The organism is Streptomyces sp. NPDC031426 (assembly GCF_055581585.1).
In genome coordinates this window covers 110,674-167,230 of record NZ_JBVIJE010000011.1, presented here as the reverse complement: position 1 = coordinate 167,230, position 56,557 = coordinate 110,674, and the positions used below count along the sequence as shown (strand labels likewise).

At 69.6% G+C, this 56,557-nt stretch carries 52 protein-coding genes, 4 tRNA genes and 2 pseudogenes (2 of these 58 running past the window's edge); 15 read left to right on the top strand and 43 right to left on the bottom strand.

All coding sequences use genetic code 11. From position 1 onward, the window contains the following. On the bottom strand, positions 1–570 hold the 5' portion of the coding sequence (locus ACZ5NH_RS24120) for a serine/arginine repetitive matrix protein 2 (RefSeq protein WP_468777971.1). It extends 111 nt beyond the left edge of the window; only the first 570 of its 681 coding nucleotides appear in the window; the start codon lies at positions 568–570; its stop codon lies off the left edge, out of view. 179 nt (positions 571–749) lie between these two features. Between ACZ5NH_RS24120 and ACZ5NH_RS24115 the strand changes: the two genes are divergently transcribed. Further along, positions 750–2,777: a glycosyltransferase gene (locus ACZ5NH_RS24115; protein ID WP_468777969.1), complete on the top strand. Its 2,028-nt coding sequence runs from the start codon at positions 750–752 to the stop codon at positions 2,775–2,777. Between the two features lie 259 nt (positions 2,778–3,036). Here the strand turns inward: ACZ5NH_RS24115 and tuf are convergent, their stop codons facing one another. The 14 genes from tuf to ACZ5NH_RS24045 form a co-directional block, all read right to left on the bottom strand. Further along, on the bottom strand, positions 3,037–4,230 hold the full coding sequence (tuf, locus tag ACZ5NH_RS24110; protein WP_351618223.1) for an elongation factor Tu: 1,194 nt from the start codon (positions 4,228–4,230) through the stop codon (positions 3,037–3,039). Between the two features lie 156 nt (positions 4,231–4,386). Next, positions 4,387–6,513 carry an elongation factor G gene (gene fusA, locus ACZ5NH_RS24105; RefSeq protein ID WP_388619585.1) on the bottom strand — a complete coding sequence of 709 codons (2,127 nt, stop codon included), beginning with the start codon at positions 6,511–6,513 and terminating at the stop codon, positions 4,387–4,389. A gap of 39 nt (positions 6,514–6,552) precedes the next feature. After that, positions 6,553–7,023 (bottom strand): 30S ribosomal protein S7, encoded by a 471-nt coding sequence (gene rpsG / locus ACZ5NH_RS24100; protein WP_003998848.1) that lies wholly within the window; start codon positions 7,021–7,023, stop codon positions 6,553–6,555. Positions 7,024–7,025: 2 nt separating this feature from the next. Then, complete coding sequence (rpsL, locus tag ACZ5NH_RS24095; RefSeq protein ID WP_003948652.1) at positions 7,026–7,397, bottom strand: 30S ribosomal protein S12; 372 nt, start codon at positions 7,395–7,397, stop codon at positions 7,026–7,028. A 634-nt stretch (positions 7,398–8,031) separates the two neighbouring features. Further along, positions 8,032–11,931: a DNA-directed RNA polymerase subunit beta' gene (locus tag ACZ5NH_RS24090; protein WP_468777967.1), complete on the bottom strand. Its 3,900-nt coding sequence runs from the start codon at positions 11,929–11,931 to the stop codon at positions 8,032–8,034. 97 nt (positions 11,932–12,028) lie between these two features. Beyond that, positions 12,029–15,514 carry a DNA-directed RNA polymerase subunit beta gene (gene rpoB, locus ACZ5NH_RS24085; protein ID WP_388619580.1) on the bottom strand — a complete coding sequence of 1,162 codons (3,486 nt, stop codon included), beginning with the start codon at positions 15,512–15,514 and terminating at the stop codon, positions 12,029–12,031. A 569-nt stretch (positions 15,515–16,083) separates the two neighbouring features. Then, positions 16,084–16,467, bottom strand: a complete 384-nt coding sequence (gene rplL / locus ACZ5NH_RS24080; protein WP_388619578.1) for a 50S ribosomal protein L7/L12 — start codon at positions 16,465–16,467, stop codon at positions 16,084–16,086. A 117-nt stretch (positions 16,468–16,584) separates the two neighbouring features. Next, a complete protein-coding gene (gene rplJ, locus ACZ5NH_RS24075; protein ID WP_069779227.1) occupies positions 16,585–17,115 on the bottom strand; it encodes a 50S ribosomal protein L10 in 531 nt (176 codons plus the stop codon). A 280-nt stretch (positions 17,116–17,395) separates the two neighbouring features. Next, positions 17,396–18,331, bottom strand: coding sequence for an SCO4651 family lipoprotein (locus ACZ5NH_RS24070; RefSeq protein WP_468777964.1), 936 nt, complete (start codon positions 18,329–18,331; stop codon positions 17,396–17,398). A gap of 180 nt (positions 18,332–18,511) precedes the next feature. Further along, on the bottom strand, positions 18,512–19,237 hold the full coding sequence (rplA, locus tag ACZ5NH_RS24065; RefSeq protein WP_388619572.1) for a 50S ribosomal protein L1: 726 nt from the start codon (positions 19,235–19,237) through the stop codon (positions 18,512–18,514). Positions 19,238–19,338: 101 nt separating this feature from the next. Then, entirely contained in the window at positions 19,339–19,773 is a 435-nt protein-coding gene (gene rplK, locus ACZ5NH_RS24060) for a 50S ribosomal protein L11 (RefSeq protein WP_030601313.1), read from the bottom strand. Between the two features lie 169 nt (positions 19,774–19,942). Further along, positions 19,943–20,797, bottom strand: coding sequence for a transcription termination/antitermination protein NusG (gene nusG, locus ACZ5NH_RS24055; protein WP_351802216.1), 855 nt, complete (start codon positions 20,795–20,797; stop codon positions 19,943–19,945). Between the two features lie 80 nt (positions 20,798–20,877). Next, positions 20,878–21,165 carry a preprotein translocase subunit SecE gene (secE, locus tag ACZ5NH_RS24050; protein ID WP_023547417.1) on the bottom strand — a complete coding sequence of 96 codons (288 nt, stop codon included), beginning with the start codon at positions 21,163–21,165 and terminating at the stop codon, positions 20,878–20,880. Between the two features lie 106 nt (positions 21,166–21,271). Next, positions 21,272–21,344: transfer RNA gene (locus tag ACZ5NH_RS24045), tRNA-Trp, on the bottom strand. A gap of 262 nt (positions 21,345–21,606) precedes the next feature. On the opposite strand from ACZ5NH_RS24045, the gene ACZ5NH_RS24040 reads away from it, so the two are divergent. Further along, the gene (locus tag ACZ5NH_RS24040; protein WP_388619568.1) at positions 21,607–22,833 is read left to right on the top strand and encodes a pyridoxal phosphate-dependent aminotransferase; all 1,227 of its coding nucleotides are present in this window, start codon (positions 21,607–21,609) and stop codon (positions 22,831–22,833) included. A gap of 147 nt (positions 22,834–22,980) precedes the next feature. Further along, the gene (locus ACZ5NH_RS24035; RefSeq protein ID WP_468777960.1) at positions 22,981–24,021 is read left to right on the top strand and encodes an adenosine deaminase; all 1,041 of its coding nucleotides are present in this window, start codon (positions 22,981–22,983) and stop codon (positions 24,019–24,021) included. A gap of 439 nt (positions 24,022–24,460) precedes the next feature. Here the strand turns inward: ACZ5NH_RS24035 and ACZ5NH_RS24030 are convergent, their stop codons facing one another. Continuing rightward, on the bottom strand, positions 24,461–25,072 hold the full coding sequence (locus tag ACZ5NH_RS24030; protein ID WP_451552453.1) for a TetR/AcrR family transcriptional regulator: 612 nt from the start codon (positions 25,070–25,072) through the stop codon (positions 24,461–24,463). 116 nt (positions 25,073–25,188) lie between these two features. Between ACZ5NH_RS24030 and ACZ5NH_RS24025 the strand changes: the two genes are divergently transcribed. After that, positions 25,189–25,821 carry an NAD(P)-dependent oxidoreductase gene (locus ACZ5NH_RS24025; RefSeq protein WP_468777957.1) on the top strand — a complete coding sequence of 211 codons (633 nt, stop codon included), beginning with the start codon at positions 25,189–25,191 and terminating at the stop codon, positions 25,819–25,821. 19 nt (positions 25,822–25,840) lie between these two features. Here the strand turns inward: ACZ5NH_RS24025 and ACZ5NH_RS24020 are convergent, their stop codons facing one another. From ACZ5NH_RS24020 to ACZ5NH_RS23980, 9 genes are all read right to left on the bottom strand, one after another. Continuing rightward, complete coding sequence (locus ACZ5NH_RS24020; RefSeq protein ID WP_468778179.1) at positions 25,841–27,004, bottom strand: UDP-N-acetylmuramate dehydrogenase; 1,164 nt, start codon at positions 27,002–27,004, stop codon at positions 25,841–25,843. A 106-nt stretch (positions 27,005–27,110) separates the two neighbouring features. Beyond that, a complete protein-coding gene (locus ACZ5NH_RS24015; protein ID WP_388621017.1) occupies positions 27,111–27,491 on the bottom strand; it encodes a DUF3291 domain-containing protein in 381 nt (126 codons plus the stop codon). Positions 27,492–27,523: 32 nt separating this feature from the next. Then, a complete protein-coding gene (locus tag ACZ5NH_RS24010) occupies positions 27,524–29,020 on the bottom strand; it encodes a DHA2 family efflux MFS transporter permease subunit (RefSeq protein WP_468777955.1) in 1,497 nt (498 codons plus the stop codon). Between the two features lie 83 nt (positions 29,021–29,103). Next, the gene (locus ACZ5NH_RS24005) at positions 29,104–29,673 is read right to left on the bottom strand and encodes a TetR/AcrR family transcriptional regulator (protein ID WP_388619553.1); all 570 of its coding nucleotides are present in this window, start codon (positions 29,671–29,673) and stop codon (positions 29,104–29,106) included. Between the two features lie 114 nt (positions 29,674–29,787). Beyond that, the gene (locus tag ACZ5NH_RS24000; protein WP_468777952.1) at positions 29,788–30,216 is read right to left on the bottom strand and encodes a MaoC family dehydratase; all 429 of its coding nucleotides are present in this window, start codon (positions 30,214–30,216) and stop codon (positions 29,788–29,790) included. 7 nt (positions 30,217–30,223) lie between these two features. Further along, a complete protein-coding gene (locus ACZ5NH_RS23995) occupies positions 30,224–30,676 on the bottom strand; it encodes an FAS1-like dehydratase domain-containing protein (protein WP_451002824.1) in 453 nt (150 codons plus the stop codon). A 200-nt stretch (positions 30,677–30,876) separates the two neighbouring features. Then, the gene (rpmG, locus tag ACZ5NH_RS23990) at positions 30,877–31,041 is read right to left on the bottom strand and encodes a 50S ribosomal protein L33 (RefSeq protein ID WP_003948671.1); all 165 of its coding nucleotides are present in this window, start codon (positions 31,039–31,041) and stop codon (positions 30,877–30,879) included. A gap of 90 nt (positions 31,042–31,131) precedes the next feature. Continuing rightward, positions 31,132–31,204 (bottom strand) — tRNA-Met (locus tag ACZ5NH_RS23985). 46 nt (positions 31,205–31,250) lie between these two features. Then, positions 31,251–31,323, bottom strand: a tRNA-Thr gene (locus ACZ5NH_RS23980). A 340-nt stretch (positions 31,324–31,663) separates the two neighbouring features. Between ACZ5NH_RS23980 and ACZ5NH_RS23975 the strand changes: the two genes are divergently transcribed. Further along, a complete protein-coding gene (locus ACZ5NH_RS23975) occupies positions 31,664–32,929 on the top strand; it encodes an amidohydrolase family protein (protein WP_468777950.1) in 1,266 nt (421 codons plus the stop codon). Positions 32,930–33,218: 289 nt separating this feature from the next. Beyond that, positions 33,219–33,875 carry an SDR family oxidoreductase gene (locus ACZ5NH_RS23970; RefSeq protein ID WP_468777948.1) on the top strand — a complete coding sequence of 219 codons (657 nt, stop codon included), beginning with the start codon at positions 33,219–33,221 and terminating at the stop codon, positions 33,873–33,875. Positions 33,876–34,021: 146 nt separating this feature from the next. Here the strand turns inward: ACZ5NH_RS23970 and ACZ5NH_RS23965 are convergent, their stop codons facing one another. The 3 genes from ACZ5NH_RS23965 to ACZ5NH_RS23955 are packed head-to-tail and all read right to left on the bottom strand — an operon-like array spanning position 34,022 to position 34,898. Beyond that, positions 34,022–34,234, bottom strand: a complete 213-nt coding sequence (locus tag ACZ5NH_RS23965) for a hypothetical protein (protein WP_388619540.1) — start codon at positions 34,232–34,234, stop codon at positions 34,022–34,024. Between the two features lie 41 nt (positions 34,235–34,275). Beyond that, positions 34,276–34,500, bottom strand: a complete 225-nt coding sequence (locus ACZ5NH_RS23960) for a hypothetical protein (RefSeq protein ID WP_388619537.1) — start codon at positions 34,498–34,500, stop codon at positions 34,276–34,278. Positions 34,501–34,544: 44 nt separating this feature from the next. After that, positions 34,545–34,898: a DUF6233 domain-containing protein gene (locus ACZ5NH_RS23955; RefSeq protein WP_468777946.1), complete on the bottom strand. Its 354-nt coding sequence runs from the start codon at positions 34,896–34,898 to the stop codon at positions 34,545–34,547. A gap of 189 nt (positions 34,899–35,087) precedes the next feature. Between ACZ5NH_RS23955 and ACZ5NH_RS23950 the strand changes: the two genes are divergently transcribed. From ACZ5NH_RS23950 to ACZ5NH_RS23935, 4 genes and pseudogenes are all read left to right on the top strand, one after another. Beyond that, positions 35,088–35,570: a carboxymuconolactone decarboxylase family protein gene (locus ACZ5NH_RS23950; protein WP_388619532.1), complete on the top strand. Its 483-nt coding sequence runs from the start codon at positions 35,088–35,090 to the stop codon at positions 35,568–35,570. Positions 35,571–35,943: 373 nt separating this feature from the next. Next, positions 35,944–36,283, top strand: a pseudogene (locus tag ACZ5NH_RS23945) (RRQRL motif-containing zinc-binding protein). 493 nt (positions 36,284–36,776) lie between these two features. After that, entirely contained in the window at positions 36,777–37,451 is a 675-nt protein-coding gene (locus ACZ5NH_RS23940; protein WP_468777944.1) for a hypothetical protein, read from the top strand. Positions 37,452–37,598: 147 nt separating this feature from the next. Next, positions 37,599–37,790, top strand: coding sequence for a hypothetical protein (locus tag ACZ5NH_RS23935; RefSeq protein ID WP_468777942.1), 192 nt, complete (start codon positions 37,599–37,601; stop codon positions 37,788–37,790). A 518-nt stretch (positions 37,791–38,308) separates the two neighbouring features. Here ACZ5NH_RS23935 and ACZ5NH_RS23930 read toward each other — a convergent pair. The 3 genes from ACZ5NH_RS23930 to ACZ5NH_RS23920 form a co-directional block, all read right to left on the bottom strand. Then, positions 38,309–38,788, bottom strand: coding sequence for an SMI1/KNR4 family protein (locus ACZ5NH_RS23930; RefSeq protein ID WP_468777941.1), 480 nt, complete (start codon positions 38,786–38,788; stop codon positions 38,309–38,311). A 283-nt stretch (positions 38,789–39,071) separates the two neighbouring features. Beyond that, positions 39,072–39,626, bottom strand: coding sequence for an SMI1/KNR4 family protein (locus ACZ5NH_RS23925; protein ID WP_468777939.1), 555 nt, complete (start codon positions 39,624–39,626; stop codon positions 39,072–39,074). Positions 39,627–39,951: 325 nt separating this feature from the next. Continuing rightward, a tRNA-Tyr gene (locus tag ACZ5NH_RS23920) sits at positions 39,952–40,033 on the bottom strand. Between the two features lie 227 nt (positions 40,034–40,260). Here ACZ5NH_RS23920 and ACZ5NH_RS23915 point away from each other — a divergent pair. From ACZ5NH_RS23915 to ACZ5NH_RS23905, 3 genes are all read left to right on the top strand, one after another. Further along, positions 40,261–40,749: a YajQ family cyclic di-GMP-binding protein gene (locus ACZ5NH_RS23915; protein WP_218514922.1), complete on the top strand. Its 489-nt coding sequence runs from the start codon at positions 40,261–40,263 to the stop codon at positions 40,747–40,749. Between the two features lie 250 nt (positions 40,750–40,999). After that, positions 41,000–42,250, top strand: a complete 1,251-nt coding sequence (locus ACZ5NH_RS23910; protein ID WP_468777938.1) for an APC family permease — start codon at positions 41,000–41,002, stop codon at positions 42,248–42,250. Between the two features lie 142 nt (positions 42,251–42,392). Then, on the top strand, positions 42,393–42,794 hold the full coding sequence (locus tag ACZ5NH_RS23905) for a YccF domain-containing protein (protein ID WP_468777936.1): 402 nt from the start codon (positions 42,393–42,395) through the stop codon (positions 42,792–42,794). Between the two features lie 59 nt (positions 42,795–42,853). Here the strand turns inward: ACZ5NH_RS23905 and gvpK are convergent. The 12 genes and pseudogenes from gvpK to ACZ5NH_RS23845 all read right to left on the bottom strand — a co-directional run. Next, positions 42,854–42,955 (bottom strand): annotated as a pseudogene (gene gvpK / locus ACZ5NH_RS23900) (gas vesicle protein GvpK); the annotation flags it as partial. A gap of 10 nt (positions 42,956–42,965) precedes the next feature. Then, positions 42,966–43,829, bottom strand: coding sequence for a zinc metalloprotease HtpX (gene htpX / locus ACZ5NH_RS23895; protein WP_450982761.1), 864 nt, complete (start codon positions 43,827–43,829; stop codon positions 42,966–42,968). 190 nt (positions 43,830–44,019) lie between these two features. Beyond that, complete coding sequence (locus ACZ5NH_RS23890; protein WP_468777934.1) at positions 44,020–45,540, bottom strand: NADH-quinone oxidoreductase subunit N; 1,521 nt, start codon at positions 45,538–45,540, stop codon at positions 44,020–44,022. After that, on the bottom strand, positions 45,537–47,111 hold the full coding sequence (locus ACZ5NH_RS23885) for an NADH-quinone oxidoreductase subunit M (RefSeq protein ID WP_468777933.1): 1,575 nt from the start codon (positions 47,109–47,111) through the stop codon (positions 45,537–45,539). Before ACZ5NH_RS23885 ends, ACZ5NH_RS23890 begins: the two co-directional genes overlap by 4 nt. A gap of 6 nt (positions 47,112–47,117) precedes the next feature. Beyond that, positions 47,118–49,112 carry an NADH-quinone oxidoreductase subunit 5 family protein gene (locus ACZ5NH_RS23880; protein ID WP_468777931.1) on the bottom strand — a complete coding sequence of 665 codons (1,995 nt, stop codon included), beginning with the start codon at positions 49,110–49,112 and terminating at the stop codon, positions 47,118–47,120. Then, complete coding sequence (gene nuoK / locus ACZ5NH_RS23875; RefSeq protein WP_365722952.1) at positions 49,109–49,483, bottom strand: NADH-quinone oxidoreductase subunit NuoK; 375 nt, start codon at positions 49,481–49,483, stop codon at positions 49,109–49,111. Before nuoK ends, ACZ5NH_RS23880 begins: the two co-directional genes overlap by 4 nt. Then, the gene (locus ACZ5NH_RS23870; RefSeq protein ID WP_388621015.1) at positions 49,483–50,121 is read right to left on the bottom strand and encodes an NADH-quinone oxidoreductase subunit J family protein; all 639 of its coding nucleotides are present in this window, start codon (positions 50,119–50,121) and stop codon (positions 49,483–49,485) included. Before ACZ5NH_RS23870 ends, nuoK begins: the two co-directional genes overlap by 1 nt. Positions 50,122–50,162: 41 nt before the next feature. Beyond that, positions 50,163–50,714, bottom strand: coding sequence for a NuoI/complex I 23 kDa subunit family protein (locus ACZ5NH_RS23865; protein ID WP_468777929.1), 552 nt, complete (start codon positions 50,712–50,714; stop codon positions 50,163–50,165). Continuing rightward, positions 50,714–51,682 (bottom strand): complex I subunit 1/NuoH family protein, encoded by a 969-nt coding sequence (locus ACZ5NH_RS23860; protein WP_451552437.1) that lies wholly within the window; start codon positions 51,680–51,682, stop codon positions 50,714–50,716. The genes ACZ5NH_RS23865 and ACZ5NH_RS23860 overlap by 1 nt, the downstream gene beginning before the upstream one ends. After that, positions 51,679–53,151, bottom strand: coding sequence for an NADH-quinone oxidoreductase subunit C (locus tag ACZ5NH_RS23855; protein ID WP_468777928.1), 1,473 nt, complete (start codon positions 53,149–53,151; stop codon positions 51,679–51,681). The genes ACZ5NH_RS23860 and ACZ5NH_RS23855 overlap by 4 nt, the downstream gene beginning before the upstream one ends. After that, positions 53,148–53,744 carry an NADH-quinone oxidoreductase subunit B gene (locus tag ACZ5NH_RS23850; RefSeq protein ID WP_468777927.1) on the bottom strand — a complete coding sequence of 199 codons (597 nt, stop codon included), beginning with the start codon at positions 53,742–53,744 and terminating at the stop codon, positions 53,148–53,150. The genes ACZ5NH_RS23855 and ACZ5NH_RS23850 overlap by 4 nt, the downstream gene beginning before the upstream one ends. Continuing rightward, the gene (locus tag ACZ5NH_RS23845) at positions 53,735–54,154 is read right to left on the bottom strand and encodes an NADH-quinone oxidoreductase subunit A (RefSeq protein WP_468777925.1); all 420 of its coding nucleotides are present in this window, start codon (positions 54,152–54,154) and stop codon (positions 53,735–53,737) included. Before ACZ5NH_RS23845 ends, ACZ5NH_RS23850 begins: the two co-directional genes overlap by 10 nt. 201 nt (positions 54,155–54,355) lie before the next feature. On the opposite strand from ACZ5NH_RS23845, the gene ACZ5NH_RS23840 reads away from it, so the two are divergent. Next, positions 54,356–55,537 (top strand): sensor histidine kinase, encoded by a 1,182-nt coding sequence (locus ACZ5NH_RS23840; RefSeq protein ID WP_468777924.1) that lies wholly within the window; start codon positions 54,356–54,358, stop codon positions 55,535–55,537. A 295-nt stretch (positions 55,538–55,832) separates the two neighbouring features. Then, positions 55,833–56,557 carry the 5' portion of a sensor histidine kinase gene (locus ACZ5NH_RS23835; RefSeq protein ID WP_468777922.1) on the top strand. 610 nt of this gene lie beyond the right edge of the window, so 725 of the gene's 1,335 nt are visible here — the first part of the coding sequence; it begins with the start codon at positions 55,833–55,835; its stop codon lies beyond the right edge, outside the window.

Genomic DNA, 56,557 nt, shown 5'->3' with positions numbered 1-56,557 from the left:
AACGCCGGTGACGACGGCGATGGCCACGGTCGCGGCGACCGCGGCGAGGAAGCAGCCGATGGCCGCCGCGATGCCGCCGATCGTGGCCCCCACCTTGGGCTTGTCTCCGAGCGCGAACTCTGCCGGCAACTCCGACGTACAGGTCAGCGTGTAGTCGCCGGTGCTGTCGGGCTTCACCTCGAAGACGCGGTCCCAGGTGCGGGAACCGGCGGTGATGCGGAAAGTGCTGCGCGGCTGGGTCATCGACCCGGACCGCATATCCGGGATCCGGCAGTCGACATGGCCCGGCCCGGACTGGGAGACGTAGATCGCCTTGGTCTTCCCCTGGACGAAGCCGAACGTCCGCGAGTCGCCGCTGGAGAAGCTGTGGGCGGTGTCGATCAAGCCCACGGTGTCCTTCACGGTCACCACGATGAAGGCGACGCCGGCACCAGCCAGGACGAGCCCCAGCAGTCCGGCCACCACGTACCAGATGCGCCGGGGCCGCAGGTCCTTCGCCGGGATGTTCGGCGGCGGAGGCGGCGGGCCGCCGTAAGGAGGGCCCCACGGATACGGGTTCTGTATCGCCACAGTGGCGCATGGTACGGCAATCGCCGCGGCCGGCCCCGTCCGGCCCATGTTCGTTCCGAGACCTCTGACCCCTTGTAAACGGTATGGAAAATGTGTGAATACTGTATGACTGCCCCTGCGGACGGCCTGTACCCGACCAGTCGGCGGCTCTCACCCATGCCACAAAGCAGGAGAACTGCGTGAAGATCTCGTTCCTCATCCACAATGTGTATGGCCTGGGTGGGACAAACCGGACGACGATCAATCTCGCCTCGGCCCTGGCAGAGCGCCATGAGGTGGAGATCGTGTCGGTGTTCCAGAGCATCGACACCCCGCTGTTCGCCATGGACCCGCGGATCAAGCTGACCAGCCTCATCGACACGCGCGAGGTCCCAGAGAAGGACCGGTCCGTACCGGCCCGGGTCTTCCCCGCCGCCGAGGCCCGCTACCACCAGTACAGCACCGTGACGGACGAGCGGGCCGCCGCGCACTTCCGCCGGAACAGCCCCGATGTGCTGATCGGGACGCGCCCCGGCCTGAACGTGTATGTCGCGCGCTTCGGCGGCGAGCAGACGCTGCGCATCGGCCAGGAGCACATCACGCTCGCATCGCACTCGGAGGCCCTGCGTGGGGACCTGAAGAAGGCCTATGCACGCCTGAACGGATTCGTCACGGTCTCCGAGGCCGATGCGGCCAACTACCGCAGTGACATGGCCATTCCGGGACTGCCGATCGTCTCCATACCCAACAGCGTCCCCGCGCCGTCGGTGTCCCCGGCCGACCCCGCCGCCAAGACGGTCGTCGCCGCGGGGCGGCTCGCGGTCATCAAGCGGTACGACCTGCTCGTGCAGGCCTTCGCGAAGGTCGCCGCCAAGCACCCCGACTGGCGCCTGCGGATCTACGGCGACGGCGGCCAGCGCGGGAAGCTGCGCTCCCTGATCAATGACCTCGGTCTGTACGACCGGGTCCATCTGATGGGACTCGCCTCGCCGATCGAGGCCGAGTGGGTCAAGGGTTCGATCGCCGCGGTGACCTCGGACAGCGAGTCCTTCGGCATGACCATCGTGGAAGCGATGCGCTGCGGAGTCCCGGTCGTGAGCACCGACTGCCCGCTCGGCCCGCGGGAGATCATCCGCGACGGCGAGGACGGCCTGCTGGTCAGGCCGGGAGACGTCGACTCCATCGCCGAGGGCCTGCTGCGGCTGATCGACGACGACAGCGCTCGGGCCGTGATGGGTGCCGCGGCCCGCCGCAACGCCGAGCGCTTCGACCCCGCCGCGATCGCGGTGCGCTACGAGGAGCTGTTCCGTGAACTCGGTGCCGGCCGCTCCACCGCCGCGCCCGTCCGCACCTCGCTGTGGGGCCGTCTGCGCAGCCGCGCCGACCGGGTGGCAGCGCAGCAGGCGCCCGTGTCGCCGGCACCGGCTCCGATGAGCGGGTCCGTCCAGACCGACGCGGACGGCTCGCTGCGCGTGGTGACGGCGCCCACCGCGCCGGTCGACGAGGGCGAGCTGCTGCTGATCAGGCGCGGCGGCGAGGACCGTACGACCCTGCGCGTGCCGCTCGTCCGCGACGCCGGCGGCCGGCTCTCGGCTCCCGTCGAGCGCACGCTGCCCCTGGGCAACGCGGTGTGGGACCTGTGGATCGCTCCGGCGAAGGGGCCGCGCAAGCGGCTGCGCAGCGAGCTGCTCGACCTGCGGGGCCTGATGGACTTCCGGCCCGAGCCGCAGCTCTCCCCGGTGCGGGCACTGCTGCCGTACGCGACCGTGGACGGGTTCGTCGCGCTGAGCACCCGTGAGGCCGACGTGCACGCCGAGGTGCAGGGCATCGACATCGACGGCGGCGAGATCGGCGTGACGGTGCGTCTGTTCGGGACCGACGCCGACGCCGAGGGTGTTGAGTTGCGGCACCGCGGCCGCGCCGACGCCCCGGTCCTGGAGCCGTCCTGGCAACACGACGGGGACGGGCTGCTGCACGTCCGCGTCAGCTGCGCGGACGTCGCCCGGCACCACCACGACGAGCAGGACCTGTGGGACCTGTCGGTCCGCGTTGCAGGCCGGGCCGAACCGGTCCGCGTCGGCGGCTGGTTCGGTGACGTCAAGGACCGCAAGAAGGTGTACGTGTACCCCGTCACGGTGTTCGAGGAGACCCCGCGCGGACGCGCCCGGGTACGGCCGTACTACACGGTCGACAACGACCTGTCCGTCAACGCCGTCGACCTGCCGTAGCGGCCCCGGGCCCCCGCAGGGACGAATACCGAAGCCCTGGCGCCAGGCTGCGGTGTCAGAGGGACCCGTGGAACCGAGCCGCACCGGAGAGGCCGTGCGTGCTGCACCCCGAGACCGTCACCGCGTGCCCGGCCCCGCATGAACTGCGGGGGGAGCCGGCGGCCCCGCCGGGAACGCGAAGAGGCCCGTACGACCGAAGTCGTACGGGCCTCTCCCAGGTCGGAGACCTCAGGTCAGGTGACCCTCAAGCAAGCGGAACCTACTTGACGATCTTGGTGACCTGGCCGGCGCCCACGGTGCGGCCACCCTCGCGGATGGCGAACTTCAGGCCCTCCTCCATGGCGACGGGCTGGATGAGGTCCACCTTCATCTCGGTGTTGTCACCCGGCATGACCATCTCGGTGCCCTCGGGGAGGGTCACCACACCGGTCACGTCCGTCGTACGGAAGTAGAACTGCGGGCGGTAGTTGTTGAAGAACGGCGTGTGGCGGCCACCCTCGTCCTTGGACAGGATGTAGGCCTGGGCCTCGAACTCGGTGTGCGGGGTGACCGAGCCCGGCTTGATGATGACCTGGCCGCGCTCGACGTCCTCGCGCTTGATGCCGCGGAGCAGCAGACCGACGTTCTCACCGGCCTGGCCCTCGTCGAGCAGCTTGCGGAACATCTCGATGCCGGTGACCGTGGTGGAGGTCTTCTCCGGCTTGATGCCGATGATGTCGACGGTCTCGTTGACCTTCAGGACACCACGCTCGATACGGCCGGTGACGACCGTACCGCGACCGGTGATCGTGAAGACGTCCTCGATCGGCATGAGGAACGGCTTGTCGACGTCGCGCTCCGGCTGCGGGATCGACTCGTCGACGGCGGCCATCAGGTTGAGGACGGAGTCCACCCACTCCTTCTCGCCCTCAAGGGCCTTGAGAGCGGAGACCTTGACGACCGGAACGTCGTCGCCGGGGAACTCGTACTCGGAGAGGAGCTCACGGACCTCGAGCTCGACGAGCTCCAGGATCTCCTCGTCGTCCACCATGTCGGCCTTGTTCAGGGCAACGACGATGTACGGAACGCCGACCTGGCGGGCCAGGAGCACGTGCTCCTTGGTCTGCGGCATCGGGCCGTCGGTGGCGGCGACCACGAGGATGGCGCCGTCCATCTGCGCCGCACCCGTGATCATGTTCTTGATGTAGTCCGCGTGACCCGGGCAGTCGACGTGGGCGTAGTGACGCGCCTCGGTCTGGTACTCGACGTGCGCGATGGAGATGGTGATACCGCGCTGACGCTCCTCGGGCGCCTTGTCGATGTTGTCGAACGGGGTGGCCTCGTTCAGGTCCGGGTACGCGTCGTGCAGCACCTTGGTAATGGCGGCCGTGAGGGTCGTCTTACCGTGGTCGATGTGACCGATGGTGCCGATGTTGACGTGCGGCTTAGTCCGCTCGAACTTCGCCTTCGCCACTGGGGTCCTCCTGTGGAGTGGTTCTGTACGCCTTACTTCATCGGCGCCAGGTGATCTTTGCTGTAAAGGCCCGGAACCGGGGGCAAACATCCGGGTTCACGGCTGTTTGCCCCTTGAGGCTCCGGAGTCAAGCCTACGGCGTGTGAACGCGGTGCGTTACTCGCCCTTGGCCTTCGCGATGATCTCCTCGGCGACGTTCCGCGGAACCTCGGCGTAGGAGTCGAACTGCATGGAGTAGCTGGCGCGGCCGGACGTCTTGCTGCGCAGGTCGCCGACGTAACCGAACATCTCCGAAAGGGGCACGAGGCCCTTCACGACGCGGGCACCGGCCCGCTCCTCCATGGCCTGGATCTGGCCACGGCGGGAGTTGATGTCGCCGATGACCTCACCCATGTAGTCCTCGGGCGTGGTGACCTCGACGGCCATCATCGGCTCGAGCAGCACGGGCGAAGCCTTGCGCGCGGCCTCCTTGAAGGCCTGCGAGCCGGCGATCTTGAAGGCAAGCTCGGAGGAGTCGACCTCGTGGTAGGCACCGTCGTGCAGGATCACGCGGACACCGGTCATCTCGTAACCGGCGAGGATGCCGAACTGCATGGCCTCCTGCGCACCGGCGTCGACCGAAGGGATGTACTCCTTCGGGATGCGACCACCGGTCACCTTGTTCACGAACTCGTACGAGGTGTCGCCACCCTCGAGCGGCTCGATGCCGATCTGCACCTTCGCGAACTGACCGGTACCACCGGTCTGCTTCTTGTGGGTGTAGTCGACGCGCTCGACGGCCTTGCGGATCGTCTCGCGGTAGGCCACCTGCGGCTTGCCGACGTTGGCCTCGACCTTGAACTCACGGCGCATACGGTCGACCAGCACCTCGAGGTGCAGCTCGCCCATACCACCGATGATGGTCTGGCCGGTCTCCTCGTCCGAGTGGACCTGGAAGGACGGGTCCTCCTCGGCCAGGCGCTGGATCGCGACGCCCAGCTTCTCCTGGTCACCCTTCGACTTGGGCTCGATGGCGACCTGGATGACCGGCGCCGGGAAGTCCATGGACTCCAGGATGACCGGGTTCTTGTCGTCGGACAGCGTCTCACCGGTGGTGGTCTGCTTCAGGCCCATGACGGCGACGATGTCGCCGGCGCCCACCGACTCGATCTCCTCACGCTTGTTGGCGTGCATGCGGTAGATCTTGCCGATGCGCTCCTTCTTGCCCTTGACGGAGTTCAGCACCTGAGTGCCGGACTCCAGGCGGCCCGAGTAGACCCGGACGAAGGTGAGCTTGCCGAGGTGCGGGTCGCTCATGATCTTGAACGCCAGCGCGGAGAGGGGCTCCTCGTCGGACGGCTTGCGCTTGACGACCTCCTCCGGGTTGTTGACCGCGTGGCCCTCGATGGCCTCGATGTCAACCGGGGAAGGCAGGTAGCGCACGACCGCGTCGAGCAGGGGCTGGACGCCCTTGTTCTTGAACGCGGTGCCGCAGAACACCGGGGTCACGGTGGTGCCGGTGCCCTTGCCGGAGGCGATGGTGATCCGACGGATGGCCGCGTACAGCTGCTCCTCGGTGGGCTCCTGGCCCTCCAGGTACAGCTCCATCAGCTGCTCGTCGTTCTCGGCGACGGCCTCGAGGAGCTTGCCGCGCCATTCCTCGGCCGCCTCGGTGTGCGTGGCCGGGATGTCGACGACGTCGTACATCTCGCCCTTGGTCGCCTCGGCGGACCACACGAGCGCCTTCATGCGGACCAGGTCCACGACGCCCTTGAAGTCGGCCTCGGCACCGATCGGCAGCTGCATCACGATCGGCTGAGCGCCGAGGCGGTCAGAGATCATGTCGACGCAGCGGTGGAACTCGGCACCGGTCCGGTCCAGCTTGTTGACGAAGCAGATACGCGGAACGCCGTAGCGGTCCGCCTGACGCCACACGGTCTCGGACTGCGGCTCAACGCCGGCGACGCCGTCGAACACCGTCACGGCACCGTCGAGCACGCGCAGGGAGCGCTCCACCTCGACGGTGAAGTCGACGTGGCCCGGGGTGTCGATGATGTTGATGGTGTGGTCGACGTTCTCCAGCGGCCAGTGGCAGGTGGTGGCAGCAGAGGTGATCGTGATGCCACGCTCCTGCTCCTGCTCCATCCAGTCCATGGTGGCAGCGCCGTCGTGGACCTCACCGATCTTGTACGAAACGCCGGTGTAGAACAGGATCCGCTCGGTGGTGGTCGTCTTGCCCGCGTCGATGTGGGCCATGATCCCGATGTTGCGGACCCTGGCCAGGTCAAGTGAAGTGGTAGCCATAAGGCTTCAGTCTTCTCTCGGTCTCGATGTGGGTAGCGACTACCAGCGGTAGTGCGCGAAGGCCTTGTTGGACTCGGCCATCTTGTGGGTGTCCTCGCGCTTCTTCACGGCCGCACCGAGGCCGTTGGAGGCATCGAGAAGCTCGTTGAGGAGACGCTCGGTCATGGTCTTCTCGCGACGGGCGCGGGAGTAACCGACCAGCCAGCGCAGCGCCAGGGTGTTGGCACGGCCGGGCTTGACCTCGACCGGAACCTGGTAGGTGGCGCCACCGACACGGCGGGACTTGACCTCGAGGGTCGGCTTGATGTTCTCGAGAGCGCGCTTGAGCGTGATGACCGGGTCGTTGCCGGTCTTCTCGCGCAGGCCCTCCATGGCGCCGTAGACGATGCGCTCGGCGGTGGAGCGCTTGCCGTTCAGCAGCACCTTGTTGATCAGGGAGGTCACCAGAGGAGAACCGTAGACCGGGTCGATGATGACCGGGCGCTTCGGGGCGGGGCCCTTACGAGGCATTCTTACTTCTCCTTCTTGGCGCCGTAACGGCTGCGAGCCTGCTTGCGGTTCTTGACACCCTGGGTGTCGAGGGAACCGCGGATGATCTTGTAGCGAACACCCGGCAGGTCCTTCACACGGCCGCCGCGCACGAGCACGATGGAGTGCTCCTGCAGGTTGTGTCCCTCACCCGGAATGTAAGCGGTGACCTCGATGCCGCTGGTCAGACGCACACGCGCGACCTTGCGGAGGGCCGAGTTCGGCTTCTTCGGGGTGGTCGTGAACACACGCGTGCAGACGCCACGACGCTGAGGGGAACCCTCGAGTGCGGGCGTCTTGTTCTTCTCGACCTTGTCCTGCCGGCCCTTGCGGACCAGCTGCTGGATCGTAGGCACTACTTCTCCGGTTTCTGTGTGCCGATGGGTACAGCTAACCTGGAACTTCGCCGACCCACGCGGTCGGGTGTGTCGAATCCGGCGGACTCCCGCCGCAAGGCGAAAAGAGCACAGATTACGGTGGCCGCTCACAGCTCCCGTGCGGTCTGAAGGCACGCACGAGAGCCAGGGCACACCCCAGGCACAAGGTCTGAGCGTACCTACCTCATTCGCTGTGGTCAAAACAAATGGGCCTTGCCTCTATCACGTCGGCCACGCTGTCAAGCCCCTGCGCGGCGCAACGCCCCGCTGCATGCCGGGTACCGCCAGTCAAAACAGTTGAAACACAGCGGAATCCAGCCACCGACCGCGCCTCCCGGCCGGCGCGTTCCGGCCGCCTGTGATGTGCGTCCCTGATGGTGCCCCCGCCGCCCGTACACGGCCGCCTGCCGCGCCGTGAAGGCCTTGTCCCGTCCCTGGGGCGCCGAGGTGGTACTTGCGCGCCGCGGGCCTGAACGACGGCCGGGACGCGCGAAGGCGGCCGGGAGGCGCCAGGGCGGTCGGGACGCGCCAGGGCGGTCGGCAACGCCGATGGGCAACCGGGAACGCCGAAGGGCGGCCACCCCGAGGGGTGACCGCCCTTCATGCTGCTCGCTTACTGGTTGTACGGACCGTAGTCGTAGTCCTCCAGCGGGACGGCCTGGCCGGAGCCGGTGCCGAACGGCGAGTAGTCGATGTCGTCGTAGCCGACGGCCGAGTACATCGCGGCCTTGGCCTCCTCGGTCGGCTCGACCCGGATGTTGCGGTAGCGGGACAGACCCGTACCGGCCGGGATGAGCTTACCGATGATGACGTTCTCCTTGAGGCCGATGAGGCTGTCGGACTTGGCGTTGATCGCCGCGTCCGTCAGGACTCGGGTCGTCTCCTGGAAGGAGGCGGCCGACAGCCAGGACTCCGTCGCCAGCGAGGCCTTGGTGATACCCATCAGCTGCGGACGACCGGAGGCCGGGTGACCGCCCTCCTGGACCACACGACGGTTCTCGTGCTCGAAGCGGGAGCGCTCGACCAGCTCGCCGGGCAGCAGCTCGGCGTCGCCGGACTCGATGATCGTCACGCGGCGCAGCATCTGCCGGATGATGATCTCGATGTGCTTGTCGTGGATCGACACACCCTGCGAGTTGTAGACCTTCTGGACCTCGCCGACCAGGTGGACCTGGACGGCACGCTGGCCCAGGATGCGCAGCACGTCGTGCGGGTTGGTGGCACCCACGGTGAGCTGCTGGCCCACCTCGACGTGCTCGCCCTCGCTGACCAGGACCTTGGCACGCTTGGAGATCGGGTACGCCGTCTCGTCGCTGCCGTCGTCCGGGGTGACGACGAGCTTCTTGGTCTTCTCGGTCTCCTCGATGCGGACGCGGCCGCTCGCCTCGGAGATCGGGGCGACACCCTTCGGGGTACGGGCCTCGAAGAGCTCGACGACACGCGGCAGACCCTGGGTGATGTCGTCACCGGCCACACCACCGGTGTGGAAGGTACGCATCGTCAGCTGGGTACCGGGCTCACCGATGGACTGGGCGGCGATGATGCCGACCGCCTCACCGATGTCGACCAGCTTGCCGGTGGCGAGCGAACGGCCGTAGCACATCGCGCAGGTGCCGACGGCGGACTCACAGGTCAGGACCGAGCGGGTCTTGACCTCCTCGACGCCGTGCTTGACCAGCTCGTCGATGAGCACGTCACCGAGGTCGGTACCGGCCGGGGCCAGCACCTTGCCGTCGACGACGATGTCCTCGGCGAGGCAGCGCGCGTACACGGACGTCTCGACGTTGCCCGCCTTGCGCAGCACGCCGTCCGCACCGCGCTCCGCGATGTGGAGCTTGAGGCCACGGTCGGTGCCGCAGTCCTCCTCGCGGATGATGACGTCCTGGGAGACGTCGACCAGACGACGGGTGAGGTATCCCGAGTCGGCGGTACGAAGGGCGGTGTCCGCCAGACCCTTACGGGCACCGTGCGTGGAGATGAAGTACTCCAGCACGGACAGACCCTCACGGAACGACGCCTTGATCGGACGCGGGATCGTCTCGTTCTTGGCGTTCGACACCAGACCACGCATACCGGCAATCTGACGCATCTGCATCATGTTGCCTCGTGCACCCGAGTTCACCATCATGAAGATCGGGTTGGTCTTCGGGAAGTTCTCGTTCATCGCCTCGGCGACCTCGTTGGTCGCCTTGGTCCAGATCGCGATGAGCTCCTGCGTGCGCTCGTCCTTGGTGATCAGACCGCGCTCGTACTGCTTCTGGACCTTCTCGTCCTGCGCCTCGTAGCCCTTGACGATCTCCTTCTTCGCCTCGGGAACGACGACGTCGGAGATGGCGACGGTGACGCCGGAACGGGTGGCCCAGTAGAAGCCGGACGCCTTCAGGTTGTCGAGCGTCGCCGCCACGATGACCTTCGGGTAGCGCTCGGCGAGGTCGTTGACGATCTCGGAGAGCTGCTTCTTGCCGACCTCGTAGTCGACGAACGGGTAGTCCTCGGGCAGCAGCTCGTTGAAGAGCGCACGGCCCAGCGTGGTGTTCAGCCGGAAGCTGTCACCCTGCTGCCACTCCGGCTCGCCCTCCTCGCGCGCCGGCGGGGTCCAGCCGCGCGGCGGGATGGTGCCCACCGGGAAGCGGATGTCCACGCGCGACTGCAGCGACAGCTCGCCGGCGTCGAACGCCATGATCGCCTCGGCCACGGACGCGAACGAGCGGCCCTCGCCCTTGACGTCACGCATCTCGCCGTCGGTGGTGAGGAAGAACAGACCGAGGACCATGTCCTGGGTCGGCATCGTCACCGGACGGCCGTCGGCCGGCTTGAGGATGTTGTTCGAGGACAGCATCAGGATGCGGGCCTCGGCCTGCGCCTCCGCGGACAGCGGCAGGTGCACGGCCATCTGGTCACCGTCGAAGTCCGCGTTGAACGCGGTGCAGACGAGCGGGTGGATCTGGATGGCCTTGCCCTCGACCAGCTGCGGCTCGAAGGCCTGGATGCCGAGGCGGTGCAGGGTGGGAGCACGGTTCAGCAGAACCGGGTGCTCGGCGATGACCTCTTCGAGGACGTCGTACACGACCGTACGGCCGCGCTCCACCATGCGCTTGGCGCTCTTGATGTTCTGCGCGTGGTTCAGGTCGACCAGGCGCTTCATCACGAACGGCTTGAACAGCTCCAGCGCCATCGCCTTCGGCAGACCGCACTGGTGCAGCTTCAGCTGCGGGCCGACGACGATCACGGAACGCGCCGAGTAGTCGACACGCTTGCCGAGCAGGTTCTGACGGAAGCGGCCCTGCTTACCCTTCAGCATGTCGCTGAGGGACTTCAGCGGGCGGTTTCCGGGACCGGTCACCGGCCGGCCGCGACGGCCGTTGTCGAAGAGGGCGTCAACAGCCTCCTGAAGCATGCGCTTCTCGTTGTTGACGATGATCTCCGGGGCACCGAGGTCCAGGAGCCTCTTCAGACGGTTGTTGCGGTTGATGACACGGCGGTACAGGTCGTTCAGGTCGGAGGTCGCGAAGCGGCCACCGTCGAGCTGCACCATCGGACGCAGGTCCGGCGGGATGACCGGGACGCAGTCCAGGACCATGCCCTTGGGGCTGTTGGACGTCTGCAGGAACGCGGAGACGACCTTCAGCCGCTTGAGGGCACGGGTCTTCTTCTGGCCCTTGCCGGTACGGATGATCTCGCGGAGCTTCTCGGCCTCCTCCTCGAGGTCGAAGGACTCCAGGCGCTTCTGCAGCGCCGCGGCACCCATCGAGCCGTCGAAGTACGTGCCGAAGCGGTCCCGCAGCTCGCGGTAGAGCAGCTCGTCGCCCTCCAGGTCCTGGACCTTGAGGTTCTTGAACCGGTTCCACACCTCGTCGAGGCGGTCGATCTCGCGCTGCGCACGGTCGCGCAGCTGCTTCATCTCGCGCTCGGCACCCTCGCGCACCTTGCGGCGCACATCGGCCTTGGCGCCCTCGGCCTCCAGCTCGGCCAGGTCGGACTCGAGCTTCTTGGCGCGGGCCTCCAGGTCGGCGTCCCGGCGGTTCTCGATCTGCTGGCGCTCGACCGAGACATGCGCCTCCAGGGAGGGCAGGTCACGGGTACGGCGCTCCTCGTCGACGTACGTGATCATGTACGCGGCGAAGTAGATGACCTTCTCGAGGTCCTTCGGAGCCAGGTCGAGCAGGTAGCCCAGTCGGCTCGGGACACCCTTGAAGTACCAGATGTGCGTGACGGGCGCGGCGAGCTCGATGTGGCCCATCCGCTCACGGCGCACCTTGGCGCGGGTGACCTCGACGCCACAGCGCTCACAGATGATGCCCTTGAAGCGGACGCGCTTGTACTTGCCGCAGTAGCACTCCCAGTCCCGGGTGGGGCCGAAGATCTTCTCGCAGAAGAGGCCGTCCTTCTCGGGCTTGAGGGTGCGGTAGTTGATGGTCTCGGGCTTCTTGACCTCGCCGTGGCTCCACTGACGGATGTCGTCAGCGGTGGCCAGGCCGATCCGGAGCTCGTCGAAGAAGTTGACGTCGAGCACTATGCGTCAATCCCTCTCAGGGTCGTAAGTCTGTGGTCTGAAACGGGGGCCTGGGGGTCGGCGGGGCCCCGTGGGTGGGGGCCCCGCCGGACTCCCGTCAGACCTCTTCGACGCTGCTCGGCTCGCGCCGGGACAGGTCGATGCCGAGCTCCTCCGCAGCGCGGAAGACGTCCTCGTCGGTGTCACGCATCTCGATGGACATACCGTCGCTGGACAGCACCTCCACGTTCAGGCAGAGCGACTGCATCTCCTTGATGAGGACCTTGAAGGACTCGGGGATGCCGGGCTCGGGGATGTTCTCGCCCTTGACGATGGCCTCGTAGACCTTCACGCGGCCGGTGACGTCGTCGGACTTGATGGTCAGCAGCTCCTGGAGGGCGTACGCGGCGCCGTAGGCCTCGAGTGCCCACACCTCCATCTCGCCGAACCGCTGGCCACCGAACTGCGCCTTACCACCCAGCGGCTGCTGGGTGATCATCGAGTACGGACCGGTCGAGCGGGCGTGCAGCTTGTCGTCGACCAGGTGGTGCAGCTTCAGGATGTACATGTAGCCGACCGAGATCGGGTCCGGGAACGGCTCACCGCTACGGCCGTCGAACAGCCGCGCCTTGCCGGACGGGAGCACCATGCGCTCGCCGTCGCGGTTCGGGATGGTGTGCTGCAGCAGACCCGCAAGCTCGTCCTCGCGGGCACCGTCGAAGACCGGGGTCGCGACGTTGGTGCGCGGGGCGACCTGGTCGGCGCCGATGGCCTGCAGGCGCTGGGCCCACTCGTCCGCGAGGCCGGAGACGTCCCAGCCGCGGCTGGCGAGCCAGCCGAGGTGGATCTCCAGGACCTGTCCCGGGTTCATTCGGGACGGCACACCCAGCGGGTTGAGGATGATGTCGACCGGGGTGCCGTCCTCCAGGAACGGCATGTCCTCGATCGGCAGGATCTTGGAGATGACACCCTTGTTGCCGTGCCGGCCGGCGAGCTTGTCACCGTCGGTGATCTTGCGCTTCTGCGCGACGTAGACGCGGACCAGCTGGTTCACGCCCGGCGGCAGCTCGTCGCCCTCCTCGCGGTCGAAGACGCGCACGCCGATGACCTTGCCGGTCTCGCCGTGCGGCACCTTCAGCGAGGTGTCACGGACCTCACGGGCCTTCTCACCGAAGATCGCGCGCAGCAGGCGCTCCTCGGGGGTCAGCTCGGTCTCACCCTTCGGGGTGACCTTGCCGACGAGGATGTCACCGGCGATGACCTCGGCACCGATGCGGATGATGCCGCGCTCGTCGAGGTCGGCGAGGACCTCCTCGGAGACGTTCGGGATGTCCCGGGTGATCTCCTCGGGGCCGAGCTTGGTGTCACGGGCGTCGACCTCGTGCTCCTCGATGTGGATCGAGGAGAGGACGTCGTCCTGCACGAGGCGCTGCGACAGGATGATCGCGTCCTCGTAGTTGTGACCCTCCCACGGCATGAACGCCACGAGCAGGTTCTTGCCGAGGGCCATCTCGCCGTTCTGGGTGGCCGGGCCGTCGGCCAGGACCTGGCCGGTGACGACGCGGTCGCCCTCGTTGACGATGACCTTCTGGTTGACCGAGGTGCCCTGGTTGGACCGGGAGAACTTGGCCAGGCGGTACGTGATGTACGTGCCGTCGTCGTTGGCGGTGGTGATGTAGTCCGCGGAGACCTCCTGGACCACACCGTCCTTCTCGGCCTTGACCACGTCGCCGGCGTCGACCGCGGAGCGGTACTCCATGCCGGTGCCGACGAGCGGCGCCTCGGACTTGATCAGCGGCACGGCCTGACGCATCATGTTCGCGCCCATGAGGGCACGGTTGGCGTCGTCGTGCTCCAGGAAGGGGATCATGGCGGTCGCGACCGACACCATCTGGCGCGGCGAGACGTCCATGTAGTCCACGTCCTCGGGGCCGACGTAGTCGACCTCGCCGCCACGGCGGCGGACCAGCACGCGGGCCTCGGCGAACCGCATCTCCTCGTTCAGCGGCGCGTTGGCCTGCGCGATGACGAAGCGGTCCTCCTCGTCGGCCGTCAGGTAGTCGACCTCGTCGCTGACCTGGCCGTCGACGACCTTGCGGTACGGCGTCTCGATGAAACCGAACGCGTTGACCCGGCCGTAGGAGGCGAGCGAGCCGATCAGACCGATGTTCGGGCCTTCCGGCGTCTCGATCGGGCACATGCGGCCGTAGTGCGAGGGGTGCACGTCACGGACCTCGAAGCCGGCCCGCTCACGGGAGAGACCACCCGGGCCGAGGGCGTTCAGACGACGCTTGTGCGTCAGCCCCGACAGCGGGTTGTTCTGGTCCATGAACTGGGACAGCTGCGAGGTGCCGAAGAACTCCTTGATCGACGCCACGACCGGGCGGATGTTGATCAGGGTCTGCGGCGTGATCGCCTCGACGTCCTGCGTGGTCATGCGCTCGCGCACGACACGCTCCATACGGGCGAGACCCGTACGGACCTGGTTCTGGATCAGCTCGCCGACGCTGCGGATACGGCGGTTGCCGAAGTGGTCGATGTCGTCGGTCTCGACCATGATCGAGCGACCCGACGCGCCGACCGTCTCGGTCTCGCCGGCGTGCAGCTTCACCAGGTACTTGATGGTCGCGATGACGTCCTCGGTGGTGAGCACACCGGCGTCCAGCGGCTCGTCCGCACCGAGCTTCTTGTTGACCTTGTAGCGGCCGACCTTGGCGAGGTCGTAACGCTTCGGGTTGAAGTACAGGTTCTCCAGCAGCGTCTGCGCGGCCTCACGCGTGGGGGGCTCGCCCGGACGCAGCTTGCGGTAGATGTCGAGCAGCGCGTCGTCCTGGCCCTGGGTGTGGTCCTTCTCCAGGGTGGCGCGCATGGACTCGTACTCGCCGAACTCCTCAAGGATCTGCTCGGTCGTCCAGCCGAGCGCCTTCAGCAGTACGGTGACCGACTGCTTGCGCTTGCGGTCGATGCGGACACCGACCATGTCGCGCTTGTCGATCTCCATCTCCAGCCAGGCACCCCGGGACGGGATGATCTTGGCGGAGAAGATGTCCTTGTCGGACGTCTTGTCGATGGTGGAGTCGAAGTAGACACCGGGGGAACGGACCAGCTGAGACACCACGACACGCTCAGTGCCGTTGATGACGAAGGTGCCCTTGTTCGTCATGAGCGGGAAGTCGCCCATGAAGACGGTCTGGGACTTGATCTCACCGGTCTCGTTGTTGGTGAACTCGGCAGTGACGAAGAGCGGGGCGGCGTACGTGAAGTCGCGCTCCTTGCACTCGTCGATGGAGTTCTTCGGCGGCTCGAAGCGGTGGTCCCGGAACGTCAGGGACATCGACCCGGAGAAGTCCTCGATCGGGGAGATCTCCTCGAAGATCTCCTCCAGACCGGACTTGGTGGGGACGTCCTGACCGTTCTCCAGAGCCTCCTCGACCCGACTCTGCCAGGCGGTGTTGCCGAGCAGCCAGTCGAAGCTCTCGGTCTGCAGCGCGAGCAGGTTCGGAACCTCAAGAGGCTCCTTGATCTTTGCAAAGGAGATGCGCAGCGGGGCGGTGCTGGCGCCGTTGTTCATATTCGCGGTCGAGGCATTGCGCGAGGCGGCCAAGAGGGGGTCCTTCCGAGGGCTCGGACTCACTACGCGCGTACCGGCCCCTCACTCGTACGCAGAGACAGAAACCCCAGGTCAAGGGAGCTTTTGTCGTCAGTGCTCGAGTGAGGGCAGACCCCTGGTGACGGGCAGGGGACAGCTAACAGGCAGCGCAAAGGGTCAGTGTAGCCACTCGGCACACTGATGTCCAGTGCGGGTTTTTCGAGACCCTCGCTGTGCTCACCGCTCTTGTCAACGCCCTCGGCATGCCCGCCCTCAACGCACGTTGATACTGCCCTCTTCGCCGTCGATCCATGCCTCGGATTCGGATCCTCGTGACGACGCGTCCTGAGAATTGCGCGCTGCGTGCGGTTCGTCAAGGGGCCCCCGCCGGAACACCGCCGTCCGGGGACACGGCGAAGATCACCTTACCCCTCACGAACACAGGTGCAAGGCGGCCCACACCGGACCCCGGAGAACGCCGAAGGGCGACCACCCAGATGGATGATCGCCCTTCGGTGCGTTCGCGTTACAGCCCTACGGGACCGCTTTCAGCGCGCAGTCGGGTCCTGGGGACCCGGAAGGTGTTACTTGACCTCGACGGAGGCGCCGGCGCCCTTGAGGGCCTCGGCGGCCTTGTCGGCGGCTTCCTTGTTGACCTTCTCGAGGACCGGCTTCGGGGTGCCGTCGACGAGGTCCTTGGCCTCCTTCAGACCCAGGGAGGTCAGCTCACGCACGACCTTGATGACCTGGATCTTCTTGTCGCCGGCGCCGGTGAGGATGACGTCGAACTCGTCCTTCTCCTCCTCGGCCTCGGCCGGGGCGGCCGGGCCGGCCGGGCCGGCAACGGCGACCGCGGCGGCGGCGGTGACGTCGAACTTCTCCTCGAAGGCCTTCACGAACTCGGAGAGCTCGATGAGGGTCATCTCCTCGAACTGCGCGAGCAGGTCTTCCTGGCTGAGCTTCGCCATGTTGGCGGTCCTTCCACTCAAATCGGCAGGTGCCGGATGTACTGGATGAGGCGGGCGTACGTCGGCCCGCTGAGACCCTTGCCGCGTCATGCGGCCAGGATCAGAAAGCGAGCCGAATTACTCGGCACCGCCCTGCTCGGCCTGCTTGGCGCGCAGCGCGTCCACGGTGCGGACGAGCTTCGACGGCAGCGCCTGGAAGAGCTGAGCAGCCTGGGACTGCTTGCCCTTGAAGGCACCGGCCAGCTTGCTGAGCAGAACCTCGCGGGACTCGAGGTCCGCAAGCTTCTTGATCTCGTCGGCGGAGAGGGCCTTGCCCTCGAGGACACCGCCCTTGATGACGAGATTGGGGTTGTCCTTGGCGAAGTCACGCAGACCCTTCGCCGACTCCACCGGGTCACCGGTGACGAAGGCGACGGCCGTCGGGCCAGCGAAGAGCTGGTCCTCCAGCGTGATCCCGGCCTCCTTGGCCGCAATCTTGGTCAGCGTGTTCTTCACCACGGCGTACTGGGCGTTCTCACCGAGCGACCGGCGCAGCGTCTTGAGCTGCGCCACGGTGAGACCGCGGTACTCGGTCAGCACGGCGGCGTTGGAGCTGCGGAACTTGTCCGTCAGCTCCGCAACCGCGGCAGCCTTGTCGGGCCTCGCCATAGAGCCTCGGCCTCCTTCCGGGTGATTCGGACCGCGCGGACCCGAAGGAGGACTGGGGAAAACGAAACGCCCCGGCGCAGGCGCACGGGGCAGACTCGACCGGTCGCACACACGCTCGGCGCGCGCACTCCGGGAGTTCTTCCACTGTCACCTGCGCGGGTCGCCCACTTTTCAGCGGATCCTTCGGCCACCGCGCCCTCGTACGAGCGCGCGGCAACGACCAGCGGTCTTTGGCTTCCGGGGAAGCGTACGGGACGGCCCCCCACCCAGGCAAATCGGGTCAGGACGTAGTACTCGTGCCGCTGCCCGTCGCGGTGCCGTTGGGCAGGCGGCTGGACTTCATGAGCTTGGCGAAGTCCAGTGTGTCGGAGGCCGGCGGGGCCTCGGTGGTGACCGGGACGCCGTAGTCGCTGTAATAGGCGGTGTTGACCATCTCGCCCTTGGCCATGGCGCCCTTCTCGATCTTCTTCACCGGCAGGTTCTGGTCGTTGAGCCAGATGTCGATGGTCTCGCTGGCGACGCCCGCCTGGTCGAGCTGCCTCTTCAGAGCGGCCAGCTGGTCCGCGCTGAGGTTGCTGCTCCTGCCCGCGAAGTCGGCGACGTTCACCGTGCCCGAGTAGTGCGTCGTACGGACGCCGGAGACGGTCTCCTGGCCGACCTTCTTCACGTCATGGGAGGCCAGCAGCAGCTTCACCGTCTGGGCCGGCGTGGCGGTGCGGATCTGGTCCTTCAGGTACGCCCCGGAGGCACCGCCGACCTGGGCGAGGAGGTCGTACGAGTACTTGATCCAGTGCTTGCCGCCCAGGCGCTCGGCGGACGTGCCGCCCAGGCTCGCGTAGTAGGCGTCCGGCAGGTAGCGGGCCTGCACCGATGGCGCCGCACCGGCCTTGTGCATGGCCTCGGCGATCTTGCCGCCGGTGTAGGTGATGGTGAGGCTGCCGGTGAGGCCGTTGCCCCAGCGCATGGTGCCGTTTCCCGACATCGACATCACGTCGCCGACGACCATGGTGGAGCGCACCTTCGCCGATTCCGCCTTGTCGGTGGACTGCTCGGCGGTGCGCAGCACGGCGGCGATGGGGCTGATGTGGATCGTCTCGCCGCCGGCGGCCTTGTCACCCTTGCCGGAGCTCGCGGAGGAGCCGCAGGCTGCCACGGAGGTCAGCGCGGCGACCACCGCTGCGGAAAGGGCCGTACGGCGAACGGTCGTGCTCTTCATCTGGTCCCACCCCTGTTGCGAGTCGTTGTGCCCTGTACGTAGCCCGGGCCACTGACAGTCATTCGAAAGGCCGTGCAAAGAAAGGCCCTACGAAGAAAGGACGGGCCCCGCACCTGGAAGGTTGCGGGGCCCGCCCTCACTCACGCGTACCTGACGCGGCTACCGGGGTGAGCGGACGGCTCAGACGGCGGCCGGGTCCTCCTCGACGAGGAGGTTGCGGGTGCGGTTCGGGTCGACCGGGATGCCGGGGCCCATCGTGGTGGTGATGGCGGCCTTCTTGATGTAGCGACCCTTGGCGGCGGACGGCTTCAGACGGAGGATCTCCTCCAGCGCGGCGCCGTAGTTCTCCACCAGCTTGTCGTCCCCGAAGGACGCCTTGCCGATGATGAAGTGCAGGTTCGAGTGCTTGTCGACGCGGAACTCGATCTTGCCGCCCTTGATGTCGGTGACGGCCTTGGCGACGTCGGGGGTGACGGTGCCGGTCTTCGGGTTCGGCATCAGACCACGCGGGCCGAGGACGCGGCCGAGGCGGCCGACCTTGCCCATGAGGTCCGGGGTGGCGACGACGGCGTCGAAGTCCAGGCGGCCCTTCGAGACCTCGTCGATCAGCTCGTCGGCACCGACGATGTCGGCGCCCGCGGCACGCGCGGCCTCGGCACGGTCGCCGGTCGCGAAGACCAGGACCCGGGCGGTCTTACCGGTGCCGTGCGGAAGGTTCACGGTGCCACGGACCATCTGGTCGGCCTTGCGCGGGTCGACACCCAGACGGAAGGCGACCTCGACGGTGGCGTCGAACTTGGTCGTGGAGGTCTCCTTGGCGAGACGGACGGCCTCGAGCGGGGCGTACAGCTTCTCCCGGTCGACCTTGGCGTCCGCAGCGCGGAGAGCCTTGCTGCGCTTGCTCACAACTTGCTCCTGTGTGTTCTGAAGGAGTCGTGGTCCCTGGGCCGAGCAGGCCCTGCCACGTGCGACCGGCTACGGTCGCATGACTGCTTGGGGGTTTGGGGTCAGCCCTCGACCGTGACGCCCATGGAACGCGCGGTACCGGCGATGATCTTCGCGGCGGCGTCCAGGTCGTTCGCGTTCAGGTCGGGCATCTTGGTCTGGGCGATCTCGCGGACCTGCGCCTGGGTGATCTTGGCGACCTTGGTCTTGTGCGGCTCGCCGGAGCCCTTCTCGATGCCCGCGGCCTTGAGGATCATCTTCGCGGCCGGCGGCGTCTTGGTGACGAAGGTGAAGGAGCGGTCCTCGTAGACCGTGATCTCCACCGGGATGACCCAACCGCGCTGCGACTCGGTCGCGGCGTTGTAGGCCTTGCAGAACTCCATGATGTTGACACCGTGCTGACCCAGCGCGGGGCCGACCGGCGGAGCCGGGTTGGCGGCACCGGCCTGAATCTGGAGCTTGATGAGCCCCGTGACCTTCTTCTTCTTGGGAGGCATAGCTCTCCGGGTCCTTTCATTCGGGTCCATGCCCGCGCAAGATCGCGATCCTGACGCAGGCATACCGCACAACGATAACGGGTATAGATGCGCGGCCAAAAACCGCGCAGGTCAGACCGGCTGAGACAGCCTGCCTGACCTGCGCGGAAGAGCGACGTCCAGAAATGGACTAGTTCTTCTGGATCTGGTCGAAGGACAGCTCGACCGGGGTCTCGCGGCCGAAGATCTCCACCAGGCCCTTGACCTTCTTCGAGTCGGGGTTGATCTCGTTGATGGTCGCCTGCAGCGTGGCGAACGGGCCGTCGGTGACGGTGACCGAGTCGCCGACCTCGAAGTCCAGCACCTGGACCTCGACCTTGCGCTGCGGGGCGGGCTTGCCCTCGGCCTCGGCGGCCTCGCGGGCGGCCTTCTCCTCGGCTTCCGGGGCGAGCATCTTGACGATCTCGTCCAGGGTCAGCGGGTACGGGTCGTAGGCGTTGCCGACGAAGCCGGTGACGCCCGGGGTGTTGCGGACGACACCCCAGGACTCGTTGGTCAGGTCCATGCGGACCAGGACGTAACCCGGCAGCTTGTTCTGCTTGATCGTCTTGCGGTCGCCGTTCTTGATCTGGACGACCTCTTCCTGCGGCACCTCGGCCTGGAAGATGTAGTCCTCGACGTTCAGCGAGACGGCGCGCTGCTCCAGGTTGGTCTTCACGCGGTTCTCGTAACCGGCGTAGGTGTGGATGACGTACCACTCGCCGGGCAGAGAGCGCAGTTCCTCGCGCAGGGCCTCGACGGGGTCGACGGGCGCGGCCGGCTCCTCCTCGGCGGCCTCGGCGGCAGCCTCCTCGGCCTCTTCCTCGTCTTCCTCGTCCTCGACGTTCAGGGCAGCCTCTTCGGCCGGCTCCCCCGCCTCGGCCTCGGCAGCCTCGAACTCGTCCTGCTCGTCCGCGCCCTCGACGATGTCGCGCTCGTCGTCCACCATCTCGGCAGCGGTCCCGCGAGGCTCGATGGCGTCGTCGTTCAGGTTCGGGTCAGACACGATGGCTGCTTCTTCCTGGATACATAGGGGTGGAACATGCGAAAACGGGCGCCGGTACCACGGCGCCCTTCGCTCTTGGCTCAGCCGAAGACGTACTTGGCCGCGTGGTTGAGCCCATAGTCAATCACGGTCACCAGCGCGATCATGATGGCGACGAAGAAGATCACCACGGTGGTGTACGACGTCAGCTGGTTGCGCGTCGGCCAGACGACCTTGCGGAGCTCCGCGATGATCTGGCGGTAGAAGGTGGCGAGGCGCTTCAGCGGGCCCTTCTTGGCGCGCTTGCCGCCCTTGCGGGCCTTCTTCTTCGATTCGAGCGCCTCGTCCTGGGCGTCAGGCGTGTCGATGGAGCCCACGGCGTCCGTCATTGTCCTCACCTGGTCCCGGGTCGTGGCCGTGCCGCGCCCGGTTTCTGAGCCGCACGGCGGTGCATTGCTGTACGTACATGCGCACACATCCTGGCGGTGTGTGTAGCAGGGCCGGAGGGACTTGAACCCCCAACCGCCGGTTTTGGAGACCGGTGCTCTACCAATTGAGCTACGACCCTTTGTGTGTCCCCCAACGTACCGCATCCGACCGGGTGCGCGGTGTGCACCGGTTTCGGCGGCGGCTTCTGAAGGCCAACGAGGTGAGAGTGTACGTGGTCAACAGCCCGGCGTCGAACAGAAAGCGCCCGTCCAGGGCCACCTGACCAAAGATCGTCCTGGCCGGAGGCCGGATTCGGACCCGTGTTCACGTCCCGCCCCGTTGCTGTTCAGTCTGTGAAACCCATGTGCCGGGGGGATTTCCGGTCTGGAACGATGGGCTCCATGAGCGCTGCAACCCCTCCCACCGAGCGCCGGGTCTCCGCCCGAGTCGGCGCGATCTCCGAGTCCGCCACCCTCGCCGTGGACGCCAAGGCCAAGGCCCTGAAGGCCGCCGGGCGTCCGGTGATCGGCTTCGGCGCCGGTGAACCCGACTTCCCGACCCCGGACTACATCGTCGAGGCCGCCGTAGAGGCGTGCAAGAACCCGAAGTACCACCGCTACACGCCGGCCGGCGGCCTGCCCGAGCTGAAGGCCGCGATCGCCGCGAAGACGCTGCGCGACTCCGGCTGGGAGCCGGACGTCTCGCAGATCCTCGTCACCAACGGCGGCAAGCAGGCCATCTACGAGGCGTTCGCCGCGATCCTCGACCCGGGCGACGAGGTCATCGTCCCGGCGCCGTACTGGACGACGTACCCGGAGTCGATCCGCCTGGCCGGCGGAGTCCCGGTGGAGGTCGTGGCCGACGAGACGACCGGCTACCGCGTCTCGGTCGAACAGCTGGAGGCGGCGCGCACGGAGAAGACGAAGGTCGTGCTCTTCGTCTCCCCGTCCAACCCGACCGGCGCGGTGTACTCCGAGGCCGAGACCGAGGCGATCGGCCGCTGGGCCCTGGAGCACGGCCTGTGGGTGCTCACCGACGAGATCTACGAGCACCTGGTCTACGGCGACGCCGCCGCGGTGTCCCTGCCGGCGCTGCTGCCCGAGCTGCGCGACAAGTGCGTCGTCGTCAACGGTGTGGCCAAGACGTACGCCATGACCGGCTGGCGCGTGGGCTGGGTCATCGGCCCGAAGGACGTCGTCAAGGCCGCGACCAACCTGCAGTCGCACGCCACCTCGAACGTCTCCAACGTGGCCCAGGTGGCCGCCCTGGCCGCCGTCTCCGGTGACCTTCAGGCCGTGGCGAAGATGCGCGAGGCCTTCGACCGGCGCCGCAAGACGATCGTGCGGATGCTCAACGAGATCGACGGCGTGGTCTGCCCCGAGCCCGAGGGCGCGTTCTACGCCTACCCGTCGGTCAAGGCCCTGCTCGGCAAGGAGATCCGCGGCAAGCGCCCGCAGGACACGGTCGAGCTGGCCGCGCTGATCCTGGAGGAGGCCGAGGTCGCGGTCGTCCCGGGTGAGGCCTTCGGCACGCCGGGCTATCTGCGGCTGTCGTACGCGCTGGGCGACGAGGACCTCGTCGAGGGCGTGAGCCGCATCCAGAAGCTGCTGGCGGAGGCCAAGGCCTGAGCAGTCCATCTTCGGACAACCGAGAGGTCCATTTTTGGACAGGGGCACCCGGGAACGTTCCCGGGTGCCCCTGTTCGTTTGTGCGAGCAAGACCACGTACGGGGAAACGGCTACCGGTACGGCAGGGACGTACGGCAGGATCTGGGAATGGAGCGTGTACGTGATCTCTCTGAGCTGCCGAAAGCCCATCTGCACCTGCACTTCACCGGCTCGATGCGGCCGGGGACCGTCCTGGAACTGGCCGACAAGCACGGCGTACGTCTGCCCGAGGCCCTGACGGAGGCGCTGACCAGCGGCGAACCGCCGAAGCTGCGGGCCACCGACGAGCGGGGCTGGTTCCGTTTCCAGCGGCTGTACGACGCGGCGCGCTCCTGCCTGCGCCGGCCGGAGGACATCCAGCGCCTGGTCCGGGAGGCCGCCGAGGAGGACCTGAACGACGGCTCGGGCTGGCTGGAGATCCAGGTGGACCCCACGTCGTACGCACCCCGGCTGGGCGGGCTGATCCCCGCGCTGGAGATCATCCTGGACGCGGTGGAGACCACGTCCCGGGAGACCGGGCTCGGCATGCGCGTGCTCGTCGCCGCCAACCGCATGAAGCACCCTTTGGACGCCCGTACGCTGGCCCGCCTCGCGGTGCGGTACGCCGACCGCGGCGTGGTCGGTTTCGGGCTCTCCAACGACGAGCGGCGGGGCATGGCGCGGGACTTCGACCGGGCCTTCCACATCGCGCGCGAGGGCGGTCTGCTGTCAGCCCCGCACGGCGGCGAGCTGACCGGCCCGGCCTCGGTGCGCGACTGCCTCGACGACCTGCACGCCTCGCGGATCGGGCACGGGGTGCGCGCGGCGGAGGACCCGCGGCTGCTGAAGCGGCTCGCCGACCGGGGCGTGACCTGCGAGGTGTGCCCGGCCTCGAACGTGGCGCTCGGCGTGTACGAGAAGCCCGAGGACGTGCCACTGCGGACCTTCTTCGACGCCGGCGTACCCATGGCGCTCGGCGCCGACGACCCGCTGCTGTTCGGCTCCCGGCTGGCCGCCCAGTACGAGATCGCCCGGCACGCGCACGGCTTCTCGGACGCCGAACTCGCCGAGCTGGCCCGCCAGTCGGTACGGGGTTCGGCCGCCCCGGAGAACGTCAGGGCGCGCCTGCTGGCCGGCGTGGACGACTGGCTGACCCGGCCGGCCGTGTAAGGCGAGCAGCGGGCTGGCCCGGGGCGGCTGGACGAGTGCCGGGATCTCCCCCATCAGCCTCGCGTGCGCGAACCAGTCGGCCGTCTCGGCGAACACGTCCCGGCTGCCGAAGAGGAAGAACGTGCACGCGTGCGTGTCGTGCCGCAACTCGTTGCGGAAGCCGGGCCGCGTGTGGCGCTCACGCCAGGCGGCGGCGTCCCGCGCGGTGCGCGCCTCGTCAGTGCGCCCGGTCAGCGGGGTGCCCGCGCGCGGCTTCCGGCGCAGTTCGGACCGCTGGCCGGCGAGCAGCGGCACACGGACGATCGTGTGCCGGGAGCAGGGGCTGCCGGGGCTGGACGACCCGGTGTTCGTGCGGGCCGGTGCGGGGGCGGAGCTCGCGCGACCTCAGCCGCACGGACGGGACCCGTGGCAGGCGTTTGTCATGCCCTCAGCGTGAGATTCACGCCGAGGCCTGCGCAGCGGAGATTCCGCCCAGCAGCGTCCGCGCGAGCCGGGTGGCGAAGTCGTCGACCGACGGCCGCTCCCCGGTGGCGGTCGCGTCGTAGGCGAACGCGCGCTGCGCGCAGGCACCCAGCAGCAGCGAGGCGGCCGCGAAGGTGTCGGCGTCGGCGCGGACCCGGCCGACGGCCTGTTCGGCGCGCAGATAGGCGTCCAGGTCCTGGATGGGCCGGTGCGGTCCGGAGCCGAGCGTGCGCAGGGCGTCGTCGTGGCGTCGCTTGAGCTGGGTCTCGGCGTACAGGGAGGCGGCGATCGGGAAACTCTGCTCGTAGAAGAGCGCGGCCTGGCGGGCGATCTCGGTGAGGTTGCCCTCCAGGGTGCCCTGTCCGGGTTCGGCGGCGAGGCTGTTGAGCAGGGGCGTGAGCCGGGGCAGCCGCTCGGCGAGCACGCGTACGAACAGGTCCTCCTTGCTGTCGAAGTACTTGTAGAGGGCCGCTTCGGAGCAGCCGGCCGCGCGGGCGATCTCCTTGGTGGTGGCGCGGGCGAGTCCGACGGTGAGCATGAGCTCGTGGGCGGCGTCGAGGATGCGGACACGCGCCGGCTTCGGCTCCATGGGCGTCCAATCGGGCTTGACGTGTGGGTGAGTGCTTACCCACTCTAGAGGGCAGGCAGGTGAGTGAATACTCACCCACCTGTCCCACTCCACCCATCCCGAGTACGGGAGCACTCATGAACCTCACCGTTTTCGGCGCCACCGGCGGCATCGGCCGCGAGATCGTGCGTCAGGCGCTCGGCGCCGGCCACCGGGTGACCGCCGTGGTCCGCGATCCCGCCCGGCTCGACGTCACCGGGGACTCGCTGGAGGTGTTCCGCGCCGACCTCACCGACCCCGAGGAGCTGCGCGCCGCGGTCAGCAGCCGGGACGCGGTCCTCTCCGGCCTGGGCGCGCGCAGCCGCAAGGACGCCGGGGTCGCCACCCGGCTGACCCGGACCGTCCTGCGCGCCATGGAGGCGGAGGGCGTACGGCGGCTGCTCGTGGTCAGCGCCGGCCCCGTCGGCCCCGCCCCCGAGGCCGACGGCGCGCTGGACCGTGCGATGCGCGGCCTGGTGTCGGCCGTCCTGAAGGACGTCTACACCGATCTGCGCGGGATGGAGGCCGAGCTGGCCCGCAGCGGCACGGACTGGACGTCCGTACGGCCGCCACGGCTGCAGAACAAGCCGCTCACCGGCCGCTACCGCACCGCCGTCGGCGGCTTCCCGCGCAAGGGCCGCTTCATCGCGCGCGCGGACGTGGCGCACGCGATGCTGGCGATGATCGACGACGCGGGGACCGTGAAGCAGGGCGTGGGGGTGGCGTACTAGGCCACTGCCGCTCGTGCCGTCAGAGGCTGACGCCGACCGTCACCGGCTCGTTGACGAGCGTGATCCCGAAGGCCTCGCGCACGCCGCCGACCACCTCGCGGGCCAGGGCCAGCAGGTCCTCGGTGGTGGCGGCGCCCCGGTTGGTGAGGGCGAGGGTGTGCTTGGTGGAGATGCGGGCCGGTCCGGTGCCGTAGCCCTTGGTGAAGCCCGCCTTGTCGATCAGCCAGGCCGCGGAGGTCTTCGTACGGCCCTCCCCCGCCGGGTAGGCGGGCGGCTCCACGCCGTCGCCCAGCCGCTCGCGCACGCGCGCGTGGAACGCGGCGAACTGCTCGTCGCTGAGGATCGGGTTGGTGAAGAAGGACCCGGCGGACCAGGTGTCGTGGTCCTCGGGGTCGAGCACCATGCCCTTCCCCGCGCGCAGCTTCAGCACGGTCTCGCGGGCCTCGGCCAGCGGCACCCGCTCGCCCGGCTCGACGCCGAGCGCGCGGGCCGCCTCGGCGTACTTCACGGGCGCCGAGAGCCCGTCCGCGTCCTCGAGCTCGAAGCGGACGCGCAGCACGACATAGCGCTCGGGGTCGGCCTTGAAGCGGCTGTGGCGGTACGAGAAGGCGCACTCCTCGTTCGTCAGCGTGACGGTCTCGCCGGCGCGCCGGTCGTAGGCGATGACCTCGGTGATGGTGGAGGAGACCTCCTGGCCGTAGGCGCCCACGTTCTGGATCGGGGTGGCGCCGGCCGATCCCGGGATCCCGGCGAGGCACTCGATCCCCGCCAGCCCGGCCTCGACCGTGCGGGCCACGGCATCCGTCCACACCTCGCCGGCCGCGAGCTCCAGCGTCGTGCCGCGCAGCTCGACACCGCGCGTGGCGATGCGCAGGGCGGTGCCGTCGAAGCCCTTGTCGCCGATGACCAGGTTCGATCCACCGCCGATGACCAGCAGCGGCGTCCCGCTGTCATCGGCCTCACGGACGGCGGCGATCACCTCGGCGTCGGTGGTGGCGGTGACCAGCCGGGCCGCGGGACCGCCCAGCCGGAAGGTGGTCAGCGGGGCGAGGGGGGCGTCGTGGAGTACCTGCACGGGCCCAAGACTACGAGACACCTCCGACAGCAACGCAGCCACGCGGGCGACGGCCGGGGAACCGTGGCGGGAGGCGGTTCCGCCCATGCAGGGCGGGGTGGGCTCCATGCCTTGCCCGCCCACCGACGCGAGCCGGCACACGGGCACGCGCGCGTGGGCTCCTCTCGAAGCCCACGCGCGCGTACCCGGCGTACCGCGGCTGCCGACCGGCGGTCTAGCTGAGCCGCCGCTCCGCCTCCTCCCAGCTCACCGGCAACTCGTCGCTGGAGGTCTGCCAGGTGGCGAACGCGGCGTCGCGCATCTGGGAGGCCAGTCCGCGGGAGGTGGGCCGGTGGACACCGGAGCGGGCGAAGGCCTTCAGCGCGTCGGCGGACTCCCAGGCGGACAACGTCCAGAAGGTCCGCCGCAGGGGCTGTGCCTTGAGGGATGCCCCGTAGGCGCCGGGTGCCTTGCCGACCTGCCGCCACACGGCCGGGGTGCGGGCGAGGAAGCGGAGCGCGCCCCACAGGGAGCGGGTCTCGAAGCGCGAGGCGAAGACGTGCACCTCGGTGCCCTGCGGCGGGGTGTTCGGCACGATCCAGGGAAGAGCGGGCATCGCGAACTCCATGGGACGAGGGTGGCGGGGTTTCAGCGGGCGGTGCTCTCCAGAGCGGTGCCCGCCGGGGCGGGAGCCTCGGCGGCAGCGGCCTCCAGGGCCGTCGCGGGCGTCCGCGCGTCCCCCGCGGCGAGGCGGGCGGCGGCGCGCCGGGCCGGGATCGCCAGGGCCGCGACCGCGGCGAGGGCGACCACCGCCGAGCCGGTGACCAGGGCGGGCCGCAGACCGTCGACGAAGCTCTGCGCAGTCTCGTAGCCGCCCTGTGCGGAGAAGATCGACGACATCACCGCGATGCCGAGCGCGCCGCCCACCTCGCGCAGCGCGTTGTTGGCGCCGGAGGCGATGCCCTGCTCCTGCGGGCGGACGCTGGACATCACCAGGTTGGCGGCCGGCGCGAAGTACAGGGCCATGCCGACCCCGCTGACGACCAGGGCGGGCAGCTGGGCGGCGTAGGAGGCGTCCGTGGTTGCCACGGCAGCCATGTAACCGAGACCTACGGCCTGCAGGAACAGGCCGGCCGCGACGACCGGGCGGCCGCCGATGCGGTCGGAGAGGATCCCGGCGATCGGCGCGACGAGCATCGGCATGCCGGTCCACGGCAGCATCCTGAGGCCCGCCTCGGTGGGCGAGTAGCCGAGCACGCCCTGCATGTACTGGCTGAGAAGGAAGATCGAGCCGAACATGCCGACGAACATCAGCAGGCTGGCCGCGTTGATGCCGGAGAAGGCGCGGGACCGGAACAGCCGCATCGGCAGCATGGGGTTGGCCGCGCGGGAGCTGTACAGGACGAACCCGGTCAGCAGCACGCCGCCCGCGAACAGCGCGGTGAGGACCACGGTGTCGGTCCAGCCGTCGGCCGGGCCGCGGACCAGGCCGTAGACGATCCCGAAGAGGCCGCCGCTGGCGAGCAGGGTGCCGGGGACGTCGAGCCGGGCCCCGGTGCCGTGGGACTCGGCGAGGCGCAGCCGGGCGAGCGGCAGCGTGATCAGGCCGAGCGGGACGTTCAGCCAGAAGATCCAGTGCCAGGAGACGTGCTCGGTGAGGCTGCCGCCGATGAGCGGTCCGGAGGCGACGGCGAGTCCGTTGACGGCGCCCCAGATGCCGTACATCATCCCGCGCTTGGCGGCGGGCACGGCCGCGGTCAGCAGGGTCAGCGTGAGCGGCATCATCACGGCCGCGCCGACGCCCTGGACCGCACGGGCGGCGATCAGGGAGCCGATGCCGGGGGCCATGGCCGCGGCGGCGGAGGCACCGGTGAAGACGGCGAGTCCGGCGATGAAGAGCCGGCGGCGCCCGAAGCGGTCACCGAGCGCCGCGCCGAACATCAGCAGGACGGCGAAGGTGAGCGTGTAGGCGCTCACGGTCCACTCGAGGTCGTCCAGCGCGCCGCCGAGGTCCTTGCGGATGGAGGGCAGTGCGGTGGTGACGACGAGGTTGTCGAGGGCCGCCATGAAGCCGGCGACGCTGGTGATGACGAGGGCCCAGGCCGCGCTTCCGCGGCCGGTGCTCGTTGCGGTCTGGTGTGACATCTCTCCCCCAGAGAGCGATCTAGTTAGTTATTGATGACTAACTTTTGCGGCCAGGAAAAGAGGTGGACGATCCCCCCGTTCCGCTACTTCTCCAGCCGCCCGGTGATCCGGGCCGACGGATACATCCCCTGCCAGACCCGGTGTTCGGGTGGAAACCCCATGGCGGTGAGGGTGTTGATGAGCATTCCGTACGCCAGGAAGGTCGTGGTCTCGCCGTCGTCCGCCCCGAGCGGCAGATGGACGGTGTCCCAGAGCTTCATCCAGGAGGCCCGTACGGCCTCGCCGAACTCGTGGTCACCCTCCGCCTCGGCCGCCGCGACCGTGATGTACGTCTGCATCTGCATCTGGAGCTTCTCGGGCTGCTCCGTGATCATCCGCACATAGGCGTTCGCCATGGCATGCAGGGCCTCCTCGCCGTCCAGCCCCTCGGCCGCCGCCTCGAAGACCCGGCAGGTGTCCTCCACGCACCGGAGCGACGCGGCGGCGAAGATCGCCTTCTTGCCCGCGAAGAGCCGGAAGAGATACGGCTGCGACACGCCGACGCGGCTCGCGATCGCCTCCGTGGAAGTGCCGTAGTAGCCCTTCTGCGCGAACTCGGCGATCGCCGCGCGAATGACGCTCTCGCGTCGCTCTTCTGCACTCATCCTGGGCATGGAAAGTAAGTTAGTGCTCAATCACTAACTTGGCAAGCTCCTCGGCCCCGGACATACGTAAGGGGCGCCCCACCATGGAGGACGCCCCTTACCGCACTGCTTCCGGTGGTGCCGTCAGGCCAGCCGTACGACCGCCCGGGACATGCCCAGCACCTTCTGGCCGTCACTGGTCGCCGTCAGGTCCACGCGCACGGTGTTGTCGTCCAGCTTGGCCGCGACCTTGCCGCTGACCTCGATCAGCCCGCCCTGGTCGTCGTTCGGCACGACGACGGGCTTGGTGAAGCGGACGCCGTACTCCACGACCGCGCCCGGGTCCCCGGTCCAGTCGGTGACCACGCGGATCGCCTCGGCCATGGTGAACATGCCGTGCGCGATGACGTCCGGCAGGCCGACCTCCTTGGCGAACTTCTCGTTCCAGTGGATCGGGTTGAAGTCCCCGGAGGCACCCGCGTAGCGCACGAGCGTGGCGCGGGTCACGGGGAAGGTCTGCGCCGGCAGTTCGGTGCCGACCTCGACGTCGTCGTACGCGATCTTCGCCGTCATCAGGTCCTCACGCCTCCCCGGCCGCGCGGGCCACGAGCTTGGTCCAGGCGGTCACGACGTGCTCGCCGGCCTCGTCGTGCACCTCACCGCGGATGTCCAGGATGTCGTTGCCCGCGAGGGACTTGATGCCCTCGATGGTGGAGGTGACCGTGAGCCGGTCGCCGGCGCGCACCGGGCGGCTGTAGGCGAACTTCTGGTCGCCGTGCACCACGCGGCTGTAGTCGAGACCGAGCTGCGGGTCCTCGACGATCTGCCCGGCGGCCGGGAAGGTGATGGCGAACACGAACGTCGGCGGGGCGATCACATCGGAATACCCGAGCTGCTTCGCGGCCTCCGGGTCCGTGTAGACCGGATTGGTCTCACCCACCGCCTCGGCGAACTCGCGGATCTTCTCCCGGCCCACCTCATAGGGCGCGGTGGGCGGGTAGGTCCGTCCAACGAAGGACTGGTCGAGCGCCATGGCCCGGCACCTCCTGATGTCTGCTGTGATGGCCCCAAATTAGCCGGAATCCCGCCGGACAATGCGCAGGGGGACGGGTCAGGACCGGCCGCTGAAGCGCGAGTGAAGCCGAAGCGCCGGGGAAGCCGAGGCGCCGGTGAGGCGGTGAAACGCCGCGAGGCCGCCCCCTCGGAAGGGAACGGCCTCGCGAACGAGCCTGTTTATCGCGTCTCGCGGTGCGCGGTGTGCGCGTTGCAGCGAGGGCAGTGCTTCTTCATCTCAAGACGATCCGGGTTGTTACGCCGGTTCTTCTTGGTGATGTAGTTCCGCTCCTTGCACTCCACGCAGGCCAGCGTGATCTTCGGGCGGACGTCGGTGGCAGCCACGTGAGTGCTCCTAAGACGAACGGGTGGACTAATTCAACGCAAGAAAGAGTAGCCGATCGAAGGACCGACCCCGCAATCGGCTACTGTGAGTAGCGGTGACCGGACTTGAACCGGTGACACAGCGATTATGAGCCGCTTGCTCTACCGACTGAGCTACACCGCTGCGATGCGATCGGACCCCGCCTTTCGGCGGGAACCTCTCGCACCAGAGCCCCAAAACGGAATCGAACCGTTGACCTTCTCCTTACCATGGAGACGCTCTGCCGACTGAGCTATTGGGGCGAGCGATGAAGACATTACACGGTCCGCCGCCGTTCACCCAAATCCGTATCCGGCGGCCCCGGACCACCCAACCCCAGGGCCCGCAGTGGCCCCACGAGCCCTCGCACGGAGCTGAAGCCGACGTCCACGCGCGCGTGGACGTCGGCGGGAAGGACGGGGCCACGTGGGTGCGCGGCACGTGCACCGGCAAGGACGGACCACGCCGGTACGACTATTGCGCTCCTGCGCGCCCGGCGCGGCTCGCCACCCTAGGCTCGACTCGCTCGGCGTGATCTTGGGGTCCGGGCCCCGGTGTCTCACGCGGGCCAACCCGAGCCCCCGCCCCCGATCCTGGAGCGCGATGCCCGACAGCCAGCCGCAGCCCCATCCGCCGTCGAACTCCTCGGGATCCTCGGGCCAGTCCGACCCGGCCGCCCTGCTGCTCTGCGGGGCGCGGCTCACCGACGGCCGGACGGTGGACGTACGGCTGGGCGGCGGGCGCATCGAGGCGGTGGGCACGGCCGGCAGTCTGGCGCCGGGACCCGCCCGGACGGGCGCCACGCGCGTGGACCTGAACGGCTACCTGCTCCTGCCGGCCCCGGCCGAACCGCACGCCCACGGCGACACCGCGCTGTCCGCCGAGCACCCCGGCCCGGCGTCGTACGCCCCCGAGGACGTCCAGCGCCGGGCGACGGAGGCGGCCTTGCTGCAGCTCGGCCACGGGGCGACGGCGGCACGCACGCACGTGCGCGTGGGCGACGTACAAGGGCTCGGCGCGCTGGGCGCGGTCCTGCAGGCGCGGCGCTCGCTGCGGGGGCTCGCCGAGCTGACGACGGTCGCGATGCCACGGCTGCTGACCGGTGTGGCCGGGGCCGACGGGCTGGCGATGCTGCGCGACGCGGTCAAGATGGGCGCCTCCGTGGTGGGCGGCTGCCCCGACCTGGACCCCGATCCCACAGGCTATGTGGAGGCGGTCCTGGAGGTGGCCTCCGAGCACGGCTGCCCGGTGGACCTGCACACGGACGCCTCCGACCCGGCCCGGTTGTCCCGGCTCGCGGCCATGGCCGGGGGCCTGCGCCCCGGCGTGACGATCGGGCCGTGCGCCGGTCTCGCACGCTTCCCCATCGAGGCGGCCTCCCGTGCCGCCGACCAGCTCGCGGCGGCCGGTGTGACGGTCGTGTGCCTGCCTCAGGGCGGCTGCTGCGGAACCGACCGCCGGGGCACCGCTCCGGTACGGCTGCTGCGCGCGGCCGGGGTGCGCGTGTCGGCCGGCAGCGGCGCCCTGCGCGACGCCTCCAACCCGGTCGGTCGCGGCGACCCCCTGGAGGCGGCCTATCTCCTCGCCTCCGCCCACGGCCTGCGCCCGGAGGACGCCTACGACACGGTGAGCGCATCGGCCCGCGCGGTGCTGGGCCTGCCGGAGGTACGCGTGGAGGCCGGCTTTCCCGCGGACCTCCTCGCCGTACGCGGCAACCGCCTGGCCGGCGCCCTGTCCCTGGCCTACAGCCGGATCGTGGTCCACCGGGGCCGGGTGGTGGCGCGCACGAGCGCGGTGCGCGAGTACTGCAACTCGGCGGCCACGGTGGAACTCGGATTGCCGCGGCAGGGGCGGGGCGAGCTGTCGTGAGGGAGCGCGGTCCGGAGCGTGGTCTGGAGCGCGGTCTGGAGCGCGACCCGAGGGGAGCGCGCGGGTGGGTGTGAGCGCCGGGCATGCGCTCGGGCGCGCCCGGCGCGGGCCGGAGGGCGTGAGCCGGTACGGGCCGGAGGGCGTGAGCCGGTACGGGCCGGAGGGCGTGAGCCGGTACGGGCCGGAGGGCGTGAGCCGGTACGGGCCGGAGGGCGTGAGCCCGGCGCGGTGCTGCCACGCCGGTTAACCCGTGCGGCGGATGCGCCTCTTCCGGCGTACGGTCGGAATCATGCGCATTGTCATCGCTGGTGGTCATGGACAGATCGCGCTGCGGCTGGAGCGCCTGCTCTCCGCGCGCGGAGACGAGGTCGCGGGGATCATCCGCAAGTCCGAACAGGGCGACGATCTACGCGCGGCCGGCGCCGAACCGGTGCTGCTCGACCTGGAGTCCGCCTTGGTGGAGGAGGTCGCGGCGCATCTGCAGGGCGCCGACGCGGCGGTCTTCGCGGCCGGCGCGGGCCCGGGCAGCGGGGCGGCCCGCAAGGAGACAGTGGACAGGGGCGCGGCGGTGCTGTTCGCGGACGCGGCCGTACGCGCGCGTGTGCGCCGTTTCCTGGTCGTTTCCTCGATGGGCGCGGATCCCGCGCACCGGGGCGACGATGTCTTCGACGCGTACCTGCGCGCCAAGGGCGAGGCGGACGCGTACGTCACCCGCCAGGAGGCCCTGGACTGGACGATCCTGCGCCCCGGCTCGCTGACGGACGACGCCGGCACCGGCATGGTCCGGCTGGAGGCGCACACCGGGCGCGGCGCGATCCCCCGGGACGATGTGGCGGCCGTGCTCGCGGAGTTGGTGGACACCCCGGCGACGACCGGCCTGACGCTGGAGCTGATCAGCGGATCGACACCGGTGTCGGTGGCGGTGAAGTCGGTGGCCGGGAACTGAGGCCGGCCACCGGCCGTTGAACGGACAGACCCCGCCACCGAGCCCTCAGCACCGCCGGCCTGTCGCCCCGTCAGGTCCCCCTACAGCCACGCCCCACACACGCAAGCCCCCTCCGCACACGCAAGCCCCTCCACCTCTTCGCGAACTCAGAACAGAGGCAGCTGCCCGGGAAACTCCGGTACGGCGTATCCGTCCAACGCCGACTGGACCGCCCCGAGTTGGGCCTGCTGCCGCGATCCGGCGCAGGAGACGAGTTCCCCGTTCTCCCGCGCCCCGGGCGGGTCGTGCCGCGCGTAACGGCCCGCGACGACGGCGATGTCGCGATGGCACACAGGACAGGTTCTGCGTCGGGAGGACATGCCGTCAGTGTGCCCGCACCGGCGCGGACGCGACACCGCTGTCAGGTGCGGGTCTCGACCTCCCACCGATCGGGGCCCACTCCGCGCCAGTCGATCAGCGGCGAGTCGGCCACCTGCTCCGGCTCGATCTCCAGTCCCGCGCGGCGCAGGAACTCCACGAGGTCCCCCACGTTGTGCGCCAGGCCCAGAATCTCGCCGTCCACGCGGACCCGGCGGCCGCCGGTCGGGGACGGCAGGTGCACGATGATGGGTCGTTTCCCGGCCATGGCTCCAGCATCGTCCGGACCGCCCGGGCCCGCACCCGGACCGGTCATTCCAGTATTCCCAGCACCCTGTCGGGGCGGCACAGCGGGCATGCGGGAACCTCTCCTTCGGTGAGTGCGCGGACCACCTGCTCCCGGCCGACCGCCTTGGCGCGTCCGCCGGCGCTCGCACAGCCGCCGACGTGGACGTACACCGCCGTGCGGCCGTTCAGTCCGCGCTCGATCAGCCAGTCCGGAGCGGCCTGCCGGACGGCGAGTCGGCGCTGCCGTTCGGCCTCCCGGCGCTCTTCGTCCGCGATCCACCGGTCCATCAGGGCGAGCTGCCGCGCGGCCTGATGTTCGACGACGCGGCGGGCGAAGCGCAGCATGTCGAGACGCGTCAGCGGACGGTCATCGTTCACACGTTCGATTCTAGTGAAGAGATCCGGAAGTGCGACCAGCGGGATACGGCTGAACAGGATTCGCGCGAAACGGCTTCCCCACCGCTGAGACGCGGGTCACACCCCTTCCTGTCACAGCGCACGGGGCCGGTCTGTCCAAGAGGGCGTACGCAGAGGGCGTACACACCGGCAACCGCCCAGGAGTACACCGTGGAAGCTCGTCTGAACGTCATGGCCGCCCCGGTCGCGGCCAAGGTCATGAAGCACATCATCGCCGCGGGCATGGCGCTCTCGGAGTCGACCGTGCCGGCCTCGACGCGCGAACTGATGATGCTCCGCGCGAGCCAGATCAACGGCTGCGCCGGATGCATCGACATGCACACCAAGGAGGCCGCCGCGGCCGGCGAGACCGCCGTACGCCTCCATCTGGTCGCCGCCTGGCGGGAGGCCAAGGTCTTCACCGACGCCGAGCGCGCCGCGCTGGAGCTGACGGAGCAGGGCACCCGCATCGCGGACGCGGCCGGCGGCGTCCCGGACGAGGTCTGGGCGAACGCGGCCAAGTACTACGACGAGGACCAGCTCGCCGACCTGGTGGCCCAGATCGCCGTCATCAACGCCTTCAACCGCGGAAACGTCCTCACCCAGCAGCCCGCCGGCGACTACGAGGCGGGCATGGCCGCCAAGTTCCACTGACGGCAATGACAAGGGCCCCGCGACCTGCTCTCGCAGATCACGGGGCTCTCGTTCCCGTGCGGCCGCGCCGGGATTCGAGCCCGGGAAGGCTGAGCCGGCAGATCTACAGTCCACTCAAGATCAAGACACTGCCTCGCGGACCGGGATCCGGCGAACCGGGTGCTCATCCTGTTCACCACCTCGCTCCCGGTCGGCTCGATCCACCTCCCGCACGCCCGTACACCGAGTCCGCGCAGGCGGGCCGCCCGCTCAGCGCCCGTGCGGTGGGCGAGGCATTCGGCATGAGCGAGTCCTGGGGACGCCGGCAGATCCTCGCCGTCCGCGACGACGAGCCCTCCCGCCTCGTCCTGCGAGCCGTCGACACCGCGGCCGTCTGGCAGCCGGCATCCCCGTCTACCGGTGGCACCTGGCTCCCGAGCGGCTGGCCGCAGTCCGACGACTGCGCCCTCGGGTTACGGCCCGGTGGGCGGGATGTGGCAGCCCGGTCGGAGCGTCCGCGGCGTCGCCGCGGACCGCTGGTCGCCTGCCTTTACTCGATCGAGCAGCCAAAGCCCGTCCGGCCGACGAGGCCCGCCAAATGGGCGACCCCGGCCGAAGCCAACACCGCCCGCCGCAGGTACCCGGAGTGTGGTCGGGATGCCGAATGCGTCATCCCGACCTCGCGCGGCATGTGCGTGCCGTGCGCCCATCCCGAAGAACAGCGCGTCACCTGAACACCGCCCGCCCTGAAGGGACTTCCGAGGGAAGACCACGCGTCACCGCACTCTTGTCGCCTCCGACCTGCCGGCCGGGATGCCCATGCTCGCCCCCACCGGCCGCCGCCGCTGCCTCCACTTCGCCCGGCACTGACCCTTCACCCACGTGATCACCGGCGCGTTCGCGCGCCTGCAAACCCCTGCCGAACTCCGGCTGGCCAGCCGAAACGCTCTGCCTCTACGACCGGCAAGCCGAAGCGGCTTTACCAGACAAACTGACGGACCGTCATGAAAATTGGCGGCTAATTACTTTATCGCGAGGCCTCCAGAGGCGCCATCGGCGCTGAGCCACGTGTTGCAGGCATGTCAGCGTCTGGCCTAACTCCGCAGGTCGAACCGTTATCGCACGCAGTTCGCGCGGAAAGCGTGATGAGGCTGGATGCGGATCAACGTTTGCATTCTCGAACCGATCGGACAGTTCCCTCGGCTATGCGAGGAGAGAGGACACAAAATGTTTCCGAAGCGCAAGGCGACGCGCAATTGGCGCCAAGACGAGGGCGCTCCCTCGCGTCGCCCCAGCCTGGGTGCGAAGGCGGCGGCCGTGATCGTGCTCGGCAGCGGGGTAGGTCTCTGGTCAGTGCCCATGGCGCACGCCGCAGATCATGATTCGCTCAAGACCTTCCGCTCAAGCGGTACCTTCGCCGCCCCCAAGGATGACGCAGACGTCGACGCTGCCGACGAACGCGCCAACGCCAAGGAAGACGCGAACGACGACGCTACCCACGACCGCGCGAAGGCCAAGGAAGGCGCGAACCACGAGCGCGCGAACGCCAAGGAAGACGAGGACGACGACCGCGCGAACGCCAAGGAAGACGAGGACGACGACGCTACCCACGACCGCGCGAAGGCCAAGGAAGGCGCGAACCACGAGCGCGCGAACGCCAAGGAAGACGAGGACGACGACCGCGCGAACGCCAAGGAAGACGAGGACGACGACGCCACCCACGACTGGGGGAAGGCCAAGGACGACGCGGACGACGAGTCTACTCACGACTGGGCGGACTTCGACGAGGACGGCTTCCATATCACCGTCATCGTCAACAACAACAATAACAACAACAACGCCGGCAACCCGAACAACAACAACAATAACAACAACAATCTCGGTCGCACCAAGACCACCTGATTTCACGGTCTGGGTGGATGGGAAAGCCATCCACCCAGACTGCCGAGTGGCCGCCCGTCCCGATTTTCACGACTCCAGGGTCGGGAATATGAGTCAGCCAGGGCGTTGAGTTCCGGGCCGGGAAATGCGCGGAGCCGCGAACCCCTCTTGACCACCACCCTGGCCGCCCTCGTCGACGGGGTCTGCCGAAGACGGCAGGTGGAAGAGGACTTCCAGCCGGCCAAGGGCGTCTACGGCTCGCCACTGCCGTCCTGGCCGTCACCCGCGCCCGCGTCACGACGGCCGACCCTGTCGGCGAGCTCGTCCCCGGCAGCAGCAGCGCACTCCTCCGGCTCTTGAAGATCACTGTCGTGCCCGTCCCCGACACGACCGCGGCCACTTCAAGGCCCCGCCGCACACATACGACAAGGGCCCCGTGTGGCGGCGCCAGGATTCGAACCTGGGAAGGCTGAGCCGGCAGATTTACAGACTCCGGTGAACGATCACGCACAACGGGACGTCTGTGCAGGTCAGTTGCCCTGATCGTCGGACTCGGACGCGGCGCCCTTCTCTTCGTGCAACGTCCCTCTCATGATCGGCATTGAGCTCTTGTGCGATCTCCGCGTCCTGACCATCCCGTGACCGGCGTAGTGACGCGTGGTCAGGCTCGCGTTGGCGTGGCCCAGCCGCTTGGCCGCAGCCATGACGCCGTGCCGATCGGCCACCCGGGAAGCGTGCGTCGCTCGGAGGTCCTGCGGGGTGACGTCCTTCAGGCCTGGCACCGGGATGGAGGGGGCGCCGTCGCCGACCGTGGGTCCGTCGTGGCGGATGGAGCTGGGGAGAGTGGTGGTGGAGGTGGTCGGGAAGCGGCGGACTGGCTAGATGATCTGCGAACCGGGTTGACCCTCCAGCAGTGTCTCCACTGTCAGGGTCCCCGCCGATGTAGCGATCAGCCATTCCCCGAGGGTGATGCCCGCGGGCCAGAGCTCTCCCTCGTGGTTGCACCACATGGGACCCGCAGGATCACGGAAGTCGACCAGCGACCAGATGGTGCAGCCCCAGTCGTAGATCAGCACCAAACCGACAGGGATACGGCCGGACGGATCCGGACCGTCCTGGTACAGCTCGGCGATGTCACAGAAGTTGCCCTGGGGACGCCCGCCGCTCACGCCCAGGATCCCCTCACCGGGGCCGAAGCCTCCGTTGGCCACTTCGGTGTACAGACGCCGCAGGAGCGGAGGCACCGGGAATCCGATGACTCGTTCCGCCTCGGCAACAGCCTCCGGTGATGCAAGCGGGGGCAAGGGACGCGCCTGAGCCACGGTCCGCAGCGCCTCCAGAATCTCGTCATCAGTCACCGGCGCAGCCTCTCAATTCGGAGCCGTGGAAGCCATGCCTTGCAAGATCCGGAGTCGAACGCTGGGAGAGGGCCCGACCGTGCCCCCTGCGTGCCCGATGAGCGGGTATCGCGCGGGGAACAGCGGGGAGACACGGCAACCACCCCAGAACCGCGCAGGTCAGCGTCTCGCCAGGTCATCGCCCCTCCGCATACGCGATTGCTCCAAGACCCGGACAGCTGCGCTTGACTGGGTCATTGAGAACCCCGCCGAGGCTGCCGCGATACCCATCGTGGCAATGGGCTCAGTGGCCGTCCGTCTCGGGCCAGTACCAAGACTCGTCGTCCTTCAGCGCGAGGTCGCCCGGGATGCCGTGCTCAAGCTTCCCTTCGAGCCACATGCTCAGCCATTCACGGAGCATCAGGTCGCACTTGTGTCGCTCTCCCTGGTCCCACCACCACATCTGCCCTTCCGGGTGGCGGCAGTCGAGCATGGTCCACATGGCACAGCCGTGGTCGCAGAACATCAGCACCCCGTGAGGCGGAGAAGGTGGTGCTTGCTCTTCTGGATACGGATTGGGCTCGTCGTACTGGAGATAGATCTCCAGCATCCCTGGCCCGTCGCTCGTGTATCCGTTGCGGAGGCCTTCGATACCGCCGAAGGGACCGAATCCGCCGTTGGCCACCTCGGTGTAGAGGCGGCGGAGCAGAGGCGGGAGTGGGTAACCGATGATGCGCTCTGCCTCCGCCAGCGCCTCCGCAGATGCGGGTGCCGGCGTGAGCAGACTGTCGTGCAGGTCCGTTGGGCGTCCTGCCTGAACGCGGGCCTTGACAGCCGCCAGCACCTCGTCGTCGGTCACGCTGTTGATGGTCGCAGATGCCTGTGCAGTGCAGCAGCGAAGTACAGCGACCATGCCGACCGGGGCCAACCGCACACGCCCCCAGTAGCCAGTCTGACCAGCCCACCAGACCTCAGCGACTTCCGTGCCCATAGTTCGCATCGAGGGGCGCGCCGCGACACCGCACGGTCCTTGGGGCCTGGTAGCCAGTGATCAAGGTCACGACACGTGCCACGACCGTGCCAGAACGGGCGGGGAACACCGGGGAACGACGGGGACTGACGTGAGCCGACAACGAGAACGGCCCCCGACCAAACTCACTGGTCAGGGGTCGATCTCACTTGCGTGGCGGCGCCAGGATTCGAACCTGGGAAGGCTGAGCCGGCAGATTTACAGTCTGCTCCCTTTGGCCGCTCGGGCACACCGCCTGGGTTGGCCACCAGATCGAACCGCTTTTCGGCGGTGCCCCCTGGCGACGACGTAAACAATACCCGATACACGGGGGTGCTTCGCCACCTGGTTGATCTCCACCCCTCGGCTCGTGGGGTGACTAGGCTGGTGCGGATGCGGCCCGGCATGACGCCGGGCCCGGCGGCCGCCGCCGCGCACGCCGGCACGCACCCGATACGCACCCCGATACAAGGAGCCACAGGACATGGCCGACTCCAGTTTCGACATCGTCTCGAAGGTCGAGCGGCAGGAGGTCGACAACGCCCTCAACCAGGCCGCCAAGGAGATCTCGCAGCGCTACGACTTCAAGGGCGTGGGCGCCTCGATCTCGTGGTCCGGTGACAAGATCCTCATGGAGGCGAACTCCGAGGACCGGGTGAAGGCTGTCCTCGACGTCTTCCAGTCCAAGCTGATCAAGCGCGGCATCTCGCTGAAGGCGCTGGACGCGGGCGAGCCCCAGCTGTCCGGCAAGGAGTACAAGATCTTCGCGTCGATCCAGGAGGGCATCTCCCAGGAGAACGCCAAGAAAGTGGCGAAGATCATCCGCGACGAGGGCCCGAAGGGCGTGAAGGCCCAGGTCCAGGGCGACGAACTGCGCGTCACCTCCAAGAGCCGGGACGACCTGCAGGCCGTGATCGCGCTGCTGAAGGGCAAGGACTTCGACTTCGCCCTGCAGTTCGTGAACTACCGGTAGGAGACCGGCAGGACATCGGGAGAGACCGGCTGGGCACCGGTGGGAACCGGCAGCACGCCGATAGGGATCGGCAACACACCAGCCGGACATCCGTGACAGCACGGAAGGGCGGGCGCCCCCGAGCGGTGCCCGCCCTTCCGTGCTGTCGTAGCACACGTTCGCTGCCTGTTGACCGTGCGTTCGTGGTCTGGTCACGAGAGAGACGCCGGTGGTCCACCTCCCGGTTCCGGCAGTCAGTAGGGTGCGGCACATGACAACCTCCGGCACCGGGCTGCGCCGCACCCTCGGCGTACGGGACGCCGTGATCGTCGGCCTCGGCTCGATGGTCGGGGCCGGCGTGTTCTCGGCCCTGGGGCCCGCCGCGCGCGCGGCGGGCACGGGACTGCTGCCCGGGCTGGCGCTCGCGGCCGTGGTGGCCTACTGCAACGCCATGTCCTCCGCCCGGCTCGCCGCCCGCTATCCGGCCTCCGGCGGGACGTACGTGTACGGACGGGAGCGGCTGGGCCCCTTCTGGGGCTATCTCGCGGGCTGGGCCTTCGTGGTCGGCAAGACGGCGTCCTGTGCGGCCATGGCGCTCACCGTGGGCGCGTACGTCTGGCCGGGGCAGGCGCACGCGGTGGCGGTCGCGGCCGTGGTGGCCCTGACGGCCGTGAACTACGGCGGGATCCAGAAGTCGGCGTGGCTGACGCGCGTGATCGTGGCGGTGGTGCTGGCCGTGCTCGCGGCCGTGGTGGTCGTGTGCCTGGTCTCCGGACAGAGCGACGCCGGGCGGCTGGACATCGGGCTGTCGTCGGGCGCGGGCGGGGTGCTCCAGGCGGCGGGGCTGCTGTTCTTCGCGTTCGCCGGGTACGCGCGGATCGCGACCCTCGGGGAGGAGGTACGGGACCCGGCGCGCACGATTCCGCGTGCGATCCCGCTGGCCCTGGGGATCGCACTTGTGGTGTACGCGTGCGTGGCCGTCGCGGTGCTCGCCGTCCTCGGTACGGACCGGCTCGGGCACGCGGCGGCGCCGCTGGCCGACGCGGTACGGGCGGCCGGCGTGCCGGGGTTCGCGCCAGTGGTGCGGGTCGGGGCCGCGGTGGCGGCGCTGGGCTCGCTGCTCGCGCTGATCCTCGGCGTGTCCCGTACGAGCCTCGCCATGGCCCGGGACGGGCATCTGCCGAGGGCGCTGGCGGCCGTGCACCCGCGTTTCCAGGTGCCGCACCGGGCGGAGCTGGCCGTGGGCGTGGTGGTCGCCGTACTGGCCGCGGCGGTCGATGTGCGCGGCGCGATCGGCTTCTCCTCCTTCGGCGTGCTCGCCTACTACGCCGTCGCCAATGCCTCCGCATGGACCCTGGGTCCGGCCCCGTCGGCCCGCGTGGTGCCCGTGGTGGGCCTGCTGGGCTGCGCCGCGCTGGCGTTCGCACTGCCCGCCGGCTCGGTGGCCGTGGGGGCGGGCGTGCTCGCGGTGGGCGTGGCGGCCTACGGCGTACGACTGCGGGCGCGACGGCGCACCGAGTGACGCCGAGAGTGATGCCGCGCCGGATCGTCTCCGGACGTTCCCGATCACGCCACAAGGACGCTGCGGTTCTGCCTGAAGGCCCGGCACGCTGATACTTGTGGCAGCAGGCATGCCGGCGGAGCGACCCGGAGAGGTACCGACCATGAAGCTGTTCAACCTGCTGCTCAACATCCTGTGGCTCGTCTTCTGCGGCTTCTGGATGGCGATCGCTTATCTCATCGCCGCCCTGATCTGCTTCGTCCTGATCGTCACCATCCCGTTCGGCATCGCGTCGCTGCGCATCGCCGGCTTCGTCCTGTGGCCGTTCGGCCGGACCACCGTGGACCGGCCGGACGCGGGGGCGGGTTCCTTCATCGGCAACGTGATCTGGGTGATCTTCGCGGGCTGGTGGCTGGCGTTGGGGCACCTCATCACGAGCATCCCCCTGTTCCTGTCGATCATCGGGATCCCCTTCGGCTGGGCGAACCTCAAGCTCATCCCGATCTCCCTCATGCCGCTCGGGCGTGAGGTGGTGCCGTCGGACCAGGGTTTCGCCGGGCGCTGATCTCGCGCGCCGGGCGCGATCTTCCGCGTCGGCCGCCGGTCTCCCGCGTCGGCCGCCGGTCACGGCGGGAGCAGCGTGCCCAGCGGCCCGAGGTCGATGTTGAGGTCGGCCATGGTGAGGCCGTAGCTGTCGCACAGTTCGGCCATCCGGTCGTGCAGGAGGACGGCGGACTCACCTGTGGCGGCCTGCCATTTGTTCCAGCCGGGCGATGCGGTCCGCCATCGGCGGGTGCGTGGAGAACATCTTGGTCAGGCCCTGGCCCGAGCGGAACGGGTTCGCGATCATCATGTGGCTGGCGGTCTCGATCCGCGGCTCGGGGGGCAGCGGGAGCTGCTGGGTGCCGGTCTCCAGCTTGCGCAGGGCACTGGCGAGGGCCAGCGGATCGCCGGTGAGCTGGGCGCCGGAGGCATCCGCCTCGTACTCGCGGGAGCGGCTGATGGCCAGCTGGATCAGGCTGGCGGCGAGCGGGCCGAGGATCATGATCAGAAGCAGGCCGAGCAGGCCGGGGCCGTCGTCGTCGTCCGAGCGGCCGACCGGGATCAGCCAGGCGAAGTTCACCAGGAACATGATCACCGAGGCGAGCGCGCCGGCGACCGAGGAGATGAGGATGTCCCGGTTGTAGACGTGGCTGAGCTCATGGCCGATGACGCCCCGCAGCTCACGCTCGTCCAGCAGGCGCAGGATGCCCTCGGTGCAGCACACGGCCGCGTTGCGCGGATTGCGGCCCGTGGCGAAGGCGTTGGGGGCCTCCGTGGGCGAGATGTACAGGCGCGGCATGGGCTGGCGGGCCTGCGTGGACAGCTCGCGGACCATGCGGTACAGCGCGGGGGCCTCGAACTCGCTGACCGGGCGGGCGCGCATCGCGCGCAGGGCCAGCTTGTCGCTGTTCCAGTACGCGTACGCGTTCGTGCCCAGGGCCACCAGGACCGCGACGATCAGACCGGTGCGGCCGAAGAGGCTGCCGATGACGATGATGAGTGCGGACAGTCCCCCGAGGAGTACTGCGGTCCTGAGCCCGTTGTGCCGGCGGTGCACCGTGCGCCCTCCAAGTCGTGCAGCTGGGGAACACTTTGGTCCAGTGGACCCTCCCGCTTGTGACAACGCCAGGCGGCTGCTGCGAGTTCCCTGGTGGGTGCGGCTGCGCGCCAGGGCCGTGCGGGTGATGGGCGCATACGGCCACGCACGCGTGGAGGGCACGGGTGCCCACGCGCGCGTGGCCGAGCCTTCAGAACAGGCCGGTGGCCGCGAAGCGGAGGACCAGCTGGGGTGCTCCGGACAGGGCGACGCCGAGTACACCGGTGAGGGCGAGGGCGGCCGTGAGCGGGGCCGGCACGTGGTGCCGGGCGGGTTCGCCCTCGGGGGCGCGGAACAGCAGGGCCGTCCACTGCAGGTAGTAGAAGAGGGCGATCACCACGTTGACGGCCATGACGACGGCGAGCCAGCCGAGGCCCGCGTCGACGGCCGACGAGAACACGGTGACCTTGGCGAACAGGCCGATCACGCCCGGCGGCAGCCCGGCCAGGCACAGCAGGAAGAACGCCAGCAGGAGCGCGGTGAGCGGGTTGCTGGCGTACAGACCCCGGTAGTCGGCGATCCGGTTCACGGCCCGGCTACGGCCCACCACGGCGGCCACCGCGAACGCGCCGAGGTTCACGGCGCCGTACATCAGCGCGTAGGCCACCGTGGAGCCGATCGCCTTCTGCGGGTCCTTGGCGTAGCCGGCGGCGGCGATCGGCACCAGCAGGTAGCCGGCCTGACCGACGGAGGACCAGGCGAGCAGCCGTACGGCGCTGTACGCGCGCGTGGCCTGCTGGCGCAGGGCGCCGACGTTGCCGACGGTCATGGTGAGCGCGGCCAGGGCGGCGAGCGCGGGGCCCCAGACGTCGGCGTACGACGGGAGCGCGACGACGGTGACGAGGATCAGGCCGGAGAAGCCGACCGCCTTGCCGACGACCGACAGGTAGGCGGCGACGGGCAGCGGTGCGCCGACGTAGGTGTCGGGCACCCAGAAGTGGAAGGGGACGGCGGCCGTCTTGAAGGCGAAGCCGATCAGGGTGAGGACGACACCCGCCTGGGCGAGCGTGTGCAGCTGTCCGCCGACGTGGGGCAGGCGCTGGGCGACCTGGGTGAGGTAGAGAGTGCCGGTGGAGGCGTAGACGAAGCTGATGCCCATCAGGCTGACCGCGGTGGCCGTCACCGAGGAGAGGAAGAACTTCAGGGCGGCCTCGGAGGACCGCTCGTCGCCGTGCCGGATGCCGACGAGGGCGAACGCGGGCAGGGAGGCGACCTCCAGGGCCACGATCAGCGTGGCCAGGTCGCGGGAGGCGGGCAGCAGGGCGGCGCCGGCCGCGGAGGACAGCAGCAGGAACCAGAACTCGCCCGGCGGGACGCGCCGCTGGTCGTCGCTGAGATTCGTGACGGACAGCAGGGCCGCGAGCAGGGCGCCGCCGAGGACCAGGAACTGGATGACCAGCGTGAAGTGGTCGGCGGTGTAGCTGCACGCGCGCGTACCGGCGCCGGTGAGGCAGAAGGTGCTGCGGTCGCCGTCCAGGAGGGGCAGCAGCATCAGCGCGGCCACGGCCAGTCCGGCGACCGAGACCCAGCCGAGGACGGGCTTGCGGGCCTCGGGCAGGAACAGGTCGGCGACCAGGACGACGAGTCCCACCGCGGCGGCGATGGCGGGCGGGGCGACGGCCAGCCAGTCGACGGACTGGACCAGCGACTCGGCGAGGGGCTGGGCGCTCATCGGGTGCCTCCTGCGAGGAGCTGGTGCACGGCCGGGTCGGTCAGGCCGAGCAGGGCCCTCGGCCACAGTCCGGCGGCGACGGTGAGGGCGACGAGCGGGGTCCAGGCGGCGAACTCGTAGCCGCGTACGTCGGCGAGCTTCGGGACTTCCTGTTCGACGCCGCCCATGCAGACGCGGCGGACCACGATCAGCATGTACGCGGCCGTCAGCAGCGTGCCGAACGCGCCGATCGCCATGAAGGTGAGGAAGGCCGGCCGGCTGAGGTCGGCGGCGGGCTTGAACGCGCCGAACAGGGCCAGCATCTCGCCCCAGAACCCGGCGAGCCCGGGCAGCCCGAGCGAGGCGACGGCGCCGAACGCGAGGAGGCCGCCGAGGCGCGGGGCCTTGCCGTACAGCGCGGCGCCGGTCTCCTCGGCGAGGGTGTCCAGGTCGGTCGTGCCCGTGCGGTCCTTCAGCGCGCCGACCAGGAAGAAGAGGAGGCCGGTGATGAGGCCGTGGGCGATGTTGGCGAACAGGGCGCCGTTGACACCGGTCGGGGTCATGGTGGCGACGCCCAGCAGCACGAAGCCCATGTGGCCGACGGAGGAGTAGGCGATCAGCCGCTTGAGATCGCCCTTCGCGCCCCGCTTGGCCAGCGCCAGACAGGCCAGGGACCCGTAGATGATCCCGACGACGGCGAACGCGGCGATGTACGGCGCGAAGGTGTGGAAGCCGTGCGGCGCCACCGGCAGCAGGATCCGGACGAACCCGTACGTACCCATCTTCAGCAGGACACCGGCCAGCAGCACCGAGCCGACGGTCGGCGCCGCGGTGTGGGCGTCCGGCAGCCAGCTGTGGAACGGCCACATCGGCGACTTCACCGCCAGCCCGATCCCGATCGCCAGAACGGCGATGACCTGCACGGATGCGGTCAGCGACCGGCCGTTGTCAGTGGCGAGTGCCACCATGTCGAACGTGCCCGCCTTGATGCCGATCAGGAGCAGGCCGAGCAGCATGACCACGGAGCCGAGCAGCGTGAACAGGATGAACTTCCACGCGGCCCGGGCCCGGCCCTCGCCACCCCAGCGGGCGATGAGGAAGTACATCGGGATGAGCACCATCTCGAACGCGAGGAAGAACAGCAGCAGATCGAGGACGGCGAAGGTCGCGAGGGTGCCGGACTCCAGCAGGAGCAGCAGCGCGACGAACGCCTTCGGGGAGCCGCCCGCGGGCGGCTTGAAGTAGGAGTACAGCGCGCACAGGAAGGTCAGCAGCGCGGTCAGGACGACGAGGGGGAGGGAGATGCCGTCGATGCCGAGGTGGATCCGCACGTCGAGCGCGGGGATCCAGCTGATGTCCGTCGTGGCCTGCATCTTCGACGGGTGGTCGTGGTCGAAGCCGAGCGCGAGGACGATCGCGGCGATGAGGATCGCGCCGGTCACGGTCACGCCGTGCCGCAGCACGGCCTGCGCGGGCGACTTCCCCTTCAGCCCGGGCGGGGCCGGGAGGAGGGCGGCGACGGCGCCGAGGAGCGGGCCGACGACGACGAATGCCAGAAGGAACTGCATCACGGACTCGTTGATATCGATCACGCCTGCTCACGCTCCCGTGGCGACGAGGACGACGGCGACCGCCAGGAGGACGGTGCCGGCGAGCAGCGCGCTCACATAGGTCTGCACATTGCCGGTCTGCGCCCGCCGTACGGCGGCCCCGAGCAGCCGGGGAAGGGCGGCCGCGCCCTGTACGTAGGTCTCGACGACCTCGCGGTCGAGGAACCGGACGAGGCTCGCTCCGGCCTGGACCGGAAGGACGAACAGTGCCGCGTACACGGCGTCCAGGTGAAAGCCGGCGGCCGCGTGGCGGCGCAGCGGGCCGAGCAGCAGCCGCGCCGGGTCCGCCGGGTCGGGCGCGTAGGCGATGTCGCCGTAGGCCGGCTCGTGGGTGGCGATGGCCTCGGCCTCGACCAGCCCGGCGTCCTCCTCCGGATGGGCGGCGACCGCGCCCAGCGGGACCCGGGCGGCCAGCTGGGTGGTGCGCTGCCAGGCGCCGTAGGTCAGCAGCCCGCCGACCACGGCGAGGCCTGTGCCCAGGATGGAGGTGAGCAGGGTCGGGGTCAGGTCGCGGCCGTCGAACCAGCGGGGCAGGACGCGGTAGGCGAGCCCTCCGAAGGCGAGGGACGGCACGGCGAGGACCCACAGCACCACGGTCATCGTCAGCGGCTGGCGGCCGTGGTCGGGGGCCTCGGCGCCCCGGCCGCGGAAGGCCAGCAGCCACAGCCGCGCCGCGTAGGCGGCGGTGAGCAGGGCGGTGAGCAGACCGGCGACGAGGACGATCCAGCCGGCGGCGCAGGGGGCGTGGTCCGGATGGCCGTCGACCACGTGCTCGGCGGCGCCGAGGACGGACTCCTTGGAGAAGAAGCCGCTGAACGGCGGGACCGCGGCGAGTGCGAGGAGCGCCACGGTCATCGTCCAGTAGGCGTCCGGAACACGGTCGCGCAGGTGACTCATCCGGGACATGGCGGCCAGTGAGTTGGTGCCGGAGGCGTGGATGATCACGCCGGCCGCGAGGAACAGCAGCGCCTTGAAGGCGCCGTGGGACAGGAGGTGGAAGACGGCGGCACCGCGGTCGCCGACGGCGAGGGCACCGGTCATGTAGCCGAGCTGGCCGATCGTCGAGTAGGCGAGGACGCGCTTGATGTCGTCCTGGGCGAGCGCGGCGAGACCGGAGCCCACCATCGTGACGGCGGCCATGACGGCCAGCACGGTCATCGCGGCCCGGGAGGCCTCGAACACCGGGAGGAGACGGGCGACGAAGTAGACACCGGCGGCGACCATCGTCGCGGCGTGGATCAGCGCGGAGACGGGTGTGGGGCCGGCCATCGCGTCCGGGAGCCAGGTGTGCAGCGGGAACTGTGCCGACTTGCCCGCGACGCCCGCGAGGAGCAGCAGGGCGATCACCGTCGGATGGTGCAGGTTGCCGCTCGCGACGGCGCCGAGGACGCGGGTGATGCGGAAGGACCCGGCGTCGGTGGCGAGGGCGAACAGGCCGATGAGGAACGGCACGTCGCCGAGCTTGGTGACCAGGAAGGCCTTCAGGGAGGCGGCGCGGGCCTCGGGCGTCTCCCAGTAGTGGCCCACCAGGAAGTAGGAGCAGATGCCCATGACTTCCCAGCCGACCAGCAGCACGATCAGGTCGCCGGAGTAGACGACCAGAAGCATCGCGGAGGTGAACAGGGAGACGAGGGCGGCGTACGAGGGGTAGCGCGGGTCGTCGCGCAGATAGCCCGTCGAGTAGATCTGCACGCAGGCCGCGACGAACGCGACCAGGATCGCGACGAGCGCGGCGAAGCCGTCGATGTGCAGCGCCAGCTCGATGGGGACCGAGCCGGTGGGCGTCAGCTCGGTGTGGGCGTCGATGGCCTGACCGCCGCCCTGGCGTGCGGCGACCAGCGCCGCCAGGACGAGCGAGGCCAGCGGCGGCAGCACGGCGAGCGGGCGGATGAACCCGGGCGCGGTGCGGCCGAACAGAAGTCCTGCCGCGGCGCCGAGGAACGGCAGCAGGGGGACGAGGGCGGCGAGGGTGGTCGTGGTCACGCGGTGGCCTCAGCCTTCTCGGCCGCGGAGGAGCCCGGTCCCTCGGTGCCGGGGCCCTCGGCGGTGTCGCGGAGCTTGTCGATGTCGGAGGTGCCGCGGTTGCGGTAGACGGCGAGCACGATCGCCAGGCCGATGCCGATCTCGGCGGCGGCGATGGTGACGGTGAACAGGGTCAGCGCCTGGCCGGAGTGCAGGGTGTCCTTCGCGGCCCGGCTGAGCCAGACGTCGAAGGCGACGAGGTTGAGATTGACGGCGTTGAGCATCAGCTCGACGGACATCAGGACCAGGATCGCGTTGCGGCGGGCGAGGACGCCATACAGGCCGGTGCAGAACAGGAGGGCGGAGAGTACGGCCGGGTAGGCGAGGTGCATCAGCGGGCGCCTTCCTGCTCGACCGGGTGAATTCCGGAATCCGTGACGGAGGGGGAACTCTCCGTGACTCCCCGGGAGTTCACAGGGGGAGGGTTCGACTCCGCCTTCGCCTTGCGGGACAGGACGATCGCGCCGACCAGGGCCGCGAGGAGCAGGACGGACAGGGCCTCGAAGGGCAGCACCCAGTTGCGGAACAGGCTCTCGCCGGTGACCCGGGTGGAGCCGGCGGCCGGGCCGTTCAGGTCGATCCAGGTGGTGCGGAAGGCGTCGACGACGACCCAGACCAGGGCGACGGCGGCGGCGACCGCGACGGTCAGGGCGGCCCAGCGGTTGCCGGAGTCGGCGTCCGGGGAGCGGCCGATGGGGGCCTTGGTGAGCATCAGACCGAACAACAGGAGGACGACGACGGAACCGACGTAGATCAGGACCTGCACCCAGGCGATGAACTCGGCCGTGAGCAGCAGGTACTCCACGGCGAGACCACCGAGCGCGACCACCAGCCACAGGGCGGCGTGCACCAGCTGGCGGGTGGTGACGGTGACGAGCGCGGCGCCGAAGGTGACCAGGCCGACGAGGAGGAAGGCGACCTCGACGCCGGTCGGGGACAGGAAGCCGTGTGAGGCCGCGGCGAAGTGCATGCCGGTACGACCCGCGGCCGGGCTCAGGGTCGAGGCGAGGGTCACGACGCGCCCTCCCCCGGTTCGGCCTGCGTGGCCGCCAGCTTCTCGGCGGTCTTGCGGGCGGCGGCGACCTCCTTCGGCTCCTCGGCGGCGGGGTCGAGGGCCGGCGGGGCCGGGACGGTCCACATCCACTCGCGGAGCTTGTCCCGCTCATGGGTGAGGTCACGGATGTCGGTCTCGGCGTACTCGAACTCCGGGGACCAGAACAGGGCGTCGAAAGGACACACCTCGATGCAGATACCGCAGTACATGCACAGGGAGAAGTCGATGGCGAACCGGTCGAGGACGTTGCGGCTGCGTTCGCGGCCGCCCGGGGCGGCGGGCGGGACGGTCTCCTTGTGGGAGTCGATGTAGATGCACCAGTCGGGGCACTCACGGGCGCAGAGCATGCAGACCGTGCAGTTCTCCTCGAACAGGCCGATCACGCCACGCGTGCGGGGCGGCAGTTCGGGCTGGGCGTCCGGGTACTGCTCGGTGACCGTCTTCCTGGTCATCGTGCGGAGGGTGACGGCCAGGCCCTTGGCGAGGCCGGAGCCGGGAATGGGGGCCATCAGGAGATCACCACCTTGACGATGCCGGTGAGGGCGATCTGGGCGAGGGAGAGGGGGACGAGGAGGGTCCAGGACAGCTTCTGGAGCTGGTCCTCGCGCAGCCGCGGGTAGGTGACGCGGAGCCAGATGACGAGGAAGGCGAGGATCGCGGTCTTCAGCAGGGTCCACAGCCAGCCCAGGCCGTCGTGGCCCCACGGGCCGTGCCAGCCGCCCAGGAAGAGGACGGTGGTCAGGCCGCACAGGACGACGATCCCGGCGTACTCGGCGAGGAGGAAGAGTGCGAACCGCAGACCGGTGTACTCGGTGTACGCGCCGAAGATGATCTCCGAGTCGGCGACAGGCATGTCGAACGGCGGGCGCTGCAGCTCGGCGAGTCCGGCGACGAAGAAGACGACCGCGCCGACGATCTGCCAGGGCACCCACCACCAGTGGAAGGCGTGCAGGATGCCGGGCAGGGAGACCGTGCCCGCCGCCATCGCGACCGAGGCGGCGGCGAGCAGCATCGGCAGTTCGTAGGCGAGCAGCTGGGCGGCCGTGCGCAGACCGCCGAGCAGGGAGAACTTGTTCGCGCTGGCCCAGCCGGCCATGAGCGAGCCGAGTACGCCGACGCCCATCACGGCGAGCACGAAGAACACACCGGCGTCGAGGACTTGGCCGACGGCGCCGTTGCTCGGGCCGATCGGGATGGCGAGCAGCACGAGGAGGTACGGCAGCAGGGCGACGGCGGGGGCGAGCTGGAAGACGCGCCGGTCGGCGCCGGCCGGGACCACGTCCTCCTTCTGTGCGAACTTCACGCCGTCCGCGATGAGCTGAGCCCAGCCGTGGAAGCCACCGGCGTACATCGGGCCGAGCCGGCCCTGCATGTGCGCCATCACCTTGTGCTCGGTCTGGCCGACGATCAGCGGGAAGGTGAGGAAGACGACGAACACGACCACGAGTCGCAGGGCGACGTCCAACGCGCCGTTCACTGCGGGCCTCCTTGGGTGGTGTCGTCGTTGGGCTCGGGTTCGGCCTCGGGGTTGTCGGGGGTGGCGGGCTCGTCGTCGGTGGGGAGGCCGTTACCGGTGCCGGCGGGCCGTTCGGATTGCTGCTCGGCCTGTACGGCTTCGGTGGGGGCCTGCCCAGGCTTCGCAGACGCCCGCTCAGGTTCCGTCGAGGCCTGCTCGGGCTCCGCAGGGGTCCGCCCCGGTTCCTCCGGCGCCTGTTCGGGGGCCGCCGGGGCCTGTTCGGGCTCCTCGAAGGCCGGGCGGGCGTGGTGCCATGGGGCGTCCGAGCTGCGCGGGGTCGTGCTCCGGCGGGCGGGACGGGCGGCGCCTTCCGGTGCCGTCGGCTCATCCGTGGCCGGTGCCTCCGGTTCAGGAGCCCGGGGTCGCTGTGAGGCCGAGCCTTCCGAGGCGCTGCGGGCGCGACGCGGACGGGCCGGGGCAGGGCCGGGCTCATGGGCCACGGAGGCCTCGGTGGCCGGGCCCTCCGCTGCCGCATCCGCCGCGGTCTGGGTCGCGTCGCCCTCGGCCGCCGCCTGCTTGAGCCCGGCCGCGTCCTGGGGCGCCCGCGTCTGGCTCACCGAGCCCTCGCCGGCACTCCGCATCCGGCGCGGCCGCGCACCGGCAGCGCCCACAGCCCCGCCGGCCCCTGCAGCCCCGCCGGTCCCTGTAGTTCCTGCTCCGGCAGCCCCGCTCGCCCCGCCGGCCGCAGCAGCCTCGTCCGTCGGCTCGGGCGGGGCGGCCTGCGCGGTCTGGCCGACCGCACCCTCCGCCGCTGTGCGGGTGCGTCGTACCGGGCGGTCTCCGGCCGCGGCCGCGCGAGCCGCCGGGCGTTCGCCCGCCGCTCGGCCCGCGCCGCGCGCCGGGCGGGCCGGGGCAGGGGGCAGCTGACCCTTCAGGGGGCCCCACTCGTTGGGGTCGGGCACGCCCGGGGGGAGCATCTGGCGGCGCTTGGGGCCGCCGTGCTCGGATTCGCCGGGCTCCTTGGCGCCGGGCCAGGCCTTGGCGACACGCGCGGCGAGGACGAAGTCCTTGCGCAGCGGGTGGCCCTCGAAGGTCTCCGGGAGGAGCAGGTGCTCCAGGCCCGGGTGACCTTCGAACACCACGCCGAACATCTCGTGGGTCTCGCGCTCGTGCCAGGCCGCGCCCGCGTAGACCCCCACGGCGGAGGGCAGCGCCGGCGCCTCGTGCGGGACGGTCGTGCGGACGAGGAGGCGGCGGACCGGGCCCAGCGCGACGACATGGGCGGAGACGCGGAAGCCCGTGCCCGGTTCGTCGACCGCGCTCAGCCAGTCGAAGTAGCTGCAACCCAGGGTCGTACGGGCCGTCTCCAGGGCGGTGAGCCAGGAGGACGGCGGCACGTCCACGGTCAGGAGGTCGTAGGACTCCTCGGCCGTGGCGTCCGTACCGAAGAGGTCCTCGACCGGGGCGGGCAGCCAGCCGACCGTGCTCATCGGGCATCCCCCTCACCGGCGGGGGCGGGTGGCTTCACCAGGTCGCTGGTCAGGGCGGCCGCCGACGGCCGGGAGTGGCCGTACCGCTCCCTCAGGGACTCGCGGGCGATCTTCTCCTGGAGCTTGAGGATGCCCTGGAGCAGCGCCTCCGGGCGCGGCGGGCAGCCGGGGACGTAGACGTCGACCGGGATGATCTGGTCGACGCCCTTCGTCACCGAGTACGAGTCCCAGTAGGGGCCGCCGCAGTTGGAGCAGGCGCCGAAGGAGATGACGTACTTCGGCTCGGGCATCTGCTCGTACAGACGCTTGACGGCCGGGGCCATCTTGTCCGTGACCGTGCCCGACACCACCATCAGGTCGGCCTGGCGCGGGCCCGGGGCGAACGGGATCACGCCGAGGCGGATGAAGTCGTGGCGGGCCATCGACGCGGCGATGAACTCGATCGCACAGCAGGCGAGGCCGAAGTTGAAGACCCAGAGCGAGTACCGGCGGCCCCAGTTCAGGACCACCTTCATCGGCTCGGGGGCCAGGCGGGCGAGTGCGCCCAGCCGCTTCGGCTCCGGGAGCGACACAGGGGTGGGGGTCACGTCCATGTCAGGACGCCCTTCTTGTATGCGTACAGCAGGCCCACGGCGAGGAAGCCGAGGAAGACGAACATCTCCACGAGCGTCGTCGCGCCGTAGCCGGGGGCGGCGAAGACCGTCGCCCAGGGGAACAGGAAGATCGAGTCGACGGCGAAGATGACGTACAGGAAGGCGTAGACGTAGTAGCGGACCTGGGTGTGGGCCCAGCCCTCGCCGACGGGGTCGACGCCGCACTCGTAGGTCAGCAGTTTCTCGGGGGTCGGCACGACCGGGCGCAGCAGGCGGCCCGCGCCGAAGGCGACCGCGACGAACAGCACGCCGATCAGCGCGAGCAGGCCCACGACCGAGTAGGACCGGAAGTAGCCGGCCGCGATGACGTTCGCCGCGGCGGCCGTCGAGTCCCCCAACGTCTCCCGCACCGTCCGACCTCGCTCCCTGACATCATTCGACGATCTGTACGCACGGGAGTCTAGGCCCTGATAAAGAGCCAGTAAGCAGCCCGTCACGCCGTGGGACAGATGGCGGCGACGGCCGACGTGTGCGGGGTGGGGTTTTCCCCCGTCGGCGGAGGGCGTGTACCGCATGGCGCGGAGGGTGCACGGCACGGCAGGCTGACCGTCATGACCGCTACCAGCTCAGCCGTCGACCGGGCCGACGGCACCGACCCTCTGCCTCCGATCCGGCCGGCGTACGACGCGCACACGTGGAAGGAGATCCTGTATCTCCTGCTGAACCTGCCGGTGGCGGTGTTCGGCTTCGTCTACGCGATCACTGTGCTGTCCGTCGGCGGGTCCCTGACGATCACCGTCGTCGGCCTGCCGCTGCTGGCGCTCAGTCTGCTGGGTGCCCGGCAGCTGGGGAAGCTGGAGCGGGCCCGCGCGCGAAGGCTGCTCGGGGTGCGGGTGGAGGAGCCGACCCCGCTGCCGCTCGCGAAGAGCGGCGCGCTGACGCAGCGGCTGTGGATGGCGCTGAAGGACCCGGTGGGCTGGCGGACGCTGCTGTACGACGTCATCCGGCTGCCCTGGGGCATCCTCACCTTCTGCACCGTACTGACCTCGCTGTTCGTGCTGTGGCCGGTGCTGCCGTACCTGGCGCGGGGCCTGGCGAACGTGGACCGCTTCCTGGTGCGCGGGCTGCTGTCGCCCTCGGACGAGCTGGAGCGCCGTATCGCCGAGCTGGAGTCGGACCGCGGGGTGGTGGTCGACACGGCCGCCGCCGATCTGCGGCGCATCGAGCGGGACCTGCACGACGGGGCCCAGGCGCGGCTGGTCAACCTGGCCATGGGGCTCGGTCTGGCCAAGGAGAAGCTGCTGGAGGATCCCGACTCGGCGGCGGCGATGGTGGAGGAGGCGCACGGCGAGGTGAAGCTGGCCCTCCAGGAGCTGCGCGACCTCGCCCGCGGCATCCATCCGGCCGTACTCACCGACCGGGGCCTGGACGCGGCCCTGTCCTCGGTCGCCACCCGCTGCACGGTGCCGGTGAAGGTGACCGTGACCCTGCCGGACCGCCCGGCACCGGCCATCGAGGGCATCGCCTACTTCACGGTCTCCGAGCTGCTGCAGAACATCAGCAAACACAGCGGGGCCCGCTCCGCGTCGGTGGACGTGTGGCGCGCGGAGGACCGGCTGCTCATCCAGGTCCAGGACGACGGCCGGGGCGGCGCCCGACTCCAGGACGGCACCGGCATGCGCGGCCTCGCGGAGCGCCTGGGCGCCGTGGACGGCCTGTTCGACCTCGACTCCCCACCCGGCGGCCCGACGGTGGTCACAGCCGAGCTGCCGTGGCGGGACCGCAGGGAGTAGCCGGCGGGTCCGTACCCGAGTGCCGGCGCCCGCGACCCCCTAAGGGGCGTGGGGACCTGCGCGACCGGCCACGACGGCCCCGCAGCGAGCCGACGGCAGAACCCCCTACGGCGATCCGCAACCAACGGCACCAAACCACCGCACCGAAGACAAGGTGGCCCAGCCGCCGGAGGCCATGGTGGGGAAAACCCCCGCCCCGAGACGCCGACGACCTCCATGGCCCGCGACCCCCCGGCGCACGACCCTGGAAACACGGCTGAACCGCCGCTCACACGACGAGAACGGGACGCGATCGATGGCCATGGAGTACGGACAGGGATACGGGCGGGAGGACGAACGGACCCGCACCGGCTTTCGGCTCCCTCCCGCCCTGCGGGCACCGTTCGAGGCGCGCAGCTGGCGCGAGTTCGGCTATGTCCTGCTGAGCCTGCCGATCTCGATCGTGCTGTTCACCTGGACGGTGACCATGGCGTCGCTCGGCGCGGGCCTGCTGGTGACCTTCCTCGGCGTCCCGGTCCTCGCGGCGGCGCTGGCCGGCTGCCGGGGTTTCGGCGCGTTGGAGCGGGCGCGGGCGCGCGGGCTGCTGCGGCTGGAGGTGGCCGAGCCCGAGCCGCTGCGGATGCGCAAGCCGGGCGTGCCGGCCTGGATGGGCGCGGTGCTCAAGAGCGGCACCTCCTGGCGGAACATGTTGTACGCGCTGGTGCAGTTCCCGTGGGCGGTGTTCTCGTTCTCGGTGGCGGTGAGCCTGTGGGCGACGGGCTGGACGCTGCTGACGTACCCGCTGTGGTTCTGGGTCTTCCCGGCATACGCCGGCCAGGGCGGCATCCAGCTGTACGGCGACCAGCACCACAGCGTCTATCTCGACAACCCCTTCGAGATCACCGTGACCGCGCTGGTGGGGATGCTGTTCACGCTGGCCACGCCGTGGATCGTACGGGCCCTGACGACGGTGGACGGACTGCTGGTCCGGGGCCTGCTGGGGCCCTCGCCGCTGTCGGCGCGGGTGGTGGAGCTGGAGTC

Bases quoted from the DNA above. Each gene is read 5' to 3' on its own strand.
- ACZ5NH_RS24015 (WP_388621017.1), bottom strand. From the start codon at position 27,491: ATGCCCGCTCTTCCCTGGATCGTGCCGAACACCCCGCCGCAGGGCACC.
- fusA (WP_388619585.1), bottom strand. From the start codon at position 6,513: ATGGCTACCACTTCACTTGACCTGGCCAGGGTCCGCAACATCGGGATC.
- ACZ5NH_RS24030 (WP_451552453.1), bottom strand. From the start codon at position 25,072: ATGGAGCCGAAGCCGGCGCGTGTCCGCATCCTCGACGCCGCCCACGAG.
- ACZ5NH_RS24040 (WP_388619568.1), top strand. From the start codon at position 21,607: ATGAGCGCTGCAACCCCTCCCACCGAGCGCCGGGTCTCCGCCCGAGTC.
- rplL (WP_388619578.1), bottom strand. From the start codon at position 16,467: ATGGCGAAGCTCAGCCAGGAAGACCTGCTCGCGCAGTTCGAGGAGATG.
- ACZ5NH_RS23960 (WP_388619537.1), bottom strand. From the start codon at position 34,500: ATGGCCGGGAAACGACCCATCATCGTGCACCTGCCGTCCCCGACCGGC.
- ACZ5NH_RS24020 (WP_468778179.1), bottom strand. From the start codon at position 27,004: ATGGAGCCCACCCCGCCCTGCATGGGCGGAACCGCCTCCCGCCACGGT.
- ACZ5NH_RS23995 (WP_451002824.1), bottom strand. From the start codon at position 30,676: ATGGCGCTCGACCAGTCCTTCGTTGGACGGACCTACCCGCCCACCGCG.
- ACZ5NH_RS23965 (WP_388619540.1), bottom strand. From the start codon at position 34,234: ATGTCCTCCCGACGCAGAACCTGTCCTGTGTGCCATCGCGACATCGCC.
- ACZ5NH_RS23915 (WP_218514922.1), top strand. From the start codon at position 40,261: ATGGCCGACTCCAGTTTCGACATCGTCTCGAAGGTCGAGCGGCAGGAG.
- ACZ5NH_RS24035 (WP_468777960.1), top strand. From the start codon at position 22,981: ATGGAGCGTGTACGTGATCTCTCTGAGCTGCCGAAAGCCCATCTGCAC.
- rpsG (WP_003998848.1), bottom strand. From the start codon at position 7,023: ATGCCTCGTAAGGGCCCCGCCCCGAAGCGCCCGGTCATCATCGACCCG.
- ACZ5NH_RS23870 (WP_388621015.1), bottom strand. From the start codon at position 50,121: ATGCACTTCGCCGCGGCCTCACACGGCTTCCTGTCCCCGACCGGCGTC.
- rplK (WP_030601313.1), bottom strand. From the start codon at position 19,773: ATGCCTCCCAAGAAGAAGAAGGTCACGGGGCTCATCAAGCTCCAGATT.
- ACZ5NH_RS23940 (WP_468777944.1), top strand. From the start codon at position 36,777: ATGTTTCCGAAGCGCAAGGCGACGCGCAATTGGCGCCAAGACGAGGGC.
- ACZ5NH_RS23975 (WP_468777950.1), top strand. From the start codon at position 31,664: ATGCCCGACAGCCAGCCGCAGCCCCATCCGCCGTCGAACTCCTCGGGA.
- ACZ5NH_RS23910 (WP_468777938.1), top strand. From the start codon at position 41,000: ATGACAACCTCCGGCACCGGGCTGCGCCGCACCCTCGGCGTACGGGAC.
- ACZ5NH_RS24070 (WP_468777964.1), bottom strand. From the start codon at position 18,331: ATGAAGAGCACGACCGTTCGCCGTACGGCCCTTTCCGCAGCGGTGGTC.
- ACZ5NH_RS23890 (WP_468777934.1), bottom strand. From the start codon at position 45,540: ATGAGCGCCCAGCCCCTCGCCGAGTCGCTGGTCCAGTCCGTCGACTGG.
- ACZ5NH_RS23970 (WP_468777948.1), top strand. From the start codon at position 33,219: ATGCGCATTGTCATCGCTGGTGGTCATGGACAGATCGCGCTGCGGCTG.
- secE (WP_023547417.1), bottom strand. From the start codon at position 21,165: ATGACGGACGCCGTGGGCTCCATCGACACGCCTGACGCCCAGGACGAG.
- ACZ5NH_RS24010 (WP_468777955.1), bottom strand. From the start codon at position 29,020: ATGTCACACCAGACCGCAACGAGCACCGGCCGCGGAAGCGCGGCCTGG.
- nuoK (WP_365722952.1), bottom strand. From the start codon at position 49,483: ATGCACCTCGCCTACCCGGCCGTACTCTCCGCCCTCCTGTTCTGCACC.
- ACZ5NH_RS23905 (WP_468777936.1), top strand. From the start codon at position 42,393: ATGAAGCTGTTCAACCTGCTGCTCAACATCCTGTGGCTCGTCTTCTGC.
- rplJ (WP_069779227.1), bottom strand. From the start codon at position 17,115: ATGGCGAGGCCCGACAAGGCTGCCGCGGTTGCGGAGCTGACGGACAAG.
- ACZ5NH_RS23850 (WP_468777927.1), bottom strand. From the start codon at position 53,744: ATGGACGTGACCCCCACCCCTGTGTCGCTCCCGGAGCCGAAGCGGCTG.
- ACZ5NH_RS24025 (WP_468777957.1), top strand. From the start codon at position 25,189: ATGAACCTCACCGTTTTCGGCGCCACCGGCGGCATCGGCCGCGAGATC.
- ACZ5NH_RS23865 (WP_468777929.1), bottom strand. From the start codon at position 50,714: ATGGCCCCCATTCCCGGCTCCGGCCTCGCCAAGGGCCTGGCCGTCACC.
- ACZ5NH_RS24000 (WP_468777952.1), bottom strand. From the start codon at position 30,216: ATGACGGCGAAGATCGCGTACGACGACGTCGAGGTCGGCACCGAACTG.
- ACZ5NH_RS23840 (WP_468777924.1), top strand. From the start codon at position 54,356: ATGACCGCTACCAGCTCAGCCGTCGACCGGGCCGACGGCACCGACCCT.
- ACZ5NH_RS24005 (WP_388619553.1), bottom strand. From the start codon at position 29,673: ATGCCCAGGATGAGTGCAGAAGAGCGACGCGAGAGCGTCATTCGCGCG.
- ACZ5NH_RS23855 (WP_468777928.1), bottom strand. From the start codon at position 53,151: ATGAGCACGGTCGGCTGGCTGCCCGCCCCGGTCGAGGACCTCTTCGGT.